The sequence below is a fragment of the Asanoa sp. NPDC049475 genome (genome assembly GCF_040676915.1).
Classification (GTDB): Bacteria; Actinomycetota; Actinomycetes; order Mycobacteriales; family Micromonosporaceae; genus Asanoa.
Genome location: NZ_JBFAPY010000009.1, coordinates 115,024 through 170,347, shown reverse-complemented (window position 1 = coordinate 170,347; position 55,324 = coordinate 115,024). Strand labels below are relative to the sequence as shown.

The following is a 55,324-nucleotide window of genomic DNA, read 5'->3' as shown; positions in this document are numbered from 1 at the left end:
GGCCGCCGTCCGGGTCACCGGCCACTTCCGCGGCGTCGAGCCCCGCACGGTGATGGAGCAGACGCCGCCGTACCCGCCGCTGACGAAGGCCACCGAGGGCCAGGCGGTCACCACCTTCCGCGACCTCGACGGCGACCTGGCCGGCTTCCGTTCGCCGGCGTACGAGCAGGGCATCACGGTGCCGGGCTACCACCTGCACTTCGTCACCGCGGACCGCGACCACGGCGGCCACGACCTCGACTTCACCCTGGAGGAGGGGGAGGTGCGGGTGGCCACCGAGGCCGAGCTCCACCTGAGCCTGCCGCGCACCGCCGCCTTCGCGAACGCGAACCTCTCACCGGACAACATCGCCGGCCAGATCCGCCAGACCGAGGGAGGCTAGGCCGGCGACACCGCAGGATAGCCGAAGCGAGCGACGTGGTCAGCGCCGGTGAACAGGACGATCCCACGCAGCCCGGTCGGCGTCGGCGACAACAGCACCACGCCGAACGCCGCGCCCGCGCGGTAGACCACCACGGCCGGCTGGTCGTTGGCGGTCACCGGGAACATCTCCCACTCGCCGGGCTCGCCGAGCACCGACCCCAGATAAGGCACACAGACGGCCTTGCCGGCGAACCAGGTGCGCGACGGCACCACCTCGAGCGTGGCATCCTTGCGCAGCGCCGACTCCAGCGCATTCAGGTCGCTGTTGACGAACGCGGCCATATAGGCGTCCAGCTGAGAACGCGCCTCTGGAGAGTCCGGATCGGACAGTGGCTCACCGCGCGCCGCGTCGAGCCGGGCGCGAGCCCGTTGCAGGCTGCTCTTCACCGCCGGCACAGACATGTCCAACATGGACGCTACCTCGGCCGCCGGGAACCCCAGCACCTCGCGCATCAGCAGCACCGCCCGCTGCCGCGGCGGAAGCAGCTGAAGGCTCGCGACCAGCGCCAGGCGCAGGCTCTCCCGCCGCACCACCGTGTCGGCCGGATCGTCGGCGAACGGCTGGAGCCAGGGCACGTCGAGGTCGACCCGGCCGGGCGCGGTCGGGTCGGAGGCGGGCGCGCCGAGGCCCGCGGGCAGCGGACGGCGCGCCCGCTGCCCGAGCGCGGTCAGGCACGCGTTGGTGGCGATGCGGTAGAGCCAGACCCGCACCGACGCCCGCCCCTCGAACCGCTCGGAGCCCTGCCAGGCGCGCAGGAACGTCTCCTGCACCACGTCCTGCGCCTCCTCGGCCGAGCCGAGCATCCGGTAGCAGTGCGCGGTCAGCTCGCGGCGGTACGGCTCCAGCTCTCCCGCATCCATCCTCACAGCTCCAGTCTCGGCCGTACCCAGTCGGCGAACCGCCGGATCGCGTCATCCGCCTCCGGAGCGCGCCCGGCGGCCATCTGGAAGGTGTGCTGCTGCTCCTCGAACACGTCGCGCCGCACCTCCACGCCGAAGTCCCTGGCCCGCTTCTCCAGCATCCGGCTCTCGTCGAGCAGCGTCTCGTCGGCACCCACCTGGATGAACATCGGCGGCAGGCCGGTCAGGTCGGCGAAGAGCGGGTTCACGGAAGGGTCGCGCGGGTCGCGTCCCGCCAGGTACATCGCTGCCAACTCCAGCACGACGTCGCGATAGAAGAACCCGTCGCGCTCGGCGTTGGTGTCGAAGCTATCGCCGCCGACCTCCATGTCCACCCACGGCGAGATCAGCAGCAGCGCGGCCGGCGCCGGCAGGCTCCGTTCGCGGGCGGCCAGCGCGGTGGTCACCGCCAGGCCGCCGCCCGCCGAGTCGCCAGCCAGGACCAGACGATCGAAACCCTGGGAAACCAGCCAGGTGTACGCGTCGAGGGCGTCCTCGAGCTGTGCGGGGTACGGATGTTCCGGCGTGTGTCGTTGGTGCGCGATCAGCGCCGGCGCACCGACCGCCTTGGCGAGATGCCCGTACAGCTTGCGGTGGGTGAACACCGACCCGCTGACGAACCCACCGCCGTGCAGGCAGAGCAGTGCGGCCCGGCCCTCCGAACCGTGCGGCACCAGCCGGAGCCCGTGCTGCACCTCCAGGTAGTCCACCCCGCGCGGCTCCGCCGTCAGGTCACCCCAGTGGTCGTCGGTCTCCCGCGGCTCCGGCTCCGGCGGCGGGTTCAAGCGGTCCCGGGTCCACGTCCGGTACATGCGTTCCACGGCTTTCGACTGTGTGCTGGCCATCGTGGCTCTCCTTCCCTCTGCCGGTATCGACCGCACCGGTGGAGGAAAGGAATCGGCTCTTGGGCACCAACAGCACCGTCGTGACCGTCGTCACACCGGCCAGCGCGACCGCCCAGCGCGGCGCCGTGAGCGAGGCCAGCCCGCCGAACACCGCCGGCCCCACGCCCTGCAGGGTCATCAGCCCGGTGGAGAGCAGACCGAACGCCTGGCCCCGACCCCGCACCGGCACCGCGTCGACGAACGCCCGTTGCAGGCCCAGCGAGTACGCGAACCCCGCGCCGCTGGCGATCATCAGCGCGGAGCACACCAGCAGCGGCGGGTCGAAGGCGAACGCGACGGGTGGCAGGCCGAGCAGCAGCACCAGCGGCCCGACGAGCCGGACCCGCCCGTCCGGCGGCACCAGCCGGCCCACCACGAGATGGCCCACCAGCATGCCCAGGGGCGAGCAGGCCATCAGCAGCCCGACCGCGCCGGCCGGGAAACCGCGGGTCGACGCGTACGCGACCATCAGCGCCTCGGCGCCCACCACGAACGCGGACGGCAGCCATTGCAGCAGCAGCAACCGGCGTACCCACGGGTCGGCCAGCAGCGTGGTGTTGCTCGACCAGCTCTGCCGCACCGTGCCACCGCCGTCGGCCGTGGCCGGCACCGCGGGCAGGTCCGCCAGGCCCAGGCGCACGATCAGCGCGGCCAGCAGGTGGCAGGCGGCCGTGACCAGCAGTGCCCGCTGCGCCCCGAGCGCGGCGATCGCGACGCCGCCGAACGCGAGGCCCAGCAGCTGCGCCCCACCGGAGGCCATGGTGGTCACCGAGCGGCCCAGCACGTACGCGTCGCCGGTCAGCACGTCGGCGACCAGCCGGCTGGAGGCACCCATGAACACCGGCGTGCCGATCGCGACCGCAGCCACCAGCGCCAGCCGCGCCCAGGTGGGCAACGGGACCAGCGCCAGGACCAGCGCGGCGGCGCACTCCGCCCCGAAGCCGGCCACGATCAGCGGGCGCGGCCGGAGCCGGTCGGCCAGCGAGCCGAACAGCGCACCGCCGAGCACCTGTGGCAGGAAACCGATGGCGAACGTGATCGCCGACAGCCAGGCCGAGCCGGTCGCGGTGAAGACCAGCACCGAGAGCGCGACGATCCGCAGCGAGTCGGCGGCGATGGCGATCGACCGGCTGGCGAACAGGACCCGGAAGGCCGGCACCGCGAAGACCTCGCGGTAGGTGGCGGACTGTGTACTCACGGGTGCAGCGTGCGGTGGGCGCCGGTGCGGTGGCCAACGTTACGGCCTAGGCCGTAACGTCGAAGCGTGCTCCGCTACCTCGTCGACCAGACCGACCTGCTGCACAGCCGGTTCGCGCTGTCGCCGAGCTTCGAGCTGGAGAACCTGCTGCGCTGGTTCGACGGCTCCGACCGGCACGGCCCCCGCACCCCCGGCCCGGCCGCCCGGCTGCGGCCCGCGTTCGAGCACCTCCGCCGCACCGACCCGGCCGTGCGGGCGCTGCTCGCGCTGCACCATCCGCACGGCGGGGCCGACTTCGTCGCCCCACCACCGAACAGGGCCGCGCTCCAGACGATCGAGGACGACCTCGAAGTCGTACGTGCGGTGCCCCTGGCTGTGGCCCGCGCCGAGATCGCGGTATGCCTGGCCGCCCGCCCGGCGCAGGACCCCGACGCCCGCGAGATCCTCGCCTCGCCGGACGTCACCGCGCTGCTCGCCGACGGCCTGCGCCGCGCCTGGGACGCCCTGCTCGCCGCCGACTGGCTCCAACTGCGGGCGATCTGCGAGCGCGACATCGTCTACCGCTCGGGCCTGCTGGCCCGGCACGGCTGGTCGGCCGCGCTCGACGGGCTGCACCCGCGGGTGCGCTGGCGCGACGGCGGCATCGAGGTGACCCGGATCGCCGACCGCGAGGTCACGGTCGGCGGGCGGGGCATGACCTTCATCCCGTCGGTGTTCATCTGGCCCAGCATCGCCGCGCACTCCGACGACCCGTGGGATCGCGCGATCATCTACCCGGCGCGCGGCGTCGCCGACTGGTGGGGCGCCCAGCCGGCACCACCGTCGGCCGCGCTGGAGGAGCTCATCGGCCGCACCCGGGCGCGCATCCTGGTCGCGCTGCGCGAGCCGGCCAGCACCACGCAGCTGGCCCGGTCGCTGGCCCTGCCGGTCGGCTCGGCCGGCGACCACCTGCGCGCACTGCGCCGGGCCGGCCTGCTCGACGCGGCCCGCTCGGGCCGCTCGGTGCTCTACCACCGCACGCCCCTGGGCGACCTCCTGGCCGCCGGCGGCGGATGACGCGCCGAGAAGACGCCGAGCTGACCAGCTCGCGCGCTGTCGGGCGGCTTCCCGACCGGGGGTGTTCGTCAAGGACGTGCGGGGCGGGTCGTGCTCAGGGCGTGACGTCGGGGCGCGTGCGCAGGCGGCGGCCCCAGGTCAGGTAGGCGACCGGGCCGACCGGCTGCACGAAGATCGCCGGCCACCAGAGCGCCTTGGGCCCGCGCACCAGGTGCTGCGGGCGGCGCATCAGGTCGAGCGCGGCGGCCGTCGTGCAGACGACCTCGAACGCGGCCAGGCTGACCACGCCGGCCCGGCGGAACGTGCCGAGGCCGGCCCAGAAATCGCGCAGGCCGGCAGCCTGGCTGGGACGCGGGGCGCTGTCGTCGGCCATGTTCCGAACGTACCCCCGGACCGGCCCGGCGACGGGCCGCTCGCGTAGTTTGGTGCCCGATGGCACCTCTCGACCTGGTCGGGCCCCGATCGTTAACCGAACCGCAGCCGCTCTCCGCGTGGCTGGACCGGATCGACACGGTCGACCCGCTGGTGCACGCGTTCCTGCCCGAGCCCGACCGCCGGGCACGCCTGAGCGGCGCTGGCGTACCGCTCGGGGTCAAGGACATCTTCCGGGTCGACGGGTTCGCCACCCGCGCCGGTTCGGCCCTCCCGCCCGAGCTGTTCGACGGTCCCGAGGCGTCGCTGGTGACCCGCCTGCGAGCGGCCGGCTATGTCGTCGCGGGCAAGACGGTGACGGCCGAGTTCGCCAGCGCGGCGCCGGGGCCGACCCGCAACCCGCACGACCCGGCACACACGCCCGGCGGCTCCAGCAGCGGGTCGGCGGCCGCCGTCGCGTCCGGAATGGTGCCGGTCGCACTCGGCTCGCAGACCCTCGGCTCGGTGATCCGACCGGCGGCCTTCTGCGGCGTCGTGGGCTTCCGCCCCACCCACGGCCGGATCCCGGCGGACGGCATGGTGCCGCACTCGCCGTCGCTGGACACGGTCGGCTGGTTCACCGCCGACGTGGCGAGCGCCGCCGAGGTGGCGGCCGTCGCCTGTCCATCATGGACGCTGCTGCGGCCGGCCGGCGCTCCCGTGCTGGGCATCCCCGCACCGGCCTATCTGGCGCGGGCCGGCGCCGAGGCGCGCGCCGCCTTCGACGCACGGGTGACGGCACTGCGGGCGGCCGGCTTCGCCGTGCGGGAGACCGACTTCCTGTCCGATGTGGAGGAAAACGCGGCGCGGTGCGTGGTGCTCAACCGGTTCGAGCTCGCCCGCACCCACGCGGCCTGGTTCCCGAGCTACGGCGATCGCTACCGCCCGCAGACCGCAGCCGCGGTCCGCCAAGGCCTCGCTGTCACAACCCACGACTACGCCGAGGCGACCCGGTGGCGGCGGGAGTTCGTCGCCGCCTTCGAGGACACCGGCGTCGACGTCTGGGTGACCCCGGCCGCACCGGGAACCGCACCGCGCGGCCTCGAGCAGACGGGCAACGCCGCGATGTCGGTGCCGTTCAGCGTGCTGGGAGCGCCGGCGCTGAGCGTTCCCGCGGGCCACGACGACCATGGGCTCCCCTGGGGGATGCAGCTGGTTGGAGCGCGCGACGCCGACGAGCACCTGCTCGCCTGGGCCGCGACGATCGCACCGGTGGTCGGAGCCGCCGCCGCACGGCGCTAGATTGACCGGATGGAGCATCGTGCGCTCGGCCGGTCCGGCCTGTGGGTCAGCGAAGTCGTCTACGGCAACTGGCTGACACACGGGGAGACCGTCGAGCGCACCGCCGCCACCGCGTGCGTGCGGGCGGCGTTGGACGCCGGCATCACCACCTTCGACACCGCCGACGTCTACGCGCTGGGCGCGGCCGAAGAGGTCCTGGGCCAGGCCCTCCGCGGCGTACGCCGGGAGTCGGTCGAGCTGGCGACCAAGGTCTGCCTGCCCACCGGCGACGGCCCGAACGACCGGGGACTGTCCCGCAAGCACGTCCTCGAGTCGTGCGACGCGTCGCTGCGCCGGCTGGGCACCGACCACATCGACCTCTACCAGGCGCACCGGTTCGACCCGCGTACGCCGCTGGAGGAGACGCTGGTCGCCTTCGACGATCTCGTCCGCGCGGGCAAGGTGCGCTACGTCGGGGTGTCCGAGTGGACCGCCCCACAGATCGCCGAGGCGCTGGCGCTCGCCGATGAGCTGGGTCTGACCCGGCGCATCGTCTCCAACCAGCCGCAGTACAACATGCTCTGGCGGGTGATCGAGCCCGAGGTCCTGCCGCTGTGCCGGCGCGAGGGGATCGGCCAGATCGTCTTCCAGCCGCTCGCGCAGGGCGTGCTGACCGGCAAGTACCTACCAGGTGCCGCGCCACCGGCCGGCTCGCGCGGTGCGGGCACGGGTCGCGCCCCGCGCTTCATCGGCCGGGTGCTCGGCGACGCGCTGCTCGACCGGGTCCAACGGCTGCGCCCGCTCGCCCACGAGGCCGGCCTGACGATGGCCCAGCTCGCGATCGCCTGGACCCTCGCCACCGACGGCGTCAGCGCGGCCATCATCGGCGCCAGCCGCCCGGAACAGGTCACCGAGAACGCGACCGCCGCGGGTGTCCGGCTGACCCCGGACCTGCTGGCCGCGATCGACCGGACCCTCGGCGACCTGGTCGACACCGACCCGTCGAAGACCGCCGACATGTTCGCGGTCAAGCCGGAGTGGGCGCGCGTCTAGGACAGCGATTCCTTGAGCGCGGCGGGTGCGGCGCTCGCGATGACGGAGCAGCGGGCCAGGTCCGCCTGTTCGGCCGGGTCGGTGGTGAGCAGGGCGTACTGGGTGGTCAGGTCCCCGCCGAACAGCAACGGGTCGTCGGTGCCGAGCGCGACCAGCACTCCCGCCGCGCGCAGCTCGCGGATCGGCAGCTCGGTGATCGCCGCGACGCCCAGCGGAGGATAGGAGGTCGGGCAGACCTCCAGCGCCACCGCACGCTCGGCGAGCAGGTCGCGGGTGGCCGGGTCGTGCATCGCGGTCAGCCCGTGGCCGATCCGCTGGGCGCCGAGCACGGTGACGCAGTCGGCGACGTGGGACGCGGGCGTGTAGAAGCCGGCGTGCGGCACCACCAGCAGCCCGGCCTCGGCGGCCAGGCGGCAGGCCGGCGCCATGTCCTCCACATGGCCCAGGCGCTCGTCGTTGGACAGTCCGAAACCGACGACACCCCGGTCCGCGTACGCCGCCGCCAGCTTGGCCAGGCGCAGCGCGTGCTCGGGTCCCGCGCCCCAGCTCGCGGCGACGACGACGCCGACCGGGATCGGGGCGCGGGCGGCGCCGGTCAGGGCCGCCTCGATCGCTCCGTGCAGGCTGCCCGCCACCACGGCGTACGACGTCGGGTCGACCTGCAACTCGATCCAGCGCGCGCCGCACGCGGCGTCGTCCTCGGCGGCCTCGACCACTACCCGCTCGATGTCCTCCGGCCCACGGATCGTGGCCCTGGCCAGGTCGTACCGCTGCTGGAAGGCGGCCCATTCGTGCACCGTGCCGGGCACGAACGGCGGCGGCAGGGGCAGTCCCTCGCGGGCCGCCAGTTCGGCCAGCGTCGTCGGCCTCATCGCCCCCGTGAGATGCAGATGCAGGTTGGTCTTGGGTAGCGTCGCCGCTGTCACCCCCGGAACAATACGGAGGCACCGTGTCTGTCGAGAGCAGCACCGCCGAGGCCGCGATCGCCGCGCGTGAGCTGGCCACCTGGTCCGGCGCCCGGCGCCGCGACGCCCTGCACGCCGCTGCCGACGCGCTGACGGCCGCCGCCGAGCCGATCATCGAAGCGGCCATGGCCGAGACCGGTCTGGCCCGGCCGCGGCTCGAGGGCGAGATGACCCGCACGACCGGCCAGCTGAGGCTGCTCGGTGACTTCGTCGCCGACGGTCGGGACCGCCCGGTGGTCCGCTCCGCCGGCGCCGCGCCCGGCGGCGGCGACATCGTCGCGGTGCGGGTGCCGATCGGGCCGGTCGCGGTGTTCGCCGCCTCGAACTTCCCGCTGGCCTTCGGCGTGCTCGGCGGCGACACCGCGTCGGCGCTCGCCGCGGGCTGCCCGGTGGTCGCCAAGGCGCACCCGGCACAGCCGGAGACCGCCCGGCTGATCGCGGCCGCCGTCAAGCCCGCGCTCGGCGACGCGTTCCGGGTCGTGGAGGGCGGCGCCGACGTCTCGCTCGCGCTGGTCCGCGCGCCGGAGATCCGCGCGGTCGGCTTCACCGGCTCCGCGGCGGGCGGCCGGGCGCTGATGGACGCGGCCGCCGCCCGCCCCGACCCGATCCCGGTGTACGCCGAGATGGGCGCGCTGAACCCGGTGTTCGTCTTCCCCTCCGCGCTGGGCGACGAGCGCTGGCCGGCCACCCTGGCGGCCGCGGTGACCGGCTCGGCCGGGCAGCTGTGCACCAAGCCCGGCCTGGTGGTCGTGCCCGACGGCGCGGCGGGCGCGGCGTTCGCCGACCGGCTGGCCGCCGAGGTCGCCGAGACGCCCGTCTTCGAGCGGATGCTGACCGCCGCGATGGCCACCGAGCACGCCGCGTGGCGCGACCGCGCGCCGGTGGCCGAGGGCGCGGCGACCGCGCCGGACGGCGGTGCGGCCCCGTTCGCCGTGCGGGTCGCCGGCGAAGCGCTCGACGGTGAGCTGCTGGCGGAGCACTTCGGGCCGACCGTCGTGATCGCACAGTCGGCTGTGGATCGTTACGGTGCGCTGGCCGGCCGCTTGGAAGGCAGCCTGACCGCGACCGTGTTGGCCGGCGAGGGCGACGACGACGCGGTCCGGGCGCTGCTGCCGGCGCTGGTCGACCGCGCTGGCCGGGTCGTCTACAACGGGGTGCCGACCGGCGTCGCGGTGGTCGACGCGATGCAGCACGGCGGTCCGTGGCCGGCAGCGTCCGGCGCGTTCACCTCGGTCGGCACGGCCGCGGTCGAGCGCTTCCTGCGCACGGTCGCGCTCCAGAACCTCCCGGAGCGGCTCATTCCGTAGGCGGAAGTGGCCAGTGGTGCCAGCGGTTTCCGCGACGGCCGGAACCGCGACGACCAGCGGGAATAGGCTGAGGGCGCATCTGACCTCTCAGTGAGGGCGACCTTCACCCCATGGCGGCACCCCCGAGGCAGCACGTGACCAGGCAGGCCGCGCAGCCGCCGCGCGCCCGGGGAATCCTGGTGCTGGCCATCTGCTGTAGCAGCATCTTCATCGTCGGCCTGGACACCAGCGCGCTCAACGTCGCTCTGCCGTCGATCCAGCAGGATTTCAACGCGTCGATCCAGGGCGCGCAGTGGACGCTGGCCTCGTACATGCTGGTGCTCGCGTCGTTCCTGATCGTGTCGGCCTCGATCGGCGACCGGATAGGCCGGCGGCGCGTCTTCCAGGTGGGTCTGGCCGTGTTCGCGCTCGGGTCGCTGCTGTGCGCGCTGGCGCCCAACCTCGGCTGGCTGATCGCGTTCCGGGTCCTGCAGGGGCTCGGTGGCAGCATGCTGAACCCGGTCGCCCTCTCGATCATTACCAACACCTTCACGGAACGGCGGGCGCGGGCGAAGGCGATCGGCTTCTGGGGTGCCACGGTGGGCGTGAGCGTCGCCACCGGTCCGATCCTGGGCGGCGTGCTGGTGCAGGCGTTCTCCTGGCGGGCGATCTTCCTGATCAACGTGCCGATCGCGATCACCGCGTACGTCCTGGCCGGCCGCTACATCCGCGAGTCGATGTCGGCGAAGCACCGCAGGCTGGACCTGCTCGCCCAGGTGTTGCTCGTGCTGCTGGTCGGGTCCCTGACCTACGCGATCATCGAGCTGCCGATGAAGGGCATGTCACCGGCGATCCTCGGCTTCTTCCTGGGTGCCGCCGTAGCCTTCGTGGTGCTGGTGTGGTGGGAGCTACGCCGGCGGGAGCCGCTGATCGACCTGCGGTTCTTCCGCTCGCCGCCGTTCTCCGGCGCCACGGCGATCGCGCTGCTGGCGTACACGGCGCAGGGCGGCTTCCTACTCCTCAACACCTTCTACCTCCAGGACGTGCTGGCGTTCTCGCCCGTCCAGGCCGGTCTGGCGATCCTGCCGATGGCGACCCTGCTGGCGGTGTTCAGCCCCATATCCGGTCGGGTGGTGGCCCGCTACGGCCCACGCCCGTCGCTTGTCATCGGTGGCCTGTCCGTTCTGGTGGCCGGCGTGATCACCGTGGTGCCGCGCAGCGACCCGCACTACTTCCGCCTGTTCTTCATGTACTGCCTGATCGGCTTCGGCCTGGGCTGGACGAACGCGGCGATCACGAACACGGCGGTGGCCGGCATGCCCAACCGCCAGGCCGGTGTGGCCGCGGGCATCGCCTCGACGATGCGGCAGCTCGGCCAGACCCTCGGCGTCGCGATCATCGGGTCGATCATCGCGGGGCAGGTGGTCGAGGTGGCGCAGACGCCGGCGTTCATGCGGGCTTACCACATCAGTTGGGCGGTGATCGGTGCCATCGGTCTGGCCAACCTGGTCATCGGGTTGCTCTCGACGTCGCCGCGCGCCATGCGTTCGGCGCGGACCAACACCGAACGCATGGGCGCGGCCGCCCGTGATTAGAGGGTGTCTACTTCACTCGCAGGGTTGCGGTCGCGGTCGCCGACTTGCCGTCGACCGTCAGCCGGTACACGAAGCTGTCGTTGTGCTTGGCCGTGTTGCGGTAGACGAATCCCTTGCTGGTGGTGCGCACGATCGTCCCGTACGCCGGCGGGGTGACGATCTCCAAGGTGGCCGCGCTGGTGGCCGCGTCGTTGACCAGCACGCTGATCGTCTTCTGCTCGCGGTAGCCCACCTGAACCGTGTCGTCCACGGCATGGGGCGCCTCGGTGAACGCGCCCCGCCCGTTGCCGATGAAGTGCGCGACCTCACCGGTGTCCCAGCTCTCGAGGCGGACGTCGAGCTTGCTGTCGCCGTTGGCGTCGAGCGCGTCGACGGCGTAGTAGCTGCCGTCGTCGCGCAGGACCACCCGCTCGCCGTCGTCGAGCACGACGACCGCGGCCGTGTCCGGCACCTGCGGGTACGCGCCGGTGTATCCGACGACGAGGTCACTGGCGCCGTTGCGGTCGAAGTCGGCGAACTCGAAACCCAAGTCCAGTGCCTGCTGGCGCACGGGACCCGGCACGAGCTGCCCGGACGGCGTGTTGAGCCAGGTCAGGATGCCGCTGCCCTGGTCGGTCCACTCGTACACGTCGACCAGGTCGTCGGTGTTGAAGTTCTCCAGGCCGATGAAGCTGGGCTGGTTGATGGCGTCGAAGCCGCCGGCCGGCGTGAAGTCCTCGAGCACGACCAGGTCGCTGTCGACCCCGGGCGTGCGCCCGTTGAAGTACGCCAGCACGAGCTCGGCCGTGCCGTCGCCGCCGAGGTCGACGATCACCCCCATGTCGGGGCAGTAGCCGACCTCGGACGGGTCCGGCCAGGTGTAGCGGGTGGCCGCGCCGAAGACGCCACCAGGCTGGCCGAGCTCGACGTCGACGCCACAGTCGCCTTCCAGGTCGACCAGGGTGGCCCGGTCGGTGCGGCCGTCGCCGTTGACGTCGCCGAACAGCGCGTCGCCGGGACCGCCCGCGTGCGCCGGTCCGGCGACCGCCGTCGTCGCCAGCGCTGCCACGGCCAGTGCCGCAAGAACTCGCTTAGTCCTCAATTCGCGTCCTTCCCCCATGTGTGTTCCCGGCCCGTGCGGCCGGGCTGAGTTGGCGGACCGTAACGCATCCCGCGCGGGCGGTGACAGCGCGTTGACCGGATCCCGACTCCCGACAACCTCCGTCGGACATGGACGAGCATCGTTGCCAGGTGTGGTGGCGATCCGTAGCATGACGTTTACGGCCGTCGATGAAACGTTTCACCGCCGGTCGTCGCACCGATCCGCCCGTCCCCGGATCGTCTGGAGGGATCCCATGCCAGCCACCACACCGCGCCGCCTCGCCGGCGCGGCCACCACCCTCGCCTGCGTCGCGGCCCTGCTGTTCGCCGGTGCCGCGCCCGCGCAGGCCGCGCCGGTCAACCTGGCCGGTGCCAACTGGATCTGGTACCCGGAAGGCAACCCGGCCGACACCGCGCCCGCCGCCACCCGCTACCTGCGCCGCACGTTCACCGCACCGTCCGGCGTGGTCAGTGAGGCGCAGTTCGTGGTGACCGGCGACGACAGCGTCGACGTGTGGCTCAACGGCGTGCCGCTGGCCAGCTCGGCCCAGGTGGTCGACTCCTGGCGTCAGGCGCTCTACGTCGACCTGGCCGGCGCCCTGCGACCCGGCGCCAACACGCTCGCGGTCGCGGCCCGCAACACCGCCGCCGGACCCGCCGGCGTGCTCGGCCGGCTGCGCGTGGTCGCCGCGGGCGGCACCGTCGAGCTCGTCACCGACGCGTCGTGGAAGGCCGCGAACAGCGTCGGTCCTGACTGGACGGAGCCGGCGACCAGCGACGCGAGCTGGCCCGCCGCGCTCGTCACCGCCGGCTACGGCGCCGGGCCGTGGGGGAGCGGCGTCACCGGGCCGGACATCACCGCCGCCTCGCCCCTGACGGTGACCGCGCCGACCACCGAGCGCCGGGTCACGCCGATCGGTGTCGACGCCGCGAAGCCGCGCTTCGGCTGGAAGGCGACCGCGCCGGCCGGCACCGAGCTCCTCCAGGCCGCGTACCAGGTCATCGTCTCGACGACCGAGGCCGGGGCGCAGGGCGGCACGGGCAACGTCTGGGACAGCGGGCGGGTGGTCTCCGGCCGTTCGGTCGACGCCACCTACGGGGGCGCCGCGCTCGCGTCGCGGACCCGCTACTGGTGGCGGGCGCGCGTCTGGGACACGCAGGGCCGGCAAGGATCGTGGGGTCCGGTGAGCTGGTTCGAGACCGGGCAGTTCGACACCGCCAACGGCTGGCAGGCCGCGTTCATCGGGTCGTCCGCGACCGCGCCGGCGCTGTCCGGCGCCACCTGGATCTGGTACCCGGAGGGCGATCCGGGCGCGAGCGCGCCCATCGGCACCCGCTACCTGCGCCGCACGTTCACGCTCCCGGCGGGCGCCGTCACCCGCGGCACGCTGACCCTCACCGGTGACGACACCGCCGACGTCTGGGTCAACGGCACCCAGGTGAGCAGTTCGCCACGGGTGTACGAGTCGTGGAAGAGCGCGGCCGTCCTCGACGTCACCGCCCGGCTGGTGGCGGGTGGCACCAACACCATCGCCATCGCGACCGAGAACACCACGGTCTCGCCGGCCGGCGCGATCGCCGCGCTCGAGGTGACCGGCGCGGCCACCACCCGCGTGGTCACCGACGGTGCCTGGAAGGCGAGCCAGACGGCGCCTTCGGGCTGGCAGAACCCCGGCTTCAACGACGCCTCGTGGCCCGCCGCTCGGGCGATCGCCGGCTACGGCGCCGGCCCGTGGGGCAGCCAGGTGTCCGTCGTGCGCGGGGCGCCGTACCTGCGCAAGGGCTTCTCGTTGGCGAAGCCGGTGGCCAGTGCCCGGCTGATGGTGACCGCCCTCGGCCTGCACGAGACGCGGATCAACGGCGCGAAGGTCGGCACGGAGGCGCTCGCTCCAGGGTGGACGGACTACAACCGCCGTGTGCAGTACCGGATCCTCGACGTCACGGCGCAGGTGCGGCAGGGCGACAACGCGATCGGCGCCTACCTCGGCAACGGCTGGTACTCGGGATCGCTGGGGATGGGCGGCAACCAGCGCTACGGCACCCAGCCGTGGTACTCGGCCGACCTCCTGGTCACCCATACCGACGGCACCACGACGACGGTGCGTACCGACGGGTCCTGGCGCACGTCCTCGAGTCCGATCCGGTTCGACGACATCTTCCACGGCGAGGAGTACGACGCCCGGGTCGCGCTGCCAGGTTGGGACCAGCCGGGGTTCAACGACGCGTCCTGGGCGGCCGCGACGGTGCGCGCGGGTGCCAAGCCCAACCTGGTGGCGTCGGTCGACCCGGGCGTCGCGGTGCAGGCGACCCTGCCGGCGGTCGCGGTCACCCAGCCCACGCCGGGCGTCTGGGTGGTCGACCTCGGGCAGAACTTCGCGGGCTGGAACCGGCTGCGCGTGCGCGGGCCGGCCGGCACGACGGTGACGATGCGGCACGCCGAGGTGCTCAACCCGAACGGCACCGTCTACCTGGCCAACCTGCGCGCGGCCCGCGCGACCGACCGGTTCACCTTGGCCGGCACCGGTGCCGACGAGGTCTACGAGCCGCGGTTCACGGTGCACGGCTACCGCTATGTCGAGCTGACCGGCTTCCCTGGCACGCCTTCGCTGTCCACGGTGACCGGGCTCGCGGCGTGGACCAACGGCACTGCGACGGGGACGTTCAGCACCTCGAACGCTTTGGTAAACCAGGTGCAGCGGAGCATCCTGTGGGGGCAGCGGTCCAACATGCTGACGATTCCGACCGACTGCCCGCAGCGCGACGAGCGGCTGGGCTGGACCGGCGACATCGCGGCGTTCGTGGGCACGTCGACGTTCAACATGGACGTGCACGGGCTGCTCGACAAGTTCACCGACGACCTGACCGACGCGCAGCGCTCCGACGGCGCTTTCACCGACGTGGCGCCGGCGGTCTGCTGCGGCGCGGGCACGGCCGGTTGGGGCGACGCGGGCGTGATCGTGCCGTACACCGTCTGGCAGCGTTATGGGGATCTGCGGATCGTCGACGAGAACTTCACGGCGATGCGGCGCTGGGTCGACTACTCCCGGGCCACGGCGGGTGCGGACCTGATCCGCAACCAGTCGACGTACGGGGACTGGCTCAACGTGAGTGACAACACCGCCAACGACCTCATCTCGACGGCCTACTTCGCCTACAGCGCCCGGCTGGTCTCCCGGATGGCGGCGGCAACGGGTCGGACCTCCGAGGCGGCGTCCTACGGGACCCTCGCCGACCAGGTGGCGGCCGCGTTCACGGGGCGGTTCGTCGCGGCGGACGGCACGGTCTCGGGCAACACCCAGACGGGGTACGTGCTGGCGCTCTCGTTCGGGCTCGTGCCTTCCGGTCGGGTGCGGGCGGTGGCGGACAAGCTGGCCGCCAAGGTGGCCTCCCGCAGCGGTCATCTGTCCGTCGGCTTCCTGGGCGTGGAGAACCTGCTGCCGGTGCTGGCCGAGAACGGGCACCTGGGGACCGCTTACCAGGTGTTGCTCCAGCCGGACTATCCCGGCTGGGGCTACATGAGCGCGCGCGGTGGCACGACGATCTGGGAGCGCTGGGACGGGATCCGCACGGACGGGTCGTTCCAGGACCCGGGGATGAACTCGTTCAACCACTATGGACTGGGGTCGGTCGGGGACTTCCTCTACCGGTCGGTCGGCGGCGTGGGGCCGGACCCGCGTGACCCGGGCTACCACCGCCTGGTGATCGCGCCGCGGCCCGGTGGCGGGCTCACCTCCGGGCGGGCCGACCTGTCGACGCCGTACGGGCGGGCGCTGTCGGACTGGTCGATCTCCGGTGGCACTCTCACCCTGCGGGTCGAGATCCCGGCCAACACCACCGCGACGGTACGGGTGCCCGCGCCGTCGGCTTCCGCGGTCAGCGCCCCCGCGCAGGCGGTGGCCATGGGCTACACGGGCGGCGCGGCCGTCTACCAACTCGCGGCCGGCTCCTACACGTTCACCGTCTGACACATTTACCACTTGCGGTTTTCTCCCCGCGGCGTACTGTATCGATCCAGAAGGGTTCTGGATCGATACAGTGCCGGAGGTGGTGGGCTCATGCGACCCACGTTGCAGACCGTGGCCGACGCCATCGGGGTGTCGCGCAGCACCGTCTCGAACGCCTACAGCCGGCCTGACCAGCTCTCCGCGGACCTGCGCGACCGCATCCTGGCCGCGGCTGCCGCGCTGGGCTACGCCGGCCCGGACCCGACGGCGCGGTCGCTGCGCAAGCGACGGGCCGGTGCGATCGGGATGCTGTTCACCGCCAGCCTGTCGTTCGCGTTCACGGACCCCTATGCCGTGGGTTACCTGCGCGGCCTGGCCGAGGCGGCCGAACAGGCCCGGACGGGGTTGCTGCTGCTCCCGCTGTCGATCGAGGACGACGCGGCGGCGGTGGCGGCGGTCAACGAGGCCGTGGTCGACGGCTTCTGCGTCTACTGCATGCCCGACTGGCACCCGGCGCTGGACGCCCTCGCGGCCCGCGGGCTGCCGGTGGTCAGCGGGCAGCGGCGGTCCAGCGACGGCCCGGCGTCGGCGTTCGTCGGCATCGACGAGGCCTCTGCCACCCGGGCCGCGGGAGAGCACCTGATGGCGCTCGGGCACCGGCGGGTAGCGGTGATCGGCGACTACCTCAGCGTCGCGCCGACGATCGGTCCCGCGCTGCTGTCGTCGCCGGCCGACGTGGCCTACTACACCAGCCGCGAACGACTGCGCGGCTACCAGTCGGCGTTCGCCGCCGCCGGCGTCGAGTGGCCGACGGTCACCACGGTCAACGTGCCCGGCAACTGCCGGGACGACGGCGCGGCCGCGGCGGCGCATCTGTTGGATCGAGCGCCGCGGCCGACCGCGATCGCGGCGCTCAGCGACATCGTCGCGCTCGGGGTGCTCGACGCCCTGCGGGCGCGCGGGCTCCAACCGGGCCGTGACGTCTCGGTCGTCGGCTTCGACGACATCCCGGAGGCCGCGGCCGAGAACCTGACCACCGTCCACCAGCCGGCGTCCGAGCGCGGCCGACGCTCCGGCGAACTGTTGCTAGACCCACCGGCCGATCCGGCCGACCGCACCGTCGTGCTGCCGACGCGGCTCGTGGTGCGGGCGACAACCGGCCCGGCCCCGTCCTGACAGGAGTGTTCCGTCATGCTCGATCCCACGGCCTTCGTACAGGCCATGAACGCGACCCGCGACCACGTCTACTCGGCCCGCCCGGACGCCCCGGTGGTGCCAGACCGCACACGCCGCACGGGGCGCGGCGATCCGCTGCGCCGGGTCGCGGCCGCGGTGCTCCGGAGGGCGGCCGACCGGGTCGAACCGCGCCGGGCCTGCTCGACCGCAACGATCTAGACGGCCTGAGACCTTCTAGATCGGTTCAGAGTTGTTGTGGGTCGGTCGGTCGCTGCCGGTGCGTTGGGCGGCGACCACCGGCTCGCGTTCGGGTTCCGGGTCGGCGTCCAGCATCGTGGCTTCGTCAAAGGGGTCCGCGCCGCTCAGGACCGCCTGGGCACGGTCCTTGTCCAGTTCGCCCGCCCAGTGGCCGACCAGGAACGTGGCCACCGCGTTGCCGGCGAAGTTGGTCAGGGCCCTGGCCTCTGACATGAAGCGGTCGATGCCGACGATCAGGCCGACGCCGTCCACCAGGTCCGGGCGGTGCGACTGCAGGCCGCCCGCCAGTGTGGCGAGGCCGGCCCCTGTCACCCCCGCCGCGCCCTTCGACGCGATGATCATGAAGAGCAGCAGGCCGATCTGTTCGCCTACCGCCAGCGGCTTGTTCAGGGCGTCCGCGATGAAGATCGAGGCCATCGTCAGGTAGATCGCCGTGCCGTCCAGGTTGAACGAGTAGCCGGTCGGGACCGTGATGCCGACCACCGTGCGGGAGACGCCTACGTGCTCCATCTTCGCGATCAGGCGTGGTAGCGCCGACTCCGACGACGAGGTCGACAGGATCAGCAGGAACTCGCGGCCCAGGTAGCGGAACACCGACAGGATGTTGAGGCCCGTGACCAGCTTGAGCAGCGTGCCGAGCACGAGGAACACGAAGATCAGGCAGGTCAGGTAGAAGCCCAGCATGATCTGGAGCAGCCCGGCGAGGGCCTTCCAGCCGGTCTCGCCGACCACGGCGGCGATGGCGCCGAACGCGCCGATCGGTGCCACCCACATGATCATCGCGAGCACCCGGAAGACCAGTTTCTGCAGGAAGCCGACCGCCCGCAGGATCGGTTCGCCGGTCGGGCCCATCGCCTGGATCGCGAAGCCGACCAGCAGGGCGACGAGCAGCGTCTGCAGGACCTGCGAGTTGGTCAGGGCCGAGAACAGCGTGGTCGGGATGATGCCGAGCAGGAAGTCGACGGTGCCTTCGGACTCGCTGGTGTCCGGCGCCTCGCCGGCGGACAGGTCCAGGCCGCTGCCGGGGTGCAGCAGGTTGCCGACCACCAGCCCGATCGCCAGCGCGACCGTGGACATCAGCAGGAAGTAGCCGAGCGCCAGGCCGCCGACCTTGCCGACCTTGGCGGCCTGGCGCACCGAGCCGATGCCGAGCACGATCGTGCAGAAGATGATCGGGCTGATCATCATCTTGATCAGGTTGACGAAGCCGGTGCCGAGCGGCTTGAGGCTCTCACCGACCCCGGGCGCGACGAGCCCGACGAAGATGCCAGCCAGCACGGCGACGATGACGGCCAGATACAGATACTTGGTCCGGTCACGGCGCGCCGGCGCGCCAGCGGGCCTGTCCTCGGCGATCGACATGTGGGCATTCATGCCCGGGTGTGACCGTGCTCACACGCGATACTTCGGTCCACATCGAAAGAACGACCCCGCGCCCGGCCGGTGGCGGCCCGCGCCGCGGTTCGGCAGCGAGACCTTCAACGCAGCGCACCGGTCCGGTGCGACCCGGCGGCCCGGGCGATGCCGCTGTCCTCCGGCCTCGACCGGACGCGCTCAGCGGCTGTGGGTCTCGTCGTAGTCACGGCGGGACTCGGCGATGACCTCCCGGTGGGCCAAGGACCAGTCCGCGAGCGCCTTGACCAGGTGGGTCAGTTCGGCGCCTGTCTCGGTGAGGCGGTAGTCGACCTGGGCCGGGACGGTCGGGTACACCGTGCGGCGCACCAGGCCGTCGCGTTCGAGGCGGCGCACGGTCAGTGTCAGCATGCGCTGGGAGATGCCGTCGATGGCCCGCTGGAGCTCGCGGAACCGGCGCGGTCCGCCGGCGAGCTCGACGATCACCAGGACCGACCACTTGTCACCGATGCGGTCTAGGACGTCGCGGATGCCGCAGTCCGGGTGGTGCTCGCGTCCGCAGGGTTCCAGGTCGGCGGGCGAGGTGGTTACGCCGGTGTGCGTGGGTGACATCAAGGTGCCTTCTTGTGGTGGTGGGCACGCGGTCGAAGGATCAAGCGTAGTCAGCGACCAGGAAGGCAGCACCAGACATGATCTTCGTGACCGGAGCGAACGGGAACCTCGGCTCGGCCACGCTCGCCGCGTTGCGGTCCCGCGGTGCGCCCGCGGTGGGCGGCAGTCGCACGCCGGGACCGGGGCAGCGGCGGCTCGACCTCGACGACCCGGCGACCGTCGCGCTCACCGGGGTGACGACGCTGGTGCTCATCTCGGCCGGCTACGCCGAGGACGACCAGGTCGTGGCCCGACACGCGACGGCCGTGGACGCGGCGGCACGCGACGGGGTTCGGCACATCGTCTACACGAGCCTGACCGGCGCCGGCGACCACCTCGGTTTCGCACTCGCGCACCGAGCGACCGAACGCCTGGTGCGAGCGAGCGGCGTCCCCTGGACCATCCTGCGCAACGGCCTCTACGCCGAGCTGTTCGGCAGTCTGCTGACGTGGACCGGCGACGGCCTGGAGTCGGCGTTCGGCGACGGGGCGCTGGCCGCGGTAGCCCGAGCGGACCTGGCCGAAGCCGCGGCAACCGTTGCCGCAACCCCCACCGAACACGCCGGCCGCGTCCACGACCTGGTCGGCACGAAGATCACGGCCGCCCAGATAGCGGACCGACTCGACGTAAAGCACCACTCCATAACCCTGACCGAATACCGGCGCAGACTCCTCGACCAGACCGGCCTGCTCCCGTTCCAGCCACCGATGCTCGCGTCGATCGCCACGAGCGTCCGCCACGGCTTCCTGGACGCGACGACCCCCGACCTCGCCAGCATCCTCGACCGCCCACCCCGCGACCCGCTGGCCGCGGCCGTCCAGGCCGCGGCCAACGCGAGGCCGCGCTAACCCACGACGAACCTGGCAAGCGGAGCGATCCCTCGCGGGAGGAACGGACCGCACCACCGCGAACCCGAGTCATGGATCCGTCCCTAATGGTCTTCGGCTTCTTCGGCGCGCTTGCGCTCGGCCCGCGACTCGGCGAGATCCAACGCCAGCACCCCCGCCAAAATGAGCAGATCGTTCTGCCCCTCGACAATGTCGACGGCGTAGGTGTCGCGGATGGTGAACCACTTCTTCGACACGTTGGCGACGCGGCGACCGCCCAGCTCAACCTCGTACTCGTGGTCGAGCAGGTCGCCCTTCATCTCCAGGTCGTCCGGCCCCGGTACGTCGATCGTGTACTTGTCGCGGAACGGCGTGAAGAGCTTCTTGCGCATCTCGGCCGCCTCTTCGCCGCCGATGCTGATCGCGTACGTCGGCCGCAGCGCGATCAGCTTGCGGTGCACCGCGGCGACCTCGCGGCCCGACATGTCCTCGATGACCAGCTTGTCGCGCAGGCTGAGCACCTTGCCGTCGACGTGGAACACCTTGTTGCCCGCGTCGTCGGTGATGTCGAAGTCGTCGCCGATGTCGAGGAACTTCTCACGGATGAGGTACATGACCCCATCCTCGCGCATCATTCGCCGGCCAGCAGGTCCTCGAACGAGGTCTTGAGCGCGAACGGGTCGTCGACCGTCGCCGGGTCGCGGCGGGCGACCTCGGCGGCGAGCTCGGCCGCGGCGCGCCGGACCCGCTTGTCGAGCCGGCCGCCCTCCTCGTCACCGCCCCAGTCCTCGGGCGCCGCGAAGACACCGGTCGGGATGACGATCGACCGGGTGTACGCGAACAGGGGGCGCAGCGCGTGGTCGAGCGCCAGCGAGTGCCGGGCGGTGCCGCCCGTCGCGCCGATGAGCACCGGCTTGCCGGCCAGCGAGCCGTCCGGCATGACGTCGACGAACGACTTGAACAGCCCGCTGTACGACGCGGTGAAGACGGGCGAGACGGCGACCAGCCCGTCCGCGCCGGCCACCGTCTCCACCACCTTCGCGAACGCGGCGCCGGCGAAGCCGGTCAGCAGGTTGTCGGTGATCTCGTGCGCGTGGTCGCGCAGCTCGATCACCTCGATCTTCGGGTGGACACCGAGCCGGCTCAGCTCCTCGCCGGCCGCGGCCGCCAGCTTGTCGGCCAGCAGCCGCGACGACGAGGGCTGGCGCAGCCCGCCGGTGACCACCGCCAGGGTCCGCTCGCTCATGCGTCGACCTTGGCGTTCTTCGCCGCCACCAGCGACTCGTGGGTCGGTGCGTCCGGCACGTCGGCCGGGCGGTTGACCTCGAACTCCTTGCGCAGCACGGGTACGACCTCCTCGCCCAGCAGGTCGAGCTGCTCCAGCACGGTCTTTAGCGGCAGACCGGCGTGGTCCATCAGGAACAGCTGCCGCTGGTAGTCGCCCACGTAGTCGCGGAAGCCGAGTGTGCGGTCGATCACCTGCTGCGGGCTGCCGACGGTGAGCGGCGTCTCGCGGGTGAACTCCTCCATCGACGGGCCGTGGCCGTACACCGGCGCCTCGTTGAAGTAGGGGCGGAACTCGCGTACCGCGTCCTGGCTGTTCTTGCGCATGAAGACCTGCCCGCCCAGGCCGACGATGGCCTGCTCCGCGGTGCCGTGCCCGTAGTGGGCGTAGCGCTCGCGGTAGAGCGCGATCATCCGCTGGGTGTGCTCCTTGGGCCAGAAGATGTGGTTCGCGAAGAAGCCGTCGCCGTAGAACGCGGCCTGCTCGGCGATCTCCGGGCTGCGGATCGACCCGTGCCAGACGAACGGGGGTACGCCGTCCAGCGGGCGCGGCGTCGCGGTGAACGACTGCAGCGGCGTGCGGAAGCGGCCCTTCCAGTCGACCACGTCCTCGCGCCACAGCTTGTGCAGCAGCGCGTAGTTCTCGATCGCCAGCGGAATGCCGTTGCGGATGTCCTGGCCGAACCAGGGGTAGACCGGCCCGGTGTTGCCGCGGCCCATCATCAGGTCGACCCGGCCGTCGGCCAGGTGCTGGAGCATCGCGTAGTCCTCGGCGATCTTCACCGGGTCGTTGGTGGTGATCAACGTGGTCGCGGTGGAGAGCAGGAGCTTCTCCGTGCGCGCCGCGATGTAGCCGAGCATCGTGGTCGGCGAGGACGGCACGAAGGGCGGGTTGTGGTGCTCGCCCATCGCGAAGACGTCCAGGCCTACCTCTTCCACCTTCTGCGCGATGCGGACCATTGCCTTGATCCGGTCGTGCTCGCTGGGGGTCGTTCCGTTGGTCGGGTCCGGCGTCACGTCGCCGACGGTGAAGATCCCGAACTGCATCCCAAACACCTCACTTCGTTCAGCCACCGTCAACTTATTTGACGCCGCAACTATTCCGCGGAGCTCAACGGAGAGGTCCGTCACCCTCGTCGTCCGGGCCGCTGACCACGTGGATCGCGGCCTCCTCGGCGCTGGCACCGCCCGCGTCGATCCCGGCGTCCCACGCTACCGAGTCGGCCTCGGTGTCCTCGCCGAATCCCTGGTCGTCCTCGACCAGCCGGCCGGAGCGGGGGTCCTGCTCGTAGCCGCGCCGGCTGAGCTCGTCCTCGTCGTCCGGAACCTCCGCGTACGGGTCGATATCAGGCTCCTCCTGGGCCAGGAGTTGCTCGAGTGACTCGCCCTGGCGCTCCTCGGCCTCGGTCGTGCCGAACCGGTCGGCGCCGCTCCACCGGTCGGCCGCGGCTATGCCCACGTCCAACGGGTCGGCGACGCGGTCGTCGTCGAGCGTGTCGGAGGCGTCGAGCACACCGTCGTCCTCGAGCACCTCGAACTCTGGATCCTGGCTCATGTTTCCCTCGCTTGTTCTGAGTTAGGGCCCTCGGTCGGGTGTCAGCCTAAGAGCCCCCGCGCGCGGTGCGTCGTCCCGGTCGGGACCGTCGGCTAGCCTGCGCCGGTGCCCCGAGCGATACGTCCGCTTTTGCGTGGAACGCGAGCTGTACCCGGATTGATTTGGCTCATCCTTGTACTGCACATCGCGCTGGTGATCTGGCAGACCGCGCTGTTCCCGAACCTGCGCTCCCCGGACGAGCGCCAACACGTCGACCTGATCGTCGCGGTGCAGCGCGGCGGGGCATGGCCGTGGCCGGACCCCGGGACCCTCGCGGTCACCGAGGGCAGCGGCGCGGGCGGCTTCACCCGGTCCAACCGGATCGACGGTCCGCTGCGGCTCGCCGACCATCCGCCGCCCTCGCGGGCGAGCCGTCCTTCGTACCTGGAGCGCGGCGGCCACACCCGCGACCCCGACCAGCCGGCGAACCAGCTCGTCCAGCACCCGCCGCTGTACTACGTGGCCGGTGGTGCCGCCCTCGCCCTGATGCCCGGCTGGGACAAGATCCCGTTCGATTTCACGTACCTCGTGCTGCGGTGGTGGAACGTGCTGTTCGCGGCCGCCCTCCCGCTCGTGCTCTGGGCCGTGGCCCGCCGGCTGCGGCTGCCGGAACCGGTCCCCGTCGTCGCGGCGTTGGTGCCGCTCGCGATTCCGGAGCTCACCCACACCGAGTCCGCCGTCAACAACGACAACCTGCTGGTGATGCTGTTCGCTGTGCTGACGTTGCTGGTGTCGCGGGTGCTCACCGGCGACACGACCCGACGCACGGCGGCGGCGATCGGCGCGGTCGGCTCGCTGGCGTTGCTGACCAAGGGCTTCGCGTTGCTGGTGCCGTTCTGGGTCGGCCTCGCCTATCTGGTCGTGGCGGTCCGCGAGCGCTCGCCGCGGGTGTTGGTGACGCTCGGCGTCGCGTCGCTGGCCACGCTGCCCGGTCTGGCGTGGTGGGTGCGCAACCGCGTCGTGTACGGGTCGGTGCAGCCGCACGGACGGTTCACGGAGGTGCCGACGCTGACCGCCACCCACTCGTTCGGCGACGGCGGCCTGACCTGGTTGGCGCGGCTGCTGGAGCGGATGAACACGCTGTTCTTCGTGCACGACCAGACCGGCGACCGCCTGCACCACTGGCCCTGGAAGCTGGCCGTGGCGGCCGCGCTCGTGGTGGCGGCGGGCATCGTGCTGACGCTGGTGTTGCGGGCGGTGCCGTGGACGACGGCGCTGGTGCTGCTGGTGCCGGTCGTCGGGCTGCTCGCCATCGTGGCCAAGGGCTCCTACGAACAATGGGCGGCGACGGGAACGTACGCGGGCATGCAGGGCCGCTATCTCTATGGGGGTCTGGTCGGCCTGGCCGTGGTCGCGGTGGCAGCGGCGGGGCGGCTGCCCGTGCGGTGGCGGCGGGTGACACCGCTCGCGGTCCTGCTGGGTGCGGTGGTGATGCAGGCGGTCTATTTCGGATACACGCTGGACCTGTTCTGGACGCCGGCGGACGGCAACCGATCGGCGGCGTTGCGGGCCATCGTGAATTGGTACGCCATGCCGCCGGCCGTGCTCGGTCTCGTGGTGGCTGTCGTGGTGGGCGCGCTGGCGTGGCTGCTCGTCGCTACGGTGCGGCTCGCGGTGCGGGCGCCGCTGGTGCCGGCGACGGCTGGTCCGGCCCCGACCCTGCCCGCCCAGAAGGCAGCACCGGCTGTCGAGTCGAAGGACCGGGTCCAGATCTGACGCTAACGAAGGGGGCCCTTGTCAACGCAACAAGGGCCCCTTCCGTGCTGATTCCGTCGCGCCTCGCGATCTTCCGACCGCGAACCAGAGCAACGATTCAAGAGGTCGCTCGTTCGGCCGCGCTGATCGCGTTGCGGAACAGCATCGCGACCGTCGTCGGCCCGACGCCGCCGACCCGCGGGGTGATGGCGCCCGCCACCTCGGCGCAGGACTCGTCGACGTCGGGGAGCAGGCGGCGGCCTTCGTAGCGGACGCCTCCGCCGATGACCGTCGCGCCGGGGCGGACGTGTTCGGGCTGGATGATGCCGGGTACGCCGGCCGCCGCGATCAGGATCTCCGCCCGCTGGGTGTAGCGCGGCCAGTCCTTCACGCCCGTGTGCACGACGGTGACCGCGGCGTTGGCGGTCGGGCGCTTCTGCGCGAGCAGCATCGCCAGCGGGCGGCCGAGCGTGGCGCCGCGGCCGAGGATGACGACCTCGCGTCCCGACACCGGGATCTCGTGGAAGGCGAGCAGCGCTTCGATCCCGGCCGGCGTGCAGGGCAGCGGGCCAGGCAGGCCCAGGGCGAGCCGGCCCATGTTGACCGGGTGCATGCCGTCGACGTCCTTGTCGGGGTCCATCGCGGCCAGCGCCACGTCGTAGTCCAGGTGTCCGGGGACCGGGTGCTGCACGAGCAGGCCGTGTACGGCGGAGTCGGCGCTGAACTCCGCGATCACGCGCTCGAGCTCCGCCTGGGTCGTGTCGGCCGGCAGGTGCGCGTGCGGCGAGACGAAGCCGAGCTCGGCCGCCTGCTTCTGCTTGATCCGGATGTAGCCGGCGCTCGCGTCGTCGTCTCCGACCAGGATGGTGGCCAGCGCGGGCGTGATGCCCTTGTCGCGCAGCACGCGCACCCGGTCCGAGACCTCGGCCAGGATGCTCTCGGCCACCGGGCCGCCGGGCAGCAGACGTGCGGACATGGTTATCCCCCCTCGGCCATGGCAGCCGGGCTGTCCATGGCGCCCCATGGGCACCCAGGCGGTCGATACCCACGGGCGGGCTCCCCGATGGTCACTGCCATCCCCGTGCCGCCAGTCGCACTCAACCCCAGCATGCCAGAAACCCCCTGGAACCCGCCCGTCGCTACACCCGGTCGAGGATTTCTCGCAGCAGGGCGACGGCTGGGGCGATCTCGGTGTCGGCGAGGTTGCCGTAGCCGAGCACCAGCACCGGCGTCGGGGTGGCCGGGCGCTCCGACCGGTAGTCGTCCAGCGCCATCAGGCTCAGCCCGGACCGGGCGGCGGCCCGCACCACCGCGGCCGCGTCCGTGCCGTCCGGCAGGTGGAGCAGCACGTGCAGGCCGGCGGCCGTGCCGTGGACCGTGCCTTCCGGGATCGTGCGGCTCAGCGCCGCCAGCAACAGGTCGCGACGAGCGCGGAAACGGCGGCGGGCCGCGCGCAGGTGGGCGTCGTACCATCCCCGGTCGACGAACGCGGCCAGTGCCAGCTGGTCCAGGACCGGCGGGGCGGCCTCGCCGGACAACGGCAGCACCCCCGGGGCCAGCAGCCAACCCAGTCCGAGGGCGGGGGAGAGGGTCTTGCTCACCGAGCCGAGCAGAGCCACCCGTGCCGGGTCGAGTCCCTGCATCGCGGCCAGCGGGCGGCGGTCGTAGCGGAACTCCGCGTCGTAGTCGTCTTCCACCACGAAGCCGTCGACCTCGCGAGCCCACCGGACCAGCGCCGCCCGGCGCGAAGGCGAGAGCACCGATCCACTCGGGAACTGGTGTGCCGCTCCGACGACGACTGCTCGCACTTCGTGCAGGGCGTCCACTCGGAGACCGTCGCTGTCGACGGGGATCGGGCGCACCGACAGGCCCGCGTCGGTCACCGCCGCCGACAGCCGGGGCCAGCCGGGCTCCTCGACCGCGACCGCCGATACGCCCAGCCGGCGCAGCGCCCGGGCCACCCGGGTCACACCGTCGGTGATCCCCGAGCAGATGGTGACCGTGTCGGCGGTGGCTACCGCGCCGCGGGAGCGCCGCAGGTACTCCGCGATGGTCTGCCGGGCCGCGACGTGGCCGCGTGGGTCGGGCAGGCCGAGGTCCGTGACGGAGACCGTGCGGGTCACGGCGGCCACGCTGTCGGCCCAGCGGCGGCGCGGGAACGCCCGCAGGTCGGGCAGGCCGGGCGCCAGGTCATAGCGGACCTCGTGCGACCGGGTCCCGGCACGCGCCGGGCGAGCGGGGGCCACCGCATCGGGCGTCCACGCCACCCGCGTCGCCGAGCCCACCCGCGCCGCCAGATAACCCTCGGTGACCAGCTGGCCGTACGCCTCCGTGACCACCCAGCGCGAGCAGCCGAGCTCCTCGGCGAGCGCCCGGCTCGGCGGCACTGCGGACCCGGTCGGCAGCCGGCCGGTCCGGATCGCCGCCCGCAGTGCCCGGGCCAGCCGCTGGTGGACGGGACCGCTTCCGGCCAGGTCCAGCAGCGTCGCCCACGCGAGATTGGTCTGGGAAACTGCCATGGAATTGGAGCGTACGCCCCGACCGATCCTCACTAGCGTCGTGAGCATGATGGATCACCTGGTACTCGGAGCGATGATGTTCGGCACCACCGTCGACGAGCGGCGCGCGTTCGCGATCCTCGACCGCTTCGTCGACACCGGCGGCACCTGGATCGACACCGCCAACTGCTATGCCTTCTGGGCCGACCCGAGCGGCTTCGGCGGGCAGAGCGAGACGCTGCTCGGCCGCTGGCTGGCCCGCCGCCCAGGGGTGCGCGACCGGGTGGCCATCAGCACCAAGGTCGGCTGTGAGCCGCTCGAGGCCGGTCGCTTCCCCGAGACGGCCGAGGGGCTGGCCCCGGAAACGATCAAGAGCGGCATCGAGCAGAGCCTGCGCCGGCTCGGCACCGACCGGGTCGAGCTGTACTGGGCGCACAAGGACTTCCGGCGAACCGTCGTCGAAGAGACCGTGGCCGCGTTCGGTGAGCTGGTCACCGCTGGGCTGGTCAGGCGGCTCGGCTGCTCCAACTTCGCCGCGTGGCGGATGGAGCGGTTCCGGCGGGCGGCCGCGGACGCCGGCGTGGCCGGCTACACGGCGGTGCAGCAGCACCACACCTACCTCCAGCCGCGCCCGGGCACCCTGCCGACGGTCGTGCACCGGTTCGGCTTCTTCAACGACGAGCTGCGCTCCTATGTGGAGAGCCACGACGAGATCGCGGTCTGGGCCTACACGCCGTTGCTGTCAGGCGCCTACACCCGGCCGGACAAGCCGCTGGCACCCGAGTACGACCACCCCGGCACCGTGGCCCGCCTGGCCGCGCTGGACACGGTGGCCGCCGAGCTCGGCACCACCCGCAACCACGTCGTCCTGGCCTGGCTCACGGGTTCGACCCCCGCGGTCATGCCGATCGTCGGCCCGAGCACGGTCGCGCAGCTCGACGAGGCGATCGACGCGATGTCCCTGCGCCTGACGGGGGAGCAGCGGGCATTGCTCGACAACGCCGCCTAGTACGGGCCGACCCCGTACGCGGAGCCGGCCCGTGCGGCCGACGCGTAGTAGCTGACGCCGCCGGTGGTGCACGAGCCGCTGCCGCCCGAGGTGATGCCGACGCCGACCGTCCCGGCGAACAGCGGGCCGCCGCTGTCGCCGGGCTGGCCGCAGATGTTCGTGCGGATCAGGCCGGTCACCGTGCCGTCGGCGTAGTTGACGGTCACGTTGAGCGCGGTGACCGTGCCGGACCGCACGCCGTTCGGCCCGCTGCGGGTGACCCGCGACCCGATGGCACTCGACCCGAAGGAACGGATCGGAGCGAGTCCCGGGTACGTGTTGACCGCGCTCGGCTTGGCGATCGTGGTGTTCGTGTAGCGGATCAGCGCGGTGTCCTGCCCCGGCGTCACGACGGAGACCACGCCGAGCGGAACCGTGGCCGCCGCGTCCGCGTAGACGGTGCCGCCGACCGACCCGACGCAGTGCCGCGAGGTGAGGAAGTAGTAGGTGCTGCCGGCCCGGGCGTTGAACCCGATCAGGCAGCGGAAGCCGCCCGCCTGGAAGAACTGGTCGGCACCGGCGATGTGCCGCCGCAGCGTCCCCTTCTCCCGGACGAGGTGGCCGCGACCGCGCAGTGCCGCCTCAAGACCGGCCGCGGCGGTGGATGGGACCGTCTCGTCGACCGCGACCACGGTCGCCCCGGCCGCGTCGGTCCACCAGGCGGTGCCGGGCAGGCTGCGGTAACGGTCGAGTCCCGGCGCCGCCGCAGCGGTGGAGGCCGGAAGCAGCACGGCAACGGACGCGACGGCGGCGGCGAGGATCCGGGTCACACGCATATCGACGAATATCCCTGAATGCGTGACCGTCGGCAACCCTTTCGATGGCATCGGTGCTACTTCTGCTCGTTAAGACGGAAGTTCTGTCCCATCGAAGTTTAGATATGGACAGGTGGCCGGGAAGACCCCTACCGTGTGCGCAACGCGGTGACCCGCGTCGATCCGCCGTCCTCCCTTCGCTCGTCCCTCTACCGTCCCGGAGGAACAATGAGCACACGGTTACGCCGTCCCCTGTCCATAATCGCCGCCGCAGGTCTGCTCATCAGTGGCGTCCTGGTCGCGCCGGCAGTCGCCGCGGCCGCCCCGCCGCCGCAGGAGCCGGGAGTCACCCTGCGCGTCTTCGACGTACAGGTGCCGCTCAACGAGATCTGTGACCTCAAGCCCGGCCAGACGCCCAATGTGGACAAACTCATGCCCACGATCAACTGGACGTCGACCGCCGACTTCGGGGGCTTCAGCGACAACTTCGTCACCCAGGTGATCGGCAACATCAACATCGCCACGGCCGGCAGCTACACGTTCCGGCTCACCAGCGACGACGGCTCCCGGCTGCTGATCGACGACCAGGTGGTCATCGACCACGACGGTCTGCACAGCGCCCAGCCGCCCAAGGAAGGCACGGTCTCCCTCACCACCGGCTACCACTCGCTGCGGATCGACCACTTCGAGCGCAGCGTCGACCAGCAGATCACGCTCGACTGGCGTACACCCGGGTCGTCGACGTTCGTGCTCGTGCCCAACAGCGTCCTGTCCACCGACGCCGGTGTGGTCCGGGTGACCGCCCCGGGCCGCAAGGAGTGCGAGGGCGTCACCGACTCGCCCGGCGACGGCCTGCCGCTGACGTCCGTCAACCCCAACTACACGCTGACCAACCTGCGCCCGACCGGCTTCCAGCCGCAGGTGTCCGCGATGGACTGGCTGCCCGACGGCCGGCTCGCGATCACGACCTGGGGCGGCACGGACAACGTGCTCGGCGAGGTCTACCTGCTGTCAAACGTGACCACCGCGACCCAGCCGTCGCAGGTGACGTATCAACGGATCGCCACCGGGCTGCGTGAGCCGATGGGCATCAAGTACGTCGACGGCAAGCTGTACGTGTCGGAGAAGCACCGGCTCGTCGAGCTCAACGACACCAACGGCGACTGGGTGACCGACAACTACCGCCAGGTGGCGACGTGGCCGTGGGGTGGCAACTTCCACGAGTTCGCGTTCGGGCTGCTCTACCAGGCGCCGTACTTCTACCTGAACCTGTCGATCTCGATCAACTACGGCGGCGCGACGACGAACCCGCAGCCGGCAGCCAACCGCGGCTCGACGATCCGGGTCGACAAGAACACCGGCGCCGTGCACTACGTCGCGGGCGGCCTGCGTACGCCTGATGGCATCGGTTGGGGTCCTGAGGGTGGCATCTTCGTCACCGACAACCAGGGTGACTGGTTGCCGTCGTCGAAGCTGGTGCACATCAAGCAGGACCGGTTCTTCAACCTCTACATGAACCCGCCCGGCCCGTTCCAGAGCCAGCCGGTGACGCAGCCGGTGCTGTGGATGCCGCAGAACGAGATCGCCAACTCGCCGAGCACGCCGGTCATGATCCAGTCGGGCGTCTTCGCAGGGCAGATGCTGATCGGCGACGTGACCTACGGCGGCCTACAGCGGGCCTACCTCGAGAAGATCAACGGCGAGTACCAGGGTGCGCTGTTCCGGCACACCCAGGGTCTGGAGATGGGCGTGCTGCGCACGTCGATCGGGCCGAACGGCGCCATCTACGTCGGTGGCCTCGGCGCCGACGGCAACTGGGGCCAGGCGGGCAAGCTGAAGTACGGCCTGCAGAAGCTGACGCCCAACGGCGGCAACGTGTTCGACATGCTCGCGATGCGCGCGGTCAGCGGCGGTTTCGAGGTGGAGTACACGCAGCCTCTGTCGGCCGCCACGATCGCCGGCCTGGCCACCAAGTACCAGGTGAAGCAGTGGAGGTACGTCCCCACGCAGAACTACGGCGGCCCGAAGGTCGACGAGCAGACGCTGACGGTCACCTCCGCGACGGCGTCCGCCGACGGCCGCAAGGTCACCCTGAAGGTCAACGGCCTCCAGGCCGGCCGCGTGGTCTACCTGCGCTCGCCGCGCTCGTTCACCGCGACCAACGGCCAGGAACTGTGGAGCACGGAGGCCTGGTACACGCTCAACTCGCTGATCGGCGGCCCGCAGCAGCCGGGCGGAGTGCTGGAGGCCGAGTCGGCGGCGCTGTCGGGCGGAGCGGTGGTCGCGACGGACCACCTGGGTTACACGGGCTCGGGCTTCGTGGCCGGCTACGGCACCCAGGGCGCGACGACGACCTTCACGGTGTCGGCGGCGTCCGCGGGCGCGCACGACGTGAGCCTGCGCTACTCCAACGGTCCCAACGGCGGCACGGGCACGAAGACGGTGTCGCTGTACGTCAACGGCACCAAGCTGCGGCAGACGCAGTTGCCGTTCACGAACAACTGGGACACGTGGGCGAACAAGGTCGAGTCGGTCAACCTGAACGCGGGCACGAACACCATCTCGTACCGCTATGACGCCGGTGACATCGGCAACGTCAACCTGGACAACATCACCGTCACGGCCGCCGCGGCGGTCAACCTGGCGCTGAACAAGACCGCCACCGCGGACAGCTCGTGCAACGCCAACGAGAGCGCGGCCAAGGCGGTCAACGGCAGCACCACCGGTGGCAACACCGACAAGTGGTGCTCGCTGGGCTCGACGAAGTGGATGCAGGTCGACCTCGGTGCGGCAACGACGGTGAGCCGGGTCGTCCTGAAGCACGCGGCCACGGGTGGCGAGAACGCGTCGTGGAACACGCGGGACTTCACCATCCAGGTGTCGACGAACGGCACGTCGTGGTCGACGGTGGCAACGGTCACGGGCAACACGTCGGCGACCACGACGTACACCTTCACCGCCGTTCAGGCGCGGTACGTCCGGCTCAACGTGACGACACCGACCAGCGACGGCAACGCCGCCGCGCGGATCTACGAGCTGGAGGTGTACGGGTCCTCCACGGTCCCGACGCGCACGGTCCTGTTCGACGGCACCGCGGCGTCGATGACGGCGAACTGGCAACACACCGACGGCCGCAACCCGACGTGGACCATCACGGGCGGCGGCATGCAGGTCAACGGCGGTGACATCAGGACGAGACAGGCGTACGGCGACTACAAGCTGCACGTCGAGTTCTGGCTGCCGTTGTACGGGCCGGAGGTGACCGGCCAGGCGCGGGCGAACAGCGGTGTCTATCAGCAGGACCGGTACGAGCTACAGGTGCTGGACTCGTTCGGAGACACGTCGCTGGGCAACGACGAAGCGGCCTCGATCTACCAGAAGAAGGCGGCGGACGTGAACGCGGCAACGGCGCCGGAGACGTGGCAGACGTACGAGATCACCTTCCGAGCGGCCCGCTTCAACGGCACGACGAAGACCGAGGACGCCCGGATGACGGTGGTCTGGAACGGGGTGACGGTCCACAACAACGTGGCCGTCAACGGTCCGACGGGTGGGGGAGCGGCAGAGGCCAACAGCCTCGGCCCGATCCGCCTGCAGGACCACACGAACCCGGTCCGCTACCGCAACATCTGGATCGAACCGGCGTAAACGAAGATCGGGGCGCCGGGTCACTTGACCCGGCGCCCCGCCTGGAACGCCCGAGCGTGCTCGTCCAGATGGCGGTCGAGGACAGAGTCGATGTCGACGGTCGCTCGCTCGGCGTATCGCTCGAAGATCTGGCGATACATCGCCACGTCCGACCGTCCCCGCGAGGTCAGTGACGTGTTCAGCAGGTCGACGTCGACCAGGTCGTCGTCGGCTACCTCGAAGCCGTTCACCGGCGGCGGCAGGATCCGTTCGCCCTGCGGGATCACGCCGATGGTTACGTTCTCCTGGGTCGCCACTTCGCGCAGCCGTTGGATCTGTGCGGGCATGTACTCCGGATCGCAGACGCTGGCCGTCAGCACGTGCTCGGGCATAAGGAAATGAAACGTCCGCGCGGGGTCAACGAGGATCTCCTGGCGCGCGATCCGGGCGGAAACGGCCTCGGGCACGGCCAACCTGGCGGCCGCCACGCTCGACGAGAACATCACCTCATGGAACGACGTGAAAACAGCCCGGGCGTAGTCGCTCGTCTGCAGAAGACCTGGGATGACCGCTGGCTGAAACACACGCAACACGCGCGCACCGGCCTCGAACGATCCCACGTTCCGCTGCCGATGTGCGAGCGACGGACCCAGCGGGCGCCAGTCGGTCATCCGGTCATGCGTCCGCTCGGCCAAGTCCACGAGTTGGACGACTACCTCGCCGGGTGCATCGAGAGCCCGAGCGATCCGCCTGACGTCGTCGGGATCGGCCGACCCGACCCCATTTTCTAGCCTTGAGATCTTCGGCTGGCTCATCTCAACCAGCTTGCCCAGCTCTCGGCCGGTAAGGTTTCGTGCTTTCCGAAGTTGCACGAGCCGCGCACCCAGCGAGTCAGCTGGTTCCTCGGGAGCGCCAAGGTTGTCGACCATCAGCGCTCCCTTCGCGACTCTCTAATAACTGATCATGAAAGGTTGCGCGCCGCGTTCATCAGCAGCTCTACCGGAATCTCGACGAGCTGTTCACCCGCGGGGAGCGCGACCCCGGCATGGCTGCCGGTCACCGTGTAACCCTGGACAACGATCGTGCCTCGACCGCTGTCATAGACCGTCGGACAACTGCCTGATGAACACTGTGCGGAGATGGTCTGAAGGTTGAATGCGGCCTGGGCCGACGTTTCTTCAGTTGGCCTGACGACATCAGTGTCGACGCTGGGCATATTCACCGCAGCATCCTGATTCAAGATCTATTGCTGCGTCAACCTCCCGCGCTGAATTGTCATCCATCCGAAGGGCTCTTGCAACGCCGCTTGGTGCGGGCCGTCCAATGGCCATTGTTCGATTTGGACACTAGCCCTCAGCCATATCGCTACTTGAGCTGGTGTTTCGGCCGCGATCGATCGGGATGAGCGCTCCAGCCGCCGATCTTGGGCATGAATTCGCGCCACCTGAATTATGCATGTGACCTTGGATGTTGATCATGAATAGTGAATCCTCGACGTACGGACCGACGATGTGGGGTGATCATCGTGAGTCTTGCGGATCTTTGGATGTCGCTCAGCGACCACCGGTACGTCTACCTGGCCCTCGCCGTGGTCGTCGCCGCCGTCGCGTTGCGGTCGATGCGGCGGGCGCTGGCGCCGATCGGGCCGATCGTGCACGCCCTGGCCGCGATCGCCGGCGTTGCCTTCGCGGTCGGGGTCACGGCCGTCGTGCTCTTCGCCGTAGCCGTCAGCGGGACCTGAGGGGGTCGCGGTGGAGCACATCGCGCTGGTCGGCGTGGTCGGGGCCTTCATCGGCATGGTCGTGGTGGTCGAGCTGGTCGCCGCGGTGCTGCCGTTGATCATCATTCTGGCGTACGTGCCGCCGTGTGACCGAGCGGCGTTGACCGAGCTCATCGCGGCCACCGACAGCTCTCGCCGGCTACGGGTCAGCCGGGCCCTGCGACTCGCCGTCGCGGCGAGGCGGGTCGCGCGGGCCGCGGGGTCCAGGCAACGGGACACACTCGTGTGAAGGGATGAGTCGGGTGGGTGACGAAAGCGAAACCCATTCACCCGAACGGGGGTAGATCGATGGCGATCAGCGGATACTGTTGCCCCCGTGGTACCCGAGCGGTGGTCAGAGCGCGACGCCTACGAGGCCTATATGGGCCGGTGGAGCCGTCGCGTGGCGCCGCTGTTCCTGCGGTGGTTGACCGCACCGACCGGTCGGCGGTGGGTCGACGTCGGGTGCGGCACGGGAGCGCTGAGCGGAGCGGTCCTCGCCGCCGCGGCGCCCACCGAGGTGATCGGTGTCGACAGCTCGGCCGCCTTCGTGACCGCCGCCGCCGACCGGGTCGCTGACCCACGGGCCACGTTCCGGGTGGGCGACGCCAGGGCTCTGCCGCTGGGCGACGGGGAGTTCGACCTCGCCGTCAGCGGGCTGGCGCTCAACTTCGTGCCCGAGCCCCGCCGCGCCGTAGCCGAGATGACCCGCGTGACGGTCCCGGGCGGCACGGCCGCGGCGTACGTCTGGGACTACGGCGACGGCATGGAGATGCTCCGCCACTTCTGGTCGGCCGCCTCGACGATCGACCCGACGGCACCGGACGAACTCGACCGCTTCGCGGCCGTCTGTCGGCCAGATCCGCTCCGCACACTGTGGACCGGCGCCGGCCTGGAGGGCGTAACCGTCGACGCCGTGTCGGCACCGATGACCTTCACCGGCTTCGACGACTTCTGGACTCCCTTCCTCGGCGGCCAGGGCCCGGCGCCGGGCTTCGTCGCCCGACTCGAGGCCAAGGACCGCAACCGCCTCCGCGACCTGCTGCGGTCCCGGCTGCCGACGGCGCCGGACGGCTCGATCCGACTCACCGCCCGCGCATGGACGGTTCGCGGCACCGTCCCCGGCTGACGCACCCGGTGGCCCGGCGCGCCGCGTCGTGACGGGCGGCAAAATCCGGTCAAATGGTGGCGCGATGCCCGACGGCGTCGCGGCGAAACGGGGGCGGTGCGGATGAAGGCGAACAGCTTGGCCAGTGAGATCCGTTGGGTCTACCGGCCTCCTCGCAACCGCAGGTCGCCTGAGTCCAGCCTGGCCGGGGCTCCCGTGTTCGGGGTCAGCGCCGCCGACGAGGCCGGGCTCGTCGACGTCATCCTGACCGACGGCACCCGCCTCACCGCGGCCGCCGGCGACGTCGTCGCCGAACCCTGCTGAGTCAGGACGACCCGGCGCACACGCTGAGACAAATGCGATGGACATCGATCGCTGACACCTAGACTCCAGGGCTTCGATGCCACGAACCCTGGGGAGGTATCACGTGTGGTTTCGACGGGTCAGCCTGACCACCGCGTTGGTCGTCGCCTCGGCGGCGGTAGCCGTCAGTCCGGCCGCCGCCGCTCCGCCGCCGCCCAAGCTCAGCGACTTCGACCTGCGACCCGCGTCCAATGCGATCGCTCTCACGCAGCGTGTGCAGGAGCTTGACGCCGAACTGCCCAAGCTCGGCGTCCAGAACATCCTCGCGCAGGCCAGCCGCGACGGCACCGTCATGTCCGGCTCCGGCGCGATCTGCAACCCGAGCGCCGTCGACGTCAAGGAACGCGACCTCAACGCCGTCTACAGCTTCTGCTTCGACTCCGCCGACAGCGGCACCAACGGCGGCAACGTCGAATGGACGCCGCAGGGCATCAGCACCGTCGCCGACGCGCAGGACGACCAGTTCTGGGGAACCGCCCAACCTCTCGTGGTCAGCTGGTACAACAACGACTCCGAGCAGGTCAAAGGCACCCGGATCACGTTCATCGACCTGCACACCGGCGCCTACCAGCACGTCCTGCTGGCCTACCCGTTCCAGAACGACTCCGGCAACGCCACCTACATGAGCCTGCGCAACACGCAGGACTCCAGCGGCGGCTCGCTGCACGCCGGCGGTCTCGCCTGGTACGGCAACTACCTCTACGTCGCCGACACGCGCCGGGGGTTCCGGGTCTTCGACATGCGCTACATCTTCGACCTGCAGGCGGCCGGAGCCAAGGGCAACACCACCGACAAGACCAAGATCGGCCGGCAGAACGGGGTCTTCTACGGGCACGGCTACCGCTACGTGATGCCCGAGGTCGGCGCCTGGACCAGCAACGCCGGGCAGGTCACCGACGCCAGTACCTGCACCGTCGACGGCGCCCCGCACTTCTCCTTCGTCGGCCTCGACCGCACCGGGGGAGATCACCTCACGACCGGCGAGTACTGCGACGCCGGCGCCAACGGCAACGACCCCGACAAGACCGGCCGGGTGGCGAACTGGCCGCTGGACGGGCTCAACGGCCTGCCGGCGATCTCCAGCGACGGCCGGTGGCGGGCGACCAGCGCGTACCGGCTGCCCGTCCCCAACGTCCAGGGCGTGGTCGGGCACGGCAACACGTACTACCTGAACCGCAGCCACGGCAAGGACGTCGCCGACCAGAACGACAACGGCGACCTGCTTCGATCGACAGCGCCGAGCGCGACGACCGGCACGCTCGGCACACCGGTCCGCCGCACGGCCCCGATCGGTCCCGAGGATCTGAGCTACTGGTCCGACTTCTACGGCTACGGCGACGTCCTCTTCAGCATCACCGAACATCCAACACAACGCATGGTGTACGCGACGCCTGTCTCCGCGTTCTGAGGAGCCCGAGCGGGCCGGTGCCGCACCGGCCCGCTCACATCTCGTACTGCTCCGCGAGCTCGTTCCGCAACGTCTCCGCATAGGGAGCGACCTCGCGCACGATCGTCGCCCACTCGTCGTCCGCGACGGTCACGGCGGCGTACGAGCTCGGCAGCGTCGACACGAACTGGTGCCGCCGCCCGGTCGACGGGTGACTCGCGAACAGCGACGCCTCGGTGCGGATGGTGAGCTGGCGCAGCACCGCCGTTCGGCCCTCGTCGTTGCGCTCACGGTTCTGGGCGATCCGCGCCCGCCACTCCGCCATCGCGTACCCCTTGCGGGACGCACCGCTGATGGCGCCGTAGAAGAGCGGAAACGCGGCCATCGCGTCGAACAGCCCCAGCGTCGACGCGCGCCCGGCGGCCTTCACAGCCAGCAGGTCGGCCCGCTGCTCGGCCTGCCGATCGTCCCGCGCCGCGGCGACGGCGATCGCCGCGTGCACCGCGAAGGACACCCACGACATCAGGCCGCTGATCAGACGCCAGAGCTCGAACACGATCAGTTGCAGGCCGAGCAGGTCACGTTCGACGCCCGACACCCGGCTCGGCCGCAGTGCGCGGGCGATGTGTCCGAAGGTCACCCGGGCCGGCATGGTCGCCATGAAGCGCCGAGAGTCCCGGTTGGCGAAATGGCCGAGCTCGTGACCGAGCAGCGCGACGAACTCACCGCGGTCGATGCTGGCCAGCAGCGGAATGCCGAGCGTGAGGATCCTGCGCTGGCGGATGCCCGCCACGGTGGTCCCGGCGCCCCACCACGCCGCGTGGATGGCGACGATGTCGGGTCGCGGGGCGTCGATCGCGGTCGCCACCCGGTCGATCAGGCTGTGCAGTGCTGGGGCCCGGTCGGGGTCGAGCCGGTACTGGCCCTTGAGCACCTTCTTGACCCGCCCCAGGCGCGGCCGCACCGCGTAGGTGACGAGGAGCAACAGCAGCCCGAGCGCCACCGGCCCGGTGACCAGCAGCCAGACGCCGGCCAGGAGCGCGGTCACCGGCACCGCCACCAGCACGACGGAGAGCGCGACGAGCAGCGCGTACACCCCTGGCCGGCTCGCCGACGCCCCGGACGCCAGCAGGCGGTCGGAGCGGAATCCCGCGCGGTGGTCGCGGGTCCGGATCGACCGCCAGAACCACGTCGCCCCCTCGATCGGCGCGAGCGTGTCGAGGTTCCACTCGCAGTGCTGGCACCACGGCGGCTCGTCCTCCTCGACCGCGAGGGGGATGGCGCAGGTCGGGCAGCGATCGGTCACCGACGCATCCTGCGAGAAAGATGATCTTCGGTCAATCAACCGAAACGGCGATGGGAAGCGACCCCTATACAACGGAAAGCGTTAATAAGGGCACCTGGGCTCGGCTGGCTGGGGAGAATTCCGCGTGTGGTGGTGGCCCTGCCGTGGGAAGTGACGCCGACGTTCGCCGTGGGTGGCGGTCGGTCGGCGATCGGCGTCGGCCGGCACGCCTGGGTCGGCGAGCTCCGCGACCTCGACGACGCGTTGGCGGCACTGAAGGCCGAGTCCGGTGCCAAGCCCGAGCTCGTCGCCGTCGACCTGCACCCCGGCGACCCGGTCCGCAAGTGGGCCGCGCGCAACGTGCTGCCCACCCGGGCCGTGGTCCGGCATCACGCGTTGGTCGCCGCGGTGATGGCCGAGCACCGGCTCGGGCCCGACGAGCACGTGATCGGGTTCGCGTTCGACCGCGGCGGCTACGGACCCGACGGTGCCACCTGGGGCGGCGAGGTGCTGGTCGCCGGCTACAAGGAGTTCCGCCGGGTCGCCCACCTCGACTACGTGCGCACCGCCGGCCGGGCCAACCATGCCGCGCTGGCCCACCTGCGACACGCGGGCGTGGCGTGGGACCTGGACCTGCCACCCGTACGCGCCTGCGCCAACCGGGAGCGCCGCGTCCTCGCGGGCCAGCTCGACTCCGGCTACGGCTGCGGCGCCACGTCCAGCCTCGGACTGCTCCTCGACACGGTCGCCGCCCTGCACGGGCCGACGAGCGGGGACGGCGCTTTCGACCCGTACCCGATGCGCGGTCTGGATCCAGGCGACCTGGTCCGGGCGGTCGTCGGGGACGTGCGGCGAGGGACCTCGGCCGAGACGATCGCCGCGCGCGTCCGGGCGACGGTCGCCGCGTTGGTCGCCCGGCAGGCCCGGCGGTGCGCGGACGACATGGGGCTCGACGTCGTGGTCCTGGCGGGCGAGGTCTTCGACGACCCGGCGCTGACCGAGGCGGCGCGGAGCGCGCTGCGCGGGTTCACGGTGCTGACGGGACGACCGCCGCTGGTGCTGGGACAGTTGCTGTGCGCAGCGGCCGGCTGAGGGCGGCCAGCAGCACCGTGCCGGCCACGCAGCTCAAGCCACCGATCGCCAACGCCGCACCCCCGCCCGTCACCGACGCGACCAGGCCCGCGCGCAGGTTGCCCACCTCGGGTCCGGCGACGCCGACGACGTGTTCGAGGGCGGCCACCCGGCCGAGGTAGGCGTCCGGAGTGGACGTCTGCACCACCGTGCCCCGGGCCACGACGGCCCAGGTGTCGGCCGCGCCGGCGATCGCCAGGCAGCCGAGCACCGCGGGCAGCGTGCCGGCGAACCCGGCCAGGGCCAGTCCGAGACCCCAGACCCCGCCGCAGACCAACAGCACGACCCCGGGTCGGGTACGCCGGGTCGACAGCCCGGACAGCACCGACGCGATGGCGCCCCCGATGCCGATGGCGGTCAGGAACAGGCCCAGTCGCGCCGGCGACCCACCGAACTTCTCCTGGTTGACCATCGGGAACAGGGCCACCGGCATCGCCAGCAGGGTGGCGCACAGGTCGGCGAGCAGCGCGCCGGCCACCGGGCGGGTCCGCACCGCGAACCGGATCCCGTCAACGACCGCGCGCAACCCGGCTCCGCCGCCCGGCGTGCCGGTCACCCGCGGCAGCCCGGCGATCCCGACCAGCGCGGCCGCGAACGAGACGGCGTCGACGACGAAGCAGACGGTGGTGCCGGCGTACGCGGTCAGGAGCCCGGCCGCCGCCGGACCCAGCAGCATGGCGAGCTGGAACGAGAGGTGGTCGAGGGCCAGCCCGGCGGCCAGCCGCGACGACGGCAGCAGCACCGGCGTGAACGCGCGCAATGCCGGCGCGGCGAGGGCGGACAGTCCGGAGTGGACGGCGGCGAGGGCCATCAGCACGCCGACGGGGCTCGCGGTGGCCGTGGTGACCGCCATCAGCAGGCTGGTCGCCAGCAGTCCCCAGGTCGCGCCCGAGGCCAGCCGCCGCCGGTCGACGTGGTCGACGAAGGCGCTGCCCAGGAGGGCGACCACGACCAGCGGGACCGCGGTCACCAGGCCGATCAGCCCGACCAGGGCCGGGTTGTGGGTGCGGTCCCAGACGTAGAAGACGACGGCGAACCCACCGAACTGCCCACCGAATCCGGACAGCGTGCGACCGATCCAGAGCCGGCGGAAGGTGGGGTGGTCACGCAGCGGACGCAGGTCGACCAGCGCGCTTCTCATTCGTCCTGCCGCTCGAGCGAGAAGTTGGCCCGCAGTCGGTCCCGGAACGAGCGTTGCTCCAGCGCTCGGCGGAGGTCCTCGACCACGGCGGTCAGCGCGTAGGGCACCTCGGCGTCGAGCTCGCGCACCGTCTTCTCGGTCGCGCGCCACTCGGCGGCGAGGAACGGCACCAGCTCCCGGCCGCGTTCCGAGAGCTGGATCCGGCGCGTGCGCCCGTCGACGTTCGTGGCGTCGTCGACCAGGCCGGACCGGCGCATGGCGGCCACGGTCTGGCTCATGGCCGAGTGGGTGACGCGTACCCGGTCGGCCAGTTCCTGGATCGTCAGCGGCTCGTGCCGGGAGAGCTGGATGAGCGGGCCGACGAACCGGGTGCGCACGTCGCCGATGCCGGCCTCGGCGTAGAGCTCGGCGATCTCGCGGTCCATGCCGTGGAGCAGGGCCCAGACCGGTCCCCAGTGACTGCTGTCGAGAAGGTCCACGCCGCGATGTAACAGCACTTATATAAGTGCTGTCAAACCCGATCGGGACCTATCCTGGGCGGCATGGCGCCACTGACGATCAGACCCGGCGTGGAGATTCCCGATGCCGAGCTGCGTTGGCGCTTCTCCCGCTCCTCCGGCCCCGGCGGGCAAGGGGTCAACACCGCCGACTCGCGCGTCGAGCTGTCGTGGGACCTCGACGCCAGCACCGCCCTCGGGCCGGTGCTCAAGGACCGCGCCCGGGAGCGGCTCGCCAACCGGCTGGTCGACGGCGTGATCACCATCGCCGCGTCCGAGCACCGCGCCCAGCTCCGCAACCGCGAGGCGGCCCTGGAGCGGCTGGCCGTCCTGGTCGCGCGGGCGATCGAGCCGCCACCGCCACCACGGCGTGCGACCAAGCCGTCGCGGGGCGCCAAGGAGCGGCGGATCGCGGCCAAGAAGCGGCGCGGCGAGGTCAAGCGCCTCCGGCGTCCGGACGACGGCGGGTAACGCGAGAGCGTGACAGGATCGGCTCATGAACGACAGCGTGCGGGCGGTGGAGGGTGACCGCTGGGTGGTGGTCGGCCTCGACAACGGCGGCAACGCCAACAACGCGACGGTGCTCGACTCGACCGGCGAGTTCCTGGTGGAGGGGCTGCTGGAGAGCCCGAGCCGGGTCAAGGAAGGGCCGGTCGTCGCGGTCGAGGCGCTGGCCGAGGCGTTCCACAACGTGCTGACCCAGACCGGGGTGCCGCGGGCCGCGGTGCGCTCGGTCGGCCTGGACACTCCCGGCCCGGCCAGCGCCACCGGCGTGATCTCGACCAAGGGCTCGACCAACTTCGTCGACCCGGCCTGGCGGGGGTACGACGTCCGCGGCGCGCTGGAGGAGAAGCTCGGCCTGCCGGTCGTCTACAACAACGACGGCAACGCGGCCGCGCTGTACGCCCACCACGTCCACTTCGGACTCCTCGGCAGCACGCGCTCGTCGGTGTCGGCGATCGTCGGCACCGGGCTCGGCGGCGGCGTCATCGAGTCCGGGCGGATCGTCTCCGGTGCGGCGGGCATGGCCGGCGAGCTCGGCCACGTGCACATCCCGATGCAGGGACTGCTCGACGGCGACCAGCCGATCCCGGGTTGCAACTGCGGCTTCTTCGGCGACGCGGAGAGCATCGCCTCCCTGACGGGCATCGAGCGCAACCTGTTGCCGTACTGGCTGGCCAAGCACCCCGACCACCCGCTCGCGGCGGAGGCGTCGGTGGCCACCGCGGCGAAACTGGTGCGCGGGCTCGGCGAGGCGGGCGACCCGCTGGCCGTCAAGATCTTCGAGCAGCAGGCCGCGGCGATCGGCCGGCTGTTCACCATCGCCGCCAACTTCACCGACCCGGACGCGTACTTCGTCGGCGGTGGTGTCGTGCAGGCGTCCGCCGCGTTCGGCCAGTGGTTCCTCGAACAGGTCGAGAAGAACACCAACCTGCGGGACGAGCAGCGCCAGGTGGCGACGTTCGCGCTCGTGCCGGACCTCGACATGGCCGGCGCCCGGGGTGCCGCCCTCGCGGCCCGGCAGGCGGTGCCGCGCGGCACCAGCTGACCTGACGTATCAGGGCGGCCGGGCCGTCCTCCGTCACAGCATGAGTCTGTTCGCGCTCGTGCTCGCCGCCGCCCTCGTGGTGGCGGTCGTGCTTATCGTCCGGCGGCGCCACCGCGCCCCGCGACCGACAGCCGCGCCGCCTCCGCGCGGTGCCGAAGGCGTGCCCACCTTCCGGGTCGTCACCCTGGGGCCGCGTGGCTCGGGCAAGACGTTGCTGCTGGCCAGCATGTACCACCAGCTGCAGACCTGGGCCGGGCGCGGCTACTTCCTCGCCGCGCCCCGGGAGCAGGTGGCACTGCTCAACCACTGGTTCACCGAGGTCGAGGACCCGGGGCGGGACTGGCCTGCGGGCACCGCCACGGCCGACACCCGCGAGTTCACCTTCGCGGTGCGGACGCGCGGCGGATCCGGCGCGCTGCACACGGTGCTCCAGCTCAGCTACCTCGACTACGCGGGCACGCTGCTCACCCAGCCGCCGGAGCCCGGCTCGACGCTGTGGAAGGACCTCGACGACCGGATCGAGTCGGCCGACGCCCTGGTCGCGGTCATCGACGGCCACCGGGTGCGGCAGTGGATCGACGGCAAGCGCGAGGGGCAGATGGGCCTGCAGCACGCGCTGACCGCGATGATCAGCCGGATGCTCGTCGTCGAGAAGCCGGTCACGTTCGTCATCACCAAGTGGGACCTGCTGCGCGACGTGGACGTCGACGAGGACAGCCGGCTGCGGACCGTACGCAAGCTGCTCATGACGAACCAGGGCTTCCGCGACCTCGTCCAGGAGCACACCGGCCGGCGGGTGGTGCGGCTCGTGCCCGTCTCGGCGGTCGGCCCGGCGTTCGCGGAGCTCGACGAGAGCGGCGCCATGACCAAGCTGCCCGACGGCCTGCTCGAACCCACCAACGTGGACGTGCCGATCGCCGCCGTCGTGCCCGACGTCTTCGAGCAGATCATGATCCGGCTCGACCAGGCGAAGCTGGCCGCGGAGTTCGCCCGGCTCCGGCGGCAGACCCGGCGCGCGCCGGCGGAGGCGTTCGCCGAGGTCGGCGCCACGCTGATCCGGTCGACCAACCGGGTGATCGGCGCGCTCAACCCGCTCTACGCCTCGCTCGTCGGGCTGGCGGCGACCGATTTGATGCGGCGGCAGGAACAGGCGGCGGCCACCCACGAGGCGCACGTGGCCCGGCTGCTCGACGAGGCCGAGTCGCACATCGAGGAGTTCCAGCTCGCGCAGCGCAAGGTGATCCGCGAGTTCCGCAGCCGGGTCGACGTCCTCGAGGGCCGGCTACCCAGCTCCCGGCTCGGCGGCACGCCGTGACCGCCCGCGCGTGGCCGGTGGCGGTCGCGGCGGGCCGGCGCCGGGACTACAGCACGGTGTTGACACCGGAGATCATCTCCACCGAGTACGGCGTGCTGGTCGAGTCGCTCAGCCCTGGCCCGGTCGGTGGCGCGGCACGGGTGCGGGCGGTCACGACCGCGAGCGGTGGGCGGCTGACGGTGGCGTACCGCACCCATGCGCTGACCGGCGTCGACGTGGGATTCGCCGATCCGGGGCCGCTGCGCGACGAGCAGGGACGGCCACTGCTGATGATGTACGGGCTGGCGCGCGGCGGCACCACCACCTCGCGACCGGCGTCGTCCGATCTGGACGGTGCGCTGGCGCCGGCGCTGGCCGCGTATCGCCGGTTCCTGGCCGGGGAGGAAGCGTTCCGGGCGCTCCCCTCGCGAGCGGTCCTGGTCGACTGGTCCTCCGGCGCGGATTCGGCCCAGCGGCCGGAACGGCGGCGCCGGTGGGTGGCCGGCGTCGCGGCGCTGGCGGTGGTCGCGGTCGTCGCGCTGGTCGGCTGGCTCGTCATGCGCCCCGGCGGCGGGCCGATGCCGTGCCCGGACCTGACCGCCCGCATCGCGACCGCCCCGACCACCTGCGCGCCGGCCACCGCGCCGGCCGGACGCTAGACCGCGTCCCGCGGCGGTGCGATGATCCCGAGGTGATCAGCGTCGAGGAACGCGGTGCGGTGTCGGTCGTCCGGTTCGAGAACGGGCCGGTCAACGTGCTCGACCTGGACACGCTGAAGGAGCTCACGTCGACCCTCGGGGGGCTGGCCGACGCGCCCGCGATCGTCCTCACCGGAGCGGGCCGCGCGTTCTCCGCGGGCGTCGACCTCAAGCGGTTGTACGAGGGCGGCGAGTCGTACACCCGGGAGTTCCTGCTCGCCCTCGGCGGCGCCTTCCGCGCGGTGTTCGACCATCCGCGCCCGATGGTGGCCGCGGTCAACGGCCACGCCATCGCCGGCGGCTGCGTGATCGCGGCGGGGTGCGACTACCGGTTCATGTCCGGCGGGACGATCGGCGTGACCGAGCTTCTCGTCGGCGTGCCGTTCCCGGCGACGGCGCTGGAGGCGGTCCGCTACGTGGTCGGCCCGCGCACGGCGGCGCTCGTCAACACCGGCAGGACCCTGCGTCCGGACGAGGCGCTCGCGGTCGGCCTGGTCGACGAGGTGGTGGCGCCCGAGGGGCTGCTCGACGCGGCGCTGGCCCGGGCGGAGGCGTTCGCGGCCATCCCGGCGGTCAGTTTCGCGATGACGAAGGCGGCGCTGCGGGCCGACGCGAGCCGGCTGATGGCCGGTGACAACACCGACGAGGTGATCGAGGTGTGGAGCAGTCCGACGGTGCGCGCCGCGATCAGTGGCTATCTGGAGCGGCTGGCTCGGCGCGGCTGACGGCGGCCTCGTACGCGGCCTGGAGCTCGGCGAAGACCGACGGTGTGCCCGGCGGGCGCGCGATGCCGAGGTGCTGTTCGCGGAGCTCGTCCATGAAGCGGTCCCACAGCTCGGGGCCGCCGCGCTCGAGCAGTTCGGCGCGCACGGACAGCTCGTGGCTGACGGGCAGATGGCGGCGCCCCCAGGAGCCGAGCGCGGCCATCACCGGCACGAGCTGGACGCCGGCCTCGGTGAGGCTGTAGCGGATCTTCTGCCGATGGCTCGCGTCGTCCGACCGCCACAGCAGGCCGTTGGCGACGAGCCTGCGCAGCCGGTCGGCGAGGATGTTGGAGGCGATCCCCTCCTGCGACCCGGTCAGCAGCTCGCGGAAGTAGTGCCGGTCGCCGAACATCACGTCGCGCAGCACGACCAGCGACCAGCGGTCGCCGAGCACCTCGACGGACAGGTTGATCGGGCAGCCCGATCGGTGCGCGCGGTCCTGAACATCAGCCATGGTTTTCTGATGGTACTTCGCAACCGGTCGTGTTAGCGTGCTTTCGATCTGCAATCAGTTTCGGGGGCGGTCATGAAGTCCGGGCGCATCGACCCGCGCTACAGCGACGACCACGCCGAGCTGGTGCCGTGGGGCGACGCCGAGGCCCGCGTGGCCGCGGCCGAGGTCGCCTGGATCGTGACCGTGCGCCCCGATGGTCGTCCACACGCGACCCCGATGGTCCCGGTGGTCCTCGACGGCAAGGTCTATTTCCACACCGGCGGCGACGAGGTCAAGCACGCCAACCTGATGGCGAACCCGCACGTGCTGGTGCTCGTGGGTGACACCGCGTGGGACCGCGGCCTCGACGTGGCCGTGGAAGGCACCGCCGCACCGGTGACCGACGACGAGTCGCTGCGCCGGTTGGCCGCGCTCTACCGCTCGCGTTGGGACGGCCGCTGGGACGCGGTCGTCTCGCACGCGGCGGAGACGGAGCTCGTGGTCTTCGAGGTCACGCCGGTCAAGGCGCACGGCCATGCCAAGGGCGATCCGTTCGGTCAGACCAACTACGACTTCTGAAGGGGCACCGATGAAGCTGCTGCTCACCGCCGCGGGCGTCAAGAACCCGAGCATCAAGGACGCGCTGGTCGACCTGCTCGGCAAACCGATCGCGGAGTGCGACGCGCTGTGCATCCCGACGGCGGGCTACGGGCATCCGATGTCGAACCCGGTGCGGGCCTGGTCGTTCGTGAGTGGACAGGGATCCTCCTGCCCGATGACAGAGCTGGGCTGGAAGTCGGTCGGCGTGCTGGAGCTCACGGCGCTGCCGAGCGTGGGCAAGGACCGCTGGGTCCCGTGGGTCCAGGAAGCTGACGTCCTGCTGGTCAACGGCGGCGACGCCCTCTACCTGAACCACTGGATGCGTGAGTCGGGCCTGGCCGACCTGATCCCGACCCTGCCCGACAAGGTCTGGGTGGGCTTGAGCGCCGGCAGCATGGTGATGACACCCCGCGTCGGCGACGACTTCGTCCAATGGAAGTCACCGACAGGCGACGACCGCACCCTGGGCATCGTCGACTTCTCGATCTTCCCGCACCTGGACGGGTTCCCGGAGAACTCGCTGGCGGAAGCGGAACGCTGGGCAGCGACCCTGGGAAACCCGTCCTACGCGATCGACGACGAAACCGCGATCAAAGTCGCCGACGGCAAGGTAGAGGTCATCTCGGAAGGCCACTGGAAGCAGTTCGAATAACCCCACCGCGGAGGTGGCAGCGGAGCGGTCTCTGGCGGGAGCGACGGTCGTGCCCACGACGGACCCGAGTCATGATCGGGCGTTCCTAAGAACCCGATCCTCGCGCCCAGGGGTTGTAGTCGACCTCCAACGGCTCTTGCTCCGGCCTCTCGGCCTCCGGGATGTGTTGGAGGTTGACGCGGATGCGGTACCAGATCGAGCTGCGGCCCCGCATGCCGTCGATCAGGATGTCGGCCGGCTCCAGGTAGCCGACGATCGCCGCGTGGCGAGACTTCCAGCGATCCAGGGCCGCCAGTGACTCGTCCTTCGTCTTCGAGCGGGCGATCTCGATCAGCGGTCTGGTCTGCAGGCGGCGGCCCTCGCCCTTCGGGGGCTTCTCCGCCGGGCCAAGGCGGCGGGCCAGGTCGAGTAAAGGCTCCAGCGAACCGCGGGCCGTCTCGATGCCGGTCCACGGGTCGCCGCGCTGAGCCCAGCGGTCCAGCACCGTCGTCAGCGTGAAGTCGGCCGGCCGGCAGTCCGGGACCTCGTTCCAGTCGAGCGGGGTCGAGACGCGGGCGTCGGGGAGGGGGCGCACGGAATAGGCCGACGCGACCGTGCGGTCCTTGGCGTTCTGGTTGAAGTCGACGAAGACGCCTTCGCGCTCCTCTTTCCACCAGCGGGCGGTGGCCAGGTCCGGCACCCGGATCTCCACCTCGCGCGCCACCGTCTCGGCGGCCAGTCGCACCTCGCGGTAGCTCCACCGCGGGTCGATCCGCGCGTAGATGTGGAAGCCCCGCGAGCCCGAGGTCTTCGGCCAGGCGGTCAGGCCATGCTCCTCCAGCACCTCGCGGGCGACCAGGGCCACGTCGACGATCTGACCCCACTCGACGCCGGGCATCGGGTCCAGGTCGACCCGCAGCTCGTCGGGGTGGTCGAGGTCCTCGGCGCGCACGGGGTGCGGGTTGAGGTCGACGCAGCCGAGGTTGACGACCCACGCCAGGGCGGCGGCGTCGCGGACCACGGTCTCGGCGGCCGAGGTGCCCGAGCGGTAGTGGAGCTCGGCCACCTCGATCCAGTCGGGCCGTTTGGCGGGTGCCCGCTTCTGCCAGATCGCCTCTTCGCTCAGCCCTTTGACGAAGCGCTTGAGCACCATCGGCCGCCCGCCCACACCCCGCAACGCGCCGTCGGCCACCGTCAGGTAGTAGCGGACCAGGTCGAGCTTCGTGTGGCCGGCCTCGGGGAACACCACCCGGTCGGGATTGGTGATGGTCACCTCGCGCCCGGCGACCTCCAGCACTTCAGATGCCACATGAACACCCTAGAGCGAAGGGTCGACGGCGATCAGGACCTTGCCGATCGCGCCGCCTTCGACGGCGTCGTGGGCCGCGGCCGTGTCCTCCAGCGGGAAGACCGTGGTCGGTGGGGGAGTGAGCCGGCCCGCGGCGAGGAGAGCGGTCAGGTCGGCGGCGGCCTGTTGGAAGGCCTCGTCCGGCATCGTGTAGAGCAGCACGAAGCGCAGCACCAGGTTGCGGTTCATCAGCTCGCGGACCACGAGCTGCGGCGGCTGCGGCTCGGCCGCGTAGCAGACGATCATCGCGTTCGGTGCCACCACGGCCAGGTCGAGGGCGAGGTTGCTGGCCGGCGCGACCTCGATGATCCGATCGACGCCCTCCGGCGCGATCGCGCGGATCTCGTCCGCGGCGCCCGAGGACCGGTAGTTGACCACGTGCCGTGCGCCGGCCTCGCGCGCCAGCTCCGCCTTGGCCTCGCTGGAGACCGTGCTGATCACGGTCGCGCCGGCCGCCAGGGCCTGCTGGATCGCGAACCGCCCGACCGCGCCCGCGCCGCCGGCGACCAGGACGGTCCGGCCGTCGAGCGGGCCGTCGGCGAACAGGCAACGGTGCGCCGTCACGGCCGGGACGCCCAGGCTGGCGCCGAGCTGCATCGAGGCGTTGTCGGGCAGCGGGATCGCCTGGTCGGACGGGATCACGGTGAACTGCGCGGCGCTGCCGTAGACCCGCTTGTAGGCCGCCATGTAGAGCCACACCCGCTGGCCGATCCGAGCAGGGTCGACGCCGGGGCCGACCTCGTCGATCACGCCCGAGCCGTCCTGGTTGGGCACCTGGAAGTGCGACGCGCGCGGCTGGGCCACGGCGCCCGAGCGGGTCTTCCAGTCGGTCGGGTTGACGCCGGAGTACGCCACGCGCACCCGGACCTCGCCCGGCCCGGGACTCGGAGTGTCGATCTCCTCCAGACGCAGCACCTCGGCGGCCGGCCCATGGTCACGGTAAACAACAGCACGCATGACCGACAGCCTAGCCACGCGCGCCAGGCATCCATTGACTTCAATAGTAAAGTTTCCTAAGCTTTTGCCACCTCGAGGCCCATCGGCGGGACCACCCACCACCCGCCGCACAACCGCGTACCCCCGTCCGTCTCCACGTACAAGGCTGTGCCTCGAAAGGTCCGCCCATGCCCAAGAGAATCCTCGCCGCCGTGTCCGCGGCCGTCACCGCGCTCGCGGCCGGCACGCTGGCCGTCCTCGCCGCGCCCACCCCCGCCCAGGCCGCCGTGCTGCCCAACGGCTTCAAGAGCGTCGGCTACATGCCGTCGTGGGCCGGCAGCGCCACCGCGATCCAGTACAGCAAGCTCACCCACGTCAACTACGCGTTCGTGCTACCCAACGGGAACGGCAGCCTGACCGCGGTCGACAACCCGAGCAAGCTCCAGCAGATCGTCAGCCTCGGCCACGCCGCCAACACCAAGGTGCTCATCGCGATCGGTGGCTGGAACGACGGCAACGACTCCGGCTTCGAGCAGATGGCGGCCAACGCCGGCACCCGCACGACGTTCGTCAACAACGTCGTCAACCTGGTCAACCAGTACAACCTGGACGGCGTCGACATCGACTGGGAGTACCCCGACGCGGGCACGAGCGGCAACAACTTCACCGCCCTGATGTCGCAGCTCAGCACGGCCATGCACAGCCGCGGCAAGCTGCTCACCGCCGCGGTCGTCTCCGGTGGCGGCACCGCGCAGGGCGTGCAGCCGGCTGTGTTCGGCTATGTCGACTTCCTCAACATCATGACGTACGACGGCGGCTCGCCCCACGCCAACTACCAGTGGACGATCGACAACATCAACGGGTGGAAGTCGCGCGGCCTGCCGGCCAGCAAGGCGGTCGTCGGTGTGCCGTTCTACAGCCGGCCCGGCGGCATCCCGTACAACCAGATCGTCGCGCAGAACGCCGCGTGGGCGAACCAGGACTGCGCGACCATCAACGGCGTGCAGCAGTGCTACAACGGCCTGCCGACGATCCGCGCCAAGACGCAGTGGGCCATGGCCAACGCCGGCGGGATGATGAACTGGGAGCTGTCCCAGGACCCGAACAACGCCAACTCGCTGGTCAGCGCGATCTACACGGTCGCGACGGGTGGCAGCAACCCGCCCACCGGCCGCACCGGGCGGATCACCGGCCTGGCCGGCAAGTGCGTCGACGTCGCGGCGGCCAGCAGCGCCAACGGCACCGCGGTCCAGCTCTACACGTGCAACGGCACCAATGCCCAGACGTGGACGGTCGGCTCTGACGGCACGTTGCGGGCGCTGGGCAAGTGCATGGACGTCGCGAGCGGCTCGGTCGCGAACGGCGCCAACGTGCAGCTCTGGGACTGCAACGGGTCGGGCGCGCAGGTCTGGCAGGCGCAGTCCAACCAGACGTTGCGTAACCCGCAGTCCAACAAGTGCCTCGACGTGCGCGACAACAGCAGCGCCGACGGCACCCGGCTGCAGATCTGGGACTGCTTCGCGGGTGCGAACCAGCGCTGGGTCCTGCCCTAGCAGGAGCCGCATCGGGTACGGCGGGAGCAGCCTCCCGCCGTACCCGATGGCACGTCTAGCGAGTGGCGGCCGCGAGGGCGGCGCGTGCCCCTTCGGCGTCCGCGTCGGCGCCGTAGACCGGCGTGTCCGGCTCCTGGCGCCAGCTCTCGTCCAGCGGGCCGGCGTCGACCGGGTCGAAGCCGAGGGCGTCGACCAGCTCCGACACCACCCGCTTGGCCTCGGCGTCGTCACTGGCGATCGGAAGGGCGATCCGGCCCGGCGTGCCGGCGGGCTTGCCCGCGTCGCCGAGCGGCCGCCAGTTGATCGTGTTGAACACCTTGACCACGCGCGCGCCCGCGAGGTGGTCCGCGGCCCAGCGGCTGGACGGCGTGCCGGCGTCGATCTCCGCGATCTGGCCGTCACGCGACGGGTAGTAGTTGTTGGTGTCGACCACGATCTTGCCCGCGAAGGAGCCGGGCAGATCCGGCACCGCCTTCGTGGGGATCGAGACGATCACCAGGTCGTGGTCGAGCGCCTGGGCGACCGTGCCGGCCGTCACACCGGGCGCGGACGTCAGGGTCTCGTCCAGTGTCTCCGGGCCTCGGGAGTTGGCGACCACGATCTGGTGGCCGAGCGCGCCGAGGCGCCGGGCGAGGGTGCCGCCGATGTGGCCGGCGCCGATGATTCCGATGTCCATGTCGGCTTGAACGCGTCGCCAGGCGCCGATCTTCCCGGTTATCCCGGGCACACCGGGGGTAACCGGCAGGTATGACCACCGAACCGACGTATCCGCCGATGGAAGAGAGCAACGAGGCGACGCGCGATGAGCTTCGGGTCGCGCGGGAGCAGGGCGACGCGTACGGGCACGCGATCGGCGCGATGGCCGACGAGGACGGCGCCGCGACCGCCCGGGCCGGCGACTACCTCGTGGCGTTCATCAACGAGGACGCCGAGGGCATGTACATGCTGGAGGACGGCGTGCTGCTCTGGCGGGAGGCGGCGCCGGACGCCAACGTGCACCTGGAGGTCGCGGTGGCCGACGCCGGCGACGGCCGGTTCGTGCCGGGGCTGCGGGTGCACGTCGACGTCGAGCGCGACGGCAAGCCGATCCTGACGAACGCCGAGCTGCCGTTCCTGTGGCACCCGTTCCTCTACCACTACGGCGGCAACGCCAAGGTGCCGGACGCCGGGCCGTTCGACGTGACCGTCCGGATCGCGGCGCCGACGTTCATGCGCCACGACCCCGTCAACGGCAAGCGGTACGCGGAGCGGGTCGACGTGCGGTTCGAGAAGGTCAGGTTCGCCAACGGCCGCAAGGAGAGCCCGGAGGGCTCGCCCCGCGGCCAGGACGCGCCTACCGCGAGCTGAGCGAGAGCTCCCAGAGGCGGTGCGCCGCTTCGGGATCCAGCGCGTGTGCGGCCACGCCGCCGTAGACGCCCGGCACCTGCGGCAGGGCCTCCGCGCAGTCCTCGAAGTAGCGGCCGGTCACGCCTTCGACCAGCGGCGAGGCCGCCAGCAGCACCGAGGTGGCCGCGCCCTGCTCAGGCGTACGCCAGTGGGCCTTGCTGCCCGCCGCCGCGCGGGCGCGTTCGATGTCCTCCTCGCTGACGTGCCGCTGCAGGTTGGTCTTGATGCCACCCGGGTGCAGCGCGTTGGCGACGATCCCGTCGGCGGCCCAGCGGCGGGCGGCCTCCACGGCGAACAGCACGTTGGCCGACTTCGACTGGCCGTAGGCCGACCACGGCTCGTACGCCCGCCGCTCGAAGTTGATGTCGTCGAAGACGACTCCGCTGTTGAGGTGGGCGGACGAGCTGACCGAGACGACCCGCGCGCCGCCGGCCTTCGCCAACGCCGCGTGCAGGCCGGTGGCCAGCGCGAAGTGGCCAAGGTGGTTGGTGGCGAACTGCGATTCCCAACCATCGGGGGTACGGGACAGCGGCGCGGCCATCACACCGGCGTTGTTGACGAGGATGTGCAGCGGCCCGTCCCACCCGGCGACGAACGCGGCCACGGAGGCGGGGTCGGCGAGCTCGAGGTGGCCCACGTCGATGTGCTTGTTGCCGGTGGTGGCGACGAGGTCGTCCGCGACCCGGGCGCCGGCGGTGAGGTCGCGCACGGCCAGGGTGACCTGCGCGCCGGCGGTGGCCAGCGCGCGGGCGGTCTCGATGCCGAGGCCGGAGGCGCCGCCGGTGACGATCGCGCGGCGGCCGGTGAGGTCGACGCCCTCGACCACGTCGGCGGCGGTCGAGGCGGCGGTGAACGGGGTGACGATGCGGTCAGGCATGGTCCTGCTCCTTGTAAGCTTCAAGCGGAGGGTCCTCCGGAACCATAACCGGAGGCTCCTCCGGATTGCCAAGTCTCGGGGAGGAACCCGCTGTGACCGCTGCCACACCGCGCCCGTTGCGCGCCGACGCCCGGCGCAACCGGGAGCGCCTGCTGGCCACGGCCGTCGCCGCGTTCTCCCGTGATCCGGAGGTCACCCTCGACGCCATCGCCAAGGAGGCCGGGGTCGGCATCGGCACGCTCTACCGGCACTTCGCGACCCGGGAGGCGCTGGTCGAGGCCGCGTACCGCAACGAGCTCGGCCACCTGGTCGAAGGGTCGGCCGAGTTGCGGTCGGGCCTGCCGCCCGACGAGGCGGTGCGGACCTTCCTGGGCCGGTTCGTCGACTTCCTGACCACCAAGGCGGGCATGGGCGACGCGCTGCGGGCGGTGATCGCGTCCGGCGGCGACCCCTACGCGGAGAGCAGCGGGCTGCTGCTCGGCGCGCTCACACCGCTGCTCGAGGCGGGCGCCGCGGCGGGCACCCTGCGCGCCGGGGTCGACCCCTTCGACCTGCTGGTCGCGGCCAACGGGGTGACCCTGGCCGCCGGCTCGCGGGAACAGGCCGACCGGCTGCTCGACCTGCTGTTCGACGGGCTGCGCCAGCGGTAAATCCGGTGTCGGCCGGCCCGGGCGTTGGCTAGGGTGGCGCCCGTGCTTCCCGCGATTGACGGCTCCACAGTAGACGGCAACGACTGGCTCGACCCGCGCTGGCGGGCCGGCGCCGAGGCCTGGGCCACCGAGCGGCTCGCGGCCCTAGGCCACCCGGTGACCGGCCCGATCGAGCAGACCCGCGTGCGCCCGTGGTCGGTCAGCCTGCGCGTGCCGACCGCCGACGGCACGTTCTGGTTCAAGGCCAACACGTTCGGCTGCCGCTACGAGGCGGGGCTGGCGTCCGCCCTGGGCTGGTGGGCACCCGAGTCCGTGCTGGTGCCGGTCGCCGTCGAGCCCGACCGGGGCTGGCTGCTGACCGCCGACGCCGGCCCGATCCTGCGCGAGACCTCACCGACGCCGGCCGACTGGGAGTCGCTGCTGGCGTCCTACGCGTCGCTGCAGCAGGCGCTGGGCGCGCGGGCCGACGAGATGGTCGCGCTCGGCGTGCCCGACCAGCGCCCAAGCCTCCTGCCGGGGCTGTTGGCCGGCCTGCTCGACGACGCCACCGTCCGCGCGGACCTCGGCACGGACCGGCTGGCCGCCGTCACCGCGGTCGCGCCGGCCTTCGGGACCTGGTGCGCGGAGCTTTCCGCCGACGGGCTGAGCGCGTCGCTGCAACACGACGACCTGCACGACGGCAACGTCTTCGCCAACGGCCGCTTCTTCGACTGGGGAGACGCGAGCGTGGCGCACCCGTTCGGCACGCTGTTGGTGACGCTGTCGTCGGCGGGCTACACGTTCGGCCTGAAGCCAGGCGCACCGGAACTGCTGCGGCTGCGCGACGCCTACCTGTCGGCCTGGCCGGGCGACCCGGCGGCGCTGCGCCATTCGGCCACACTGGCCTGCCGCGTCACCCGGGTCAGCCGCGCCCTCTCGTGGCGGCGGGCGCTGGACCGCTCGGCCCTGCCCTTGGACGACGACGTCCGCACGGCGCCGGCGGAGTGGCTGGGCGAGCTCACCGAGCCCGACGTCGTCTGACCTCAGGCCACGTCGGGCCGCGTCATCAGCGGTGAGGTCAGGTGCAGCACCAGGTCGGGGCCGGTGAGGGGCACGATGTTCCAGGTCGCTTCGGCGCTGTCGCCCCGGGCCACCAGCCGGACCCGGTGCGGG

General features: G+C 71.6%; 56 protein-coding genes (2 of these 56 running past the window's edge). 30 read left to right on the top strand and 26 right to left on the bottom strand.

Translation table 11 applies throughout. The annotated features are described in order from the left end of the window. A protein-coding gene (gene budA, locus AB0J88_RS32860; RefSeq protein WP_364357062.1) for an acetolactate decarboxylase crosses the window boundary here: on the top strand, positions 1-382 show its final stretch. 389 nt of this gene lie to the left of the window's left edge; the window shows 382 of its 771 coding nt (coding positions 390-771); the start codon falls outside the window, past its left edge; its stop codon occupies positions 380-382. Here budA and AB0J88_RS32855 read toward each other — a convergent pair. From AB0J88_RS32855 to AB0J88_RS32845, 3 genes are read right to left on the bottom strand one after another with little or no spacing between them, the layout of a single operon-like run. Then, complete coding sequence (locus AB0J88_RS32855) at positions 379-1,284, bottom strand: RNA polymerase subunit sigma-70 (RefSeq protein WP_364357065.1); 906 nt, start codon at positions 1,282-1,284, stop codon at positions 379-381. The genes budA and AB0J88_RS32855 overlap by 4 nt on opposite strands. A 2-nt stretch (positions 1,285-1,286) precedes the next feature. Beyond that, complete coding sequence (locus tag AB0J88_RS32850; protein ID WP_364357412.1) at positions 1,287-2,135, bottom strand: alpha/beta hydrolase; 849 nt, start codon at positions 2,133-2,135, stop codon at positions 1,287-1,289. Continuing rightward, a complete protein-coding gene (locus AB0J88_RS32845) occupies positions 2,056-3,405 on the bottom strand; it encodes an MFS transporter (protein WP_364357068.1) in 1,350 nt (449 codons plus the stop codon). Before AB0J88_RS32845 ends, AB0J88_RS32850 begins: the two co-directional genes overlap by 80 nt. Before the next feature lie 66 nt (positions 3,406-3,471). Here AB0J88_RS32845 and AB0J88_RS32840 point away from each other — a divergent pair, with 66 nt between their 5' ends. Continuing rightward, complete coding sequence (locus tag AB0J88_RS32840) at positions 3,472-4,461, top strand: DUF5937 family protein (protein ID WP_364357071.1); 990 nt, start codon at positions 3,472-3,474, stop codon at positions 4,459-4,461. A gap of 94 nt (positions 4,462-4,555) precedes the next feature. Here AB0J88_RS32840 and AB0J88_RS32835 read toward each other — a convergent pair whose 3' ends face one another. Beyond that, the gene (locus AB0J88_RS32835; protein WP_364357074.1) at positions 4,556-4,834 is read right to left on the bottom strand and encodes a PLDc N-terminal domain-containing protein; all 279 of its coding nucleotides are present in this window, start codon (positions 4,832-4,834) and stop codon (positions 4,556-4,558) included. A 59-nt stretch (positions 4,835-4,893) separates the two neighbouring features. On the opposite strand from AB0J88_RS32835, the gene AB0J88_RS32830 reads away from it, so the two are divergent. Together AB0J88_RS32830 and AB0J88_RS32825 are read left to right on the top strand one after the other, a co-directional pair. Further along, entirely contained in the window at positions 4,894-6,114 is a 1,221-nt protein-coding gene (locus tag AB0J88_RS32830) for an amidase (protein WP_364357077.1), read from the top strand. A gap of 9 nt (positions 6,115-6,123) precedes the next feature. Continuing rightward, positions 6,124-7,146, top strand: coding sequence for an aldo/keto reductase family protein (locus AB0J88_RS32825; protein ID WP_364357080.1), 1,023 nt, complete (start codon positions 6,124-6,126; stop codon positions 7,144-7,146). Here the strand turns inward: AB0J88_RS32825 and add are convergent. Then, the gene (gene add / locus AB0J88_RS32820; protein ID WP_364357083.1) at positions 7,143-8,072 is read right to left on the bottom strand and encodes an adenosine deaminase; all 930 of its coding nucleotides are present in this window, start codon (positions 8,070-8,072) and stop codon (positions 7,143-7,145) included. The two genes, AB0J88_RS32825 and add, sit on opposite strands and share 4 nt — an antisense overlap. A 23-nt stretch (positions 8,073-8,095) precedes the next feature. Here add and AB0J88_RS32815 point away from each other — a divergent pair, with 23 nt between their 5' ends. Together AB0J88_RS32815 and AB0J88_RS32810 are read left to right on the top strand one after the other, a co-directional pair. After that, entirely contained in the window at positions 8,096-9,418 is a 1,323-nt protein-coding gene (locus tag AB0J88_RS32815) for an aldehyde dehydrogenase family protein (RefSeq protein ID WP_364357086.1), read from the top strand. A 110-nt stretch (positions 9,419-9,528) separates the two neighbouring features. Further along, on the top strand, positions 9,529-10,992 hold the full coding sequence (locus AB0J88_RS32810; RefSeq protein WP_364357089.1) for an MFS transporter: 1,464 nt from the start codon (positions 9,529-9,531) through the stop codon (positions 10,990-10,992). Positions 10,993-10,999: 7 nt separating this feature from the next. Here AB0J88_RS32810 and AB0J88_RS32805 read toward each other — a convergent pair whose 3' ends face one another. Further along, positions 11,000-12,073 (bottom strand): hypothetical protein, encoded by a 1,074-nt coding sequence (locus AB0J88_RS32805; RefSeq protein WP_364357092.1) that lies wholly within the window; start codon positions 12,071-12,073, stop codon positions 11,000-11,002. Between the two features lie 253 nt (positions 12,074-12,326). On the opposite strand from AB0J88_RS32805, the gene AB0J88_RS32800 reads away from it, so the two are divergent. The 3 genes from AB0J88_RS32800 to AB0J88_RS32790 all read left to right on the top strand — a co-directional run bounded on the left by AB0J88_RS32800 (position 12,327) and on the right by AB0J88_RS32790 (position 17,411). Then, on the top strand, positions 12,327-16,037 hold the full coding sequence (locus AB0J88_RS32800) for a family 78 glycoside hydrolase catalytic domain (RefSeq protein ID WP_364357095.1): 3,711 nt from the start codon (positions 12,327-12,329) through the stop codon (positions 16,035-16,037). A gap of 90 nt (positions 16,038-16,127) precedes the next feature. After that, complete coding sequence (locus tag AB0J88_RS32795) at positions 16,128-17,192, top strand: LacI family DNA-binding transcriptional regulator (protein ID WP_364357098.1); 1,065 nt, start codon at positions 16,128-16,130, stop codon at positions 17,190-17,192. Between the two features lie 15 nt (positions 17,193-17,207). Beyond that, positions 17,208-17,411, top strand: coding sequence for a hypothetical protein (locus AB0J88_RS32790; RefSeq protein ID WP_364357101.1), 204 nt, complete (start codon positions 17,208-17,210; stop codon positions 17,409-17,411). Between the two features lie 15 nt (positions 17,412-17,426). Here the strand turns inward: AB0J88_RS32790 and AB0J88_RS32785 are convergent, their stop codons facing one another. After that, on the bottom strand, positions 17,427-18,812 hold the full coding sequence (locus AB0J88_RS32785; RefSeq protein ID WP_364357104.1) for a cation:dicarboxylase symporter family transporter: 1,386 nt from the start codon (positions 18,810-18,812) through the stop codon (positions 17,427-17,429). Positions 18,813-19,004: 192 nt separating this feature from the next. Continuing rightward, positions 19,005-19,415: a helix-turn-helix domain-containing protein gene (locus AB0J88_RS32780; protein WP_364357107.1), complete on the bottom strand. Its 411-nt coding sequence runs from the start codon at positions 19,413-19,415 to the stop codon at positions 19,005-19,007. Between the two features lie 77 nt (positions 19,416-19,492). On the opposite strand from AB0J88_RS32780, the gene AB0J88_RS32775 reads away from it, so the two are divergent. Next, positions 19,493-20,302, top strand: a complete 810-nt coding sequence (locus AB0J88_RS32775; RefSeq protein WP_364357110.1) for an NAD(P)H-binding protein — start codon at positions 19,493-19,495, stop codon at positions 20,300-20,302. Positions 20,303-20,385: 83 nt separating this feature from the next. On the opposite strand, the gene AB0J88_RS32770 is transcribed toward AB0J88_RS32775, so the two are convergent. From AB0J88_RS32770 to AB0J88_RS32755, 4 genes are all read right to left on the bottom strand, one after another. Next, the gene (locus AB0J88_RS32770; protein ID WP_364357113.1) at positions 20,386-20,895 is read right to left on the bottom strand and encodes an LURP-one-related family protein; all 510 of its coding nucleotides are present in this window, start codon (positions 20,893-20,895) and stop codon (positions 20,386-20,388) included. 17 nt (positions 20,896-20,912) lie between these two features. Next, on the bottom strand, positions 20,913-21,527 hold the full coding sequence (locus AB0J88_RS32765; RefSeq protein ID WP_364357116.1) for a CE1759 family FMN reductase: 615 nt from the start codon (positions 21,525-21,527) through the stop codon (positions 20,913-20,915). Continuing rightward, positions 21,524-22,612, bottom strand: a complete 1,089-nt coding sequence (locus tag AB0J88_RS32760; protein WP_364357119.1) for an LLM class flavin-dependent oxidoreductase — start codon at positions 22,610-22,612, stop codon at positions 21,524-21,526. Before AB0J88_RS32760 ends, AB0J88_RS32765 begins: the two co-directional genes overlap by 4 nt. Positions 22,613-22,676: 64 nt before the next feature. After that, complete coding sequence (locus AB0J88_RS32755; protein WP_364357122.1) at positions 22,677-23,120, bottom strand: DUF5709 domain-containing protein; 444 nt, start codon at positions 23,118-23,120, stop codon at positions 22,677-22,679. 192 nt (positions 23,121-23,312) lie between these two features. On the opposite strand from AB0J88_RS32755, the gene AB0J88_RS32750 reads away from it, so the two are divergent. Beyond that, positions 23,313-24,875 (top strand): glycosyltransferase family 39 protein, encoded by a 1,563-nt coding sequence (locus AB0J88_RS32750; RefSeq protein ID WP_364357124.1) that lies wholly within the window; start codon positions 23,313-23,315, stop codon positions 24,873-24,875. Positions 24,876-24,972: 97 nt separating this feature from the next. Here the strand turns inward: AB0J88_RS32750 and AB0J88_RS32745 are convergent, their stop codons facing one another. Then, positions 24,973-25,830 carry a tetrahydrofolate dehydrogenase/cyclohydrolase catalytic domain-containing protein gene (locus AB0J88_RS32745; protein ID WP_364357126.1) on the bottom strand — a complete coding sequence of 286 codons (858 nt, stop codon included), beginning with the start codon at positions 25,828-25,830 and terminating at the stop codon, positions 24,973-24,975. A gap of 163 nt (positions 25,831-25,993) precedes the next feature. Then, a complete protein-coding gene (locus tag AB0J88_RS32740; RefSeq protein WP_364357129.1) occupies positions 25,994-27,373 on the bottom strand; it encodes a PLP-dependent aminotransferase family protein in 1,380 nt (459 codons plus the stop codon). Positions 27,374-27,419: 46 nt separating this feature from the next. On the opposite strand from AB0J88_RS32740, the gene AB0J88_RS32735 reads away from it, so the two are divergent. Then, positions 27,420-28,361 carry an aldo/keto reductase gene (locus tag AB0J88_RS32735; RefSeq protein WP_364357132.1) on the top strand — a complete coding sequence of 314 codons (942 nt, stop codon included), beginning with the start codon at positions 27,420-27,422 and terminating at the stop codon, positions 28,359-28,361. On the opposite strand, the gene AB0J88_RS32730 is transcribed toward AB0J88_RS32735, so the two are convergent. Then, a complete protein-coding gene (locus tag AB0J88_RS32730) occupies positions 28,358-29,176 on the bottom strand; it encodes a S1 family peptidase (RefSeq protein WP_364357135.1) in 819 nt (272 codons plus the stop codon). The genes AB0J88_RS32735 and AB0J88_RS32730 overlap by 4 nt on opposite strands. A gap of 207 nt (positions 29,177-29,383) precedes the next feature. On the opposite strand from AB0J88_RS32730, the gene AB0J88_RS32725 reads away from it, so the two are divergent. Then, on the top strand, positions 29,384-32,803 hold the full coding sequence (locus tag AB0J88_RS32725) for a family 16 glycoside hydrolase (RefSeq protein WP_364357138.1): 3,420 nt from the start codon (positions 29,384-29,386) through the stop codon (positions 32,801-32,803). Positions 32,804-32,823: 20 nt separating this feature from the next. On the opposite strand, the gene AB0J88_RS32720 is transcribed toward AB0J88_RS32725, so the two are convergent. Beyond that, a complete protein-coding gene (locus AB0J88_RS32720) occupies positions 32,824-33,711 on the bottom strand; it encodes a helix-turn-helix transcriptional regulator (protein WP_364357141.1) in 888 nt (295 codons plus the stop codon). Positions 33,712-33,743: 32 nt separating this feature from the next. Further along, positions 33,744-34,022 carry a hypothetical protein gene (locus tag AB0J88_RS32715; RefSeq protein WP_364357144.1) on the bottom strand — a complete coding sequence of 93 codons (279 nt, stop codon included), beginning with the start codon at positions 34,020-34,022 and terminating at the stop codon, positions 33,744-33,746. 306 nt (positions 34,023-34,328) lie between these two features. Here AB0J88_RS32715 and AB0J88_RS32710 point away from each other — a divergent pair, with 306 nt between their 5' ends. The 5 genes from AB0J88_RS32710 (at position 34,329) to AB0J88_RS32690 (ending at position 37,420) form a co-directional block, all read left to right on the top strand. Beyond that, positions 34,329-34,523, top strand: coding sequence for a hypothetical protein (locus tag AB0J88_RS32710; RefSeq protein WP_364357147.1), 195 nt, complete (start codon positions 34,329-34,331; stop codon positions 34,521-34,523). A 10-nt stretch (positions 34,524-34,533) separates the two neighbouring features. Further along, positions 34,534-34,791: a hypothetical protein gene (locus tag AB0J88_RS32705; protein WP_364357150.1), complete on the top strand. Its 258-nt coding sequence runs from the start codon at positions 34,534-34,536 to the stop codon at positions 34,789-34,791. A gap of 87 nt (positions 34,792-34,878) precedes the next feature. After that, on the top strand, positions 34,879-35,670 hold the full coding sequence (locus AB0J88_RS32700) for a class I SAM-dependent methyltransferase (protein ID WP_364357153.1): 792 nt from the start codon (positions 34,879-34,881) through the stop codon (positions 35,668-35,670). Between the two features lie 102 nt (positions 35,671-35,772). Continuing rightward, a complete protein-coding gene (locus AB0J88_RS32695) occupies positions 35,773-35,973 on the top strand; it encodes a hypothetical protein (protein WP_364357156.1) in 201 nt (66 codons plus the stop codon). Positions 35,974-36,076: 103 nt separating this feature from the next. Next, positions 36,077-37,420 (top strand): hypothetical protein, encoded by a 1,344-nt coding sequence (locus AB0J88_RS32690; protein WP_364357159.1) that lies wholly within the window; start codon positions 36,077-36,079, stop codon positions 37,418-37,420. A gap of 34 nt (positions 37,421-37,454) precedes the next feature. Here AB0J88_RS32690 and AB0J88_RS32685 read toward each other — a convergent pair whose 3' ends face one another. Further along, entirely contained in the window at positions 37,455-38,705 is a 1,251-nt protein-coding gene (locus AB0J88_RS32685; RefSeq protein ID WP_364357162.1) for a M48 family metallopeptidase, read from the bottom strand. Positions 38,706-38,831: 126 nt separating this feature from the next. Here AB0J88_RS32685 and AB0J88_RS32680 point away from each other — a divergent pair, with 126 nt between their 5' ends. After that, complete coding sequence (locus tag AB0J88_RS32680) at positions 38,832-39,776, top strand: hypothetical protein (protein ID WP_364357165.1); 945 nt, start codon at positions 38,832-38,834, stop codon at positions 39,774-39,776. Here the strand turns inward: AB0J88_RS32680 and AB0J88_RS32675 are convergent. Both AB0J88_RS32675 and AB0J88_RS32670 read right to left on the bottom strand, forming a co-directional pair. Next, positions 39,712-40,956, bottom strand: a complete 1,245-nt coding sequence (locus AB0J88_RS32675; RefSeq protein ID WP_364357168.1) for an MFS transporter — start codon at positions 40,954-40,956, stop codon at positions 39,712-39,714. The two genes, AB0J88_RS32680 and AB0J88_RS32675, sit on opposite strands and share 65 nt — an antisense overlap. Then, positions 40,953-41,435, bottom strand: a complete 483-nt coding sequence (locus tag AB0J88_RS32670) for a MarR family transcriptional regulator (protein ID WP_364357171.1) — start codon at positions 41,433-41,435, stop codon at positions 40,953-40,955. Before AB0J88_RS32670 ends, AB0J88_RS32675 begins: the two co-directional genes overlap by 4 nt. 63 nt (positions 41,436-41,498) lie before the next feature. Between AB0J88_RS32670 and arfB the strand changes: the two genes are divergently transcribed. From arfB to AB0J88_RS32645, 5 genes are read left to right on the top strand one after another with little or no spacing between them, the layout of a single operon-like run. After that, positions 41,499-41,924, top strand: a complete 426-nt coding sequence (gene arfB / locus AB0J88_RS32665; protein WP_364357174.1) for an alternative ribosome rescue aminoacyl-tRNA hydrolase ArfB — start codon at positions 41,499-41,501, stop codon at positions 41,922-41,924. Positions 41,925-41,949: 25 nt separating this feature from the next. Next, on the top strand, positions 41,950-43,002 hold the full coding sequence (locus AB0J88_RS32660; RefSeq protein WP_364357177.1) for an ROK family protein: 1,053 nt from the start codon (positions 41,950-41,952) through the stop codon (positions 43,000-43,002). A 40-nt stretch (positions 43,003-43,042) separates the two neighbouring features. Further along, positions 43,043-44,317: a GTPase domain-containing protein gene (locus tag AB0J88_RS32655; RefSeq protein WP_364357180.1), complete on the top strand. Its 1,275-nt coding sequence runs from the start codon at positions 43,043-43,045 to the stop codon at positions 44,315-44,317. Further along, a complete protein-coding gene (locus tag AB0J88_RS32650) occupies positions 44,314-44,955 on the top strand; it encodes a hypothetical protein (RefSeq protein ID WP_364357182.1) in 642 nt (213 codons plus the stop codon). The genes AB0J88_RS32655 and AB0J88_RS32650 overlap by 4 nt, the downstream gene beginning before the upstream one ends. Positions 44,956-44,987: 32 nt before the next feature. Next, positions 44,988-45,719, top strand: coding sequence for an enoyl-CoA hydratase/isomerase family protein (locus AB0J88_RS32645; protein ID WP_364357184.1), 732 nt, complete (start codon positions 44,988-44,990; stop codon positions 45,717-45,719). Here the strand turns inward: AB0J88_RS32645 and AB0J88_RS32640 are convergent. Then, positions 45,682-46,212, bottom strand: a complete 531-nt coding sequence (locus AB0J88_RS32640) for a helix-turn-helix domain-containing protein (protein WP_364357187.1) — start codon at positions 46,210-46,212, stop codon at positions 45,682-45,684. The two genes, AB0J88_RS32645 and AB0J88_RS32640, sit on opposite strands and share 38 nt — an antisense overlap. Positions 46,213-46,284: 72 nt before the next feature. Between AB0J88_RS32640 and AB0J88_RS32635 the strand changes: the two genes are divergently transcribed. Both AB0J88_RS32635 and AB0J88_RS32630 read left to right on the top strand, forming a co-directional pair. Further along, positions 46,285-46,770: a pyridoxamine 5'-phosphate oxidase family protein gene (locus AB0J88_RS32635; protein ID WP_364357190.1), complete on the top strand. Its 486-nt coding sequence runs from the start codon at positions 46,285-46,287 to the stop codon at positions 46,768-46,770. Between the two features lie 10 nt (positions 46,771-46,780). Then, the gene (locus AB0J88_RS32630; RefSeq protein WP_364357193.1) at positions 46,781-47,443 is read left to right on the top strand and encodes a Type 1 glutamine amidotransferase-like domain-containing protein; all 663 of its coding nucleotides are present in this window, start codon (positions 46,781-46,783) and stop codon (positions 47,441-47,443) included. Between the two features lie 85 nt (positions 47,444-47,528). Here AB0J88_RS32630 and AB0J88_RS32625 read toward each other — a convergent pair whose 3' ends face one another. Beyond that, positions 47,529-48,731 carry a DNA polymerase domain-containing protein gene (locus AB0J88_RS32625; RefSeq protein WP_364357196.1) on the bottom strand — a complete coding sequence of 401 codons (1,203 nt, stop codon included), beginning with the start codon at positions 48,729-48,731 and terminating at the stop codon, positions 47,529-47,531. Positions 48,732-48,740: 9 nt separating this feature from the next. Beyond that, entirely contained in the window at positions 48,741-49,727 is a 987-nt protein-coding gene (locus AB0J88_RS32620; protein ID WP_364357199.1) for an NADPH:quinone reductase, read from the bottom strand. 167 nt (positions 49,728-49,894) lie between these two features. Between AB0J88_RS32620 and AB0J88_RS32615 the strand changes: the two genes are divergently transcribed. Continuing rightward, positions 49,895-51,259, top strand: coding sequence for a glycosyl hydrolase family 18 protein (locus tag AB0J88_RS32615; RefSeq protein ID WP_364357202.1), 1,365 nt, complete (start codon positions 49,895-49,897; stop codon positions 51,257-51,259). A 55-nt stretch (positions 51,260-51,314) separates the two neighbouring features. Here AB0J88_RS32615 and AB0J88_RS32610 read toward each other — a convergent pair whose 3' ends face one another. Then, positions 51,315-51,935: an NAD(P)-binding domain-containing protein gene (locus tag AB0J88_RS32610; protein ID WP_364357205.1), complete on the bottom strand. Its 621-nt coding sequence runs from the start codon at positions 51,933-51,935 to the stop codon at positions 51,315-51,317. Positions 51,936-52,006: 71 nt separating this feature from the next. Here AB0J88_RS32610 and AB0J88_RS32605 point away from each other — a divergent pair, with 71 nt between their 5' ends. Then, positions 52,007-52,606, top strand: a complete 600-nt coding sequence (locus AB0J88_RS32605; protein ID WP_364357208.1) for an iron transporter — start codon at positions 52,007-52,009, stop codon at positions 52,604-52,606. Here AB0J88_RS32605 and AB0J88_RS32600 read toward each other — a convergent pair. Next, entirely contained in the window at positions 52,593-53,522 is a 930-nt protein-coding gene (locus AB0J88_RS32600; RefSeq protein ID WP_364357211.1) for an SDR family NAD(P)-dependent oxidoreductase, read from the bottom strand. The two genes, AB0J88_RS32605 and AB0J88_RS32600, sit on opposite strands and share 14 nt — an antisense overlap. A gap of 92 nt (positions 53,523-53,614) precedes the next feature. On the opposite strand from AB0J88_RS32600, the gene AB0J88_RS32595 reads away from it, so the two are divergent. Together AB0J88_RS32595 and AB0J88_RS32590 are read left to right on the top strand one after the other, a co-directional pair. After that, the gene (locus AB0J88_RS32595) at positions 53,615-54,172 is read left to right on the top strand and encodes a TetR/AcrR family transcriptional regulator (protein WP_364357214.1); all 558 of its coding nucleotides are present in this window, start codon (positions 53,615-53,617) and stop codon (positions 54,170-54,172) included. Between the two features lie 42 nt (positions 54,173-54,214). Further along, a complete protein-coding gene (locus AB0J88_RS32590) occupies positions 54,215-55,192 on the top strand; it encodes a phosphotransferase (RefSeq protein WP_364357217.1) in 978 nt (325 codons plus the stop codon). A 2-nt stretch (positions 55,193-55,194) separates the two neighbouring features. Here AB0J88_RS32590 and AB0J88_RS32585 read toward each other — a convergent pair whose 3' ends face one another. Next, a protein-coding gene (locus AB0J88_RS32585) for a serine hydrolase domain-containing protein (protein ID WP_364357220.1) crosses the window boundary here: on the bottom strand, positions 55,195-55,324 show its 3' end. It continues 1,277 nt past the right edge of the window; 130 of the gene's 1,407 nt are visible here — the last part of the coding sequence; the start codon falls outside the window, past its right edge; it ends in the stop codon at positions 55,195-55,197.

Excerpts from the sequence above, each read along its gene's own strand:
- AB0J88_RS32770 (WP_364357113.1), bottom strand. The coding sequence starts at position 20,895 with ATGTACCTCATCCGTGAGAAGTTCCTCGACATCGGCGACGACTTCGAC.
- AB0J88_RS32800 (WP_364357095.1), top strand. The coding sequence starts at position 12,327 with ATGCCAGCCACCACACCGCGCCGCCTCGCCGGCGCGGCCACCACCCTC.
- AB0J88_RS32615 (WP_364357202.1), top strand. The coding sequence starts at position 49,895 with ATGCCCAAGAGAATCCTCGCCGCCGTGTCCGCGGCCGTCACCGCGCTC.
- AB0J88_RS32745 (WP_364357126.1), bottom strand. The coding sequence starts at position 25,830 with ATGTCCGCACGTCTGCTGCCCGGCGGCCCGGTGGCCGAGAGCATCCTG.
- AB0J88_RS32775 (WP_364357110.1), top strand. The coding sequence starts at position 19,493 with ATGATCTTCGTGACCGGAGCGAACGGGAACCTCGGCTCGGCCACGCTC.
- AB0J88_RS32675 (WP_364357168.1), bottom strand. The coding sequence starts at position 40,956 with ATGAGAAGCGCGCTGGTCGACCTGCGTCCGCTGCGTGACCACCCCACC.
- AB0J88_RS32830 (WP_364357077.1), top strand. The coding sequence starts at position 4,894 with ATGGCACCTCTCGACCTGGTCGGGCCCCGATCGTTAACCGAACCGCAG.
- AB0J88_RS32780 (WP_364357107.1), bottom strand. The coding sequence starts at position 19,415 with ATGTCACCCACGCACACCGGCGTAACCACCTCGCCCGCCGACCTGGAA.
- AB0J88_RS32600 (WP_364357211.1), bottom strand. The coding sequence starts at position 53,522 with ATGCCTGACCGCATCGTCACCCCGTTCACCGCCGCCTCGACCGCCGCC.
- AB0J88_RS32640 (WP_364357187.1), bottom strand. The coding sequence starts at position 46,212 with ATGGCTGATGTTCAGGACCGCGCGCACCGATCGGGCTGCCCGATCAAC.
- AB0J88_RS32730 (WP_364357135.1), bottom strand. The coding sequence starts at position 29,176 with ATGCGTGTGACCCGGATCCTCGCCGCCGCCGTCGCGTCCGTTGCCGTG.
- AB0J88_RS32850 (WP_364357412.1), bottom strand. The coding sequence starts at position 2,135 with ATGTACCGGACGTGGACCCGGGACCGCTTGAACCCGCCGCCGGAGCCG.
- AB0J88_RS32735 (WP_364357132.1), top strand. The coding sequence starts at position 27,420 with ATGATGGATCACCTGGTACTCGGAGCGATGATGTTCGGCACCACCGTC.
- AB0J88_RS32660 (WP_364357177.1), top strand. The coding sequence starts at position 41,950 with ATGAACGACAGCGTGCGGGCGGTGGAGGGTGACCGCTGGGTGGTGGTC.
- AB0J88_RS32765 (WP_364357116.1), bottom strand. The coding sequence starts at position 21,527 with ATGAGCGAGCGGACCCTGGCGGTGGTCACCGGCGGGCTGCGCCAGCCC.
- AB0J88_RS32785 (WP_364357104.1), bottom strand. The coding sequence starts at position 18,812 with ATGTCGATCGCCGAGGACAGGCCCGCTGGCGCGCCGGCGCGCCGTGAC.
- AB0J88_RS32825 (WP_364357080.1), top strand. The coding sequence starts at position 6,124 with ATGGAGCATCGTGCGCTCGGCCGGTCCGGCCTGTGGGTCAGCGAAGTC.
- AB0J88_RS32760 (WP_364357119.1), bottom strand. The coding sequence starts at position 22,612 with ATGCAGTTCGGGATCTTCACCGTCGGCGACGTGACGCCGGACCCGACC.
- AB0J88_RS32605 (WP_364357208.1), top strand. The coding sequence starts at position 52,007 with ATGACCACCGAACCGACGTATCCGCCGATGGAAGAGAGCAACGAGGCG.
- AB0J88_RS32655 (WP_364357180.1), top strand. The coding sequence starts at position 43,043 with ATGAGTCTGTTCGCGCTCGTGCTCGCCGCCGCCCTCGTGGTGGCGGTC.
- AB0J88_RS32755 (WP_364357122.1), bottom strand. The coding sequence starts at position 23,120 with ATGAGCCAGGATCCAGAGTTCGAGGTGCTCGAGGACGACGGTGTGCTC.
- AB0J88_RS32710 (WP_364357147.1), top strand. The coding sequence starts at position 34,329 with ATGTCGCTCAGCGACCACCGGTACGTCTACCTGGCCCTCGCCGTGGTC.
- AB0J88_RS32795 (WP_364357098.1), top strand. The coding sequence starts at position 16,128 with ATGCGACCCACGTTGCAGACCGTGGCCGACGCCATCGGGGTGTCGCGC.
- AB0J88_RS32610 (WP_364357205.1), bottom strand. The coding sequence starts at position 51,935 with ATGGACATCGGAATCATCGGCGCCGGCCACATCGGCGGCACCCTCGCC.
- AB0J88_RS32790 (WP_364357101.1), top strand. The coding sequence starts at position 17,208 with ATGCTCGATCCCACGGCCTTCGTACAGGCCATGAACGCGACCCGCGAC.
- AB0J88_RS32810 (WP_364357089.1), top strand. The coding sequence starts at position 9,529 with ATGGCGGCACCCCCGAGGCAGCACGTGACCAGGCAGGCCGCGCAGCCG.
- AB0J88_RS32620 (WP_364357199.1), bottom strand. The coding sequence starts at position 49,727 with ATGCGTGCTGTTGTTTACCGTGACCATGGGCCGGCCGCCGAGGTGCTG.
- AB0J88_RS32695 (WP_364357156.1), top strand. The coding sequence starts at position 35,773 with ATGAAGGCGAACAGCTTGGCCAGTGAGATCCGTTGGGTCTACCGGCCT.
- AB0J88_RS32835 (WP_364357074.1), bottom strand. The coding sequence starts at position 4,834 with ATGGCCGACGACAGCGCCCCGCGTCCCAGCCAGGCTGCCGGCCTGCGC.
- AB0J88_RS32630 (WP_364357193.1), top strand. The coding sequence starts at position 46,781 with ATGAAGCTGCTGCTCACCGCCGCGGGCGTCAAGAACCCGAGCATCAAG.
- arfB (WP_364357174.1), top strand. The coding sequence starts at position 41,499 with ATGGCGCCACTGACGATCAGACCCGGCGTGGAGATTCCCGATGCCGAG.
- AB0J88_RS32725 (WP_364357138.1), top strand. The coding sequence starts at position 29,384 with ATGAGCACACGGTTACGCCGTCCCCTGTCCATAATCGCCGCCGCAGGT.
- AB0J88_RS32635 (WP_364357190.1), top strand. The coding sequence starts at position 46,285 with ATGAAGTCCGGGCGCATCGACCCGCGCTACAGCGACGACCACGCCGAG.
- AB0J88_RS32740 (WP_364357129.1), bottom strand. The coding sequence starts at position 27,373 with ATGGCAGTTTCCCAGACCAATCTCGCGTGGGCGACGCTGCTGGACCTG.
- AB0J88_RS32720 (WP_364357141.1), bottom strand. The coding sequence starts at position 33,711 with ATGGTCGACAACCTTGGCGCTCCCGAGGAACCAGCTGACTCGCTGGGT.
- AB0J88_RS32855 (WP_364357065.1), bottom strand. The coding sequence starts at position 1,284 with ATGGATGCGGGAGAGCTGGAGCCGTACCGCCGCGAGCTGACCGCGCAC.